Origin of the sequence: Motilimonas cestriensis, from assembly GCF_021295315.1 — a bacterium.
Lineage (GTDB): Bacteria > Pseudomonadota > Gammaproteobacteria > Enterobacterales > CBDFNC01 > Motilimonas > Motilimonas cestriensis.
Genome location: NZ_JAIMJA010000017.1, coordinates 28,511 through 86,181, shown reverse-complemented (window position 1 = coordinate 86,181; position 57,671 = coordinate 28,511). Strand labels below are relative to the sequence as shown.

Below are 57,671 nucleotides of genomic sequence, written 5' to 3'. Positions count from 1 at the left end.
ACATCCGTCATATCGCCAGCGGCAGCAACTTGCTGCGTTAATAATGCCAAAAAACTGTTTTCTTCTTCCATAAAATCCAAGCCAGTCTTATTCGGTTCTGCGCCTCTGCCAATCATTGCAATCGGTAGGCGACACTATATTTTCAACTGATTATAACAGACCGTAAAACCGATTTTTTGACTTAGCCTGCATGAGACCAAAGTAATACAAATAATCAATAGAAACCGTTAGCTATGGCCTAAATAAGTAATATAAATGCTCGCTCTTTCATTGTTTTCAACCTACATCAAATTCACCTTCAACTAAAATAACCATCAAAGGCTGTTTGGGGTGCATTCATCGGGTATAATACCCTCACTTTTTTTGCCATAAGCCTCAATATGACCGCGATAAGTTCCTCCCCAACCTCAGCTAGCCAAGTGTTAGAACGAAATATTAGCCAATTTAATGATAAGTCTGTACTCGTTGCTGGCGCCATTGAAGACACCTATGCAATTGAATTAGCGAAAGTGTGTAATTCGGTTCACGTGTTTACAACCTACTACTCGGCTTACCAAGCACTGCAACAATCGGATCAGATTGAACTAGACTTTGGCGCGAGCTTCACCCCTGAAACTCCGCTTGAAGTTGATGCTGTCATTGTATATTTGCCTAAAACAAAGGCTGAAGTTGACTATTTACTGGCGAATGTTGTGCCACAAATCAAAATGGGTGGCATCCTCTATCTAGTTGGTGATAACCGCGGCGGGATTAAATCAGTAGATAAGCAGTTAACGCCATACAGCAGCAATAAGGCCAATAAGCTCGATAGCGCACGCCGTTGTAGTTTACTTGCCCTTGAAATATCTCAAGCATGTCAACCTTTCCAGCTTGACGACTGGCTAACCACTTATCCTTGCGAAGTAAAAGGCGAGCGCCTCGACATAGTTAGCTTACCGGGTGTATTTAGTGCTAAAGAGCTCGATCTCGGTACCCGTTTACTGTTAGAAAATATCGCCCCGCTTAAAGGCAACGCCTTAGATATAGGTTGTGGTGCAGGCGTAATCGGCAGCTTTTTGCTTAAACAAAACCCTGAGCTAAAAGTTGAAATGACCGATGTAAGTGCACTAGCGGTCGAATCGGCCAAGCTTACCTTGGCAAAAAATGGCCTAAATGCCCATGTATTCCCAAGTGACGTTTATAGCGAAGTTGGACAAAGGTATACCACCTTAGTGTCTAATCCTCCTTTCCATGCCGGATTAAACACGAATTATGGCGCGGTCGAGCAAATAATCGCTGACGCCAAACAGCATCTCAAAATCCGCGGCCGGCTGATTTTAGTCGCCAATAAATTTTTACGTTATGAACCATTATTTGAAAAAGCGTTCACGCACTGCGAATTGCTCACTGAAACCACTAAATTTAAACTACTGAGCAATTACCCCGATTAAAAAGCCAGCAACCATCCTCCCTAAGCCGCAAAAATAGCGGCTTAGTCCTCATATCCTTTCTTCAACCGCCATTTCTAGATATTAACTATTCACAAAATAAGCAAAAAAAGATAAAACTAGTAGCAAGTAATAAAAATGTCAGAATTCATTTAAGTGTCATGATGTTTTATTTAAATGAACCAACTACACCCGAAAATCCTTGGGCTAATCTACTAACTGAAAATGGAGAACATATGGCTGGTATTCTCGCGATGATCCTTGCGGGAGGAGAAGGAAAACGCCTTCACCCCTTAACAGAAACTCGCTCTAAACCCGCAGTGCCATTCGGAGGCAGCTACCGCTTACTGGACTTTGCACTTAACAATTTTGTTAATGCTGATATTTTAAAAATATACGTACTAACACAGTTTAAATCTCAATCTCTCAATATTCACCTGCGACAAGCATGGCACCTCTCTGGTATTACCGACCGGTTTATTGATCCCGTTCCAGCACAGCAGCGCGTTGGCAAGCGCTGGTATGATGGCACCGCTGATGCGATTTACCAAAATGATAAGTCAATTGAAAGTAACGAGCCGGATCAGGTTTGTATCTTCGGTAGTGACCATATCTACAAAATGGATATTCGCCAAATGGTCGACTTCCATAAACGTAAAGAGGCAGATCTGACCGTTGCGGCTATAAAAGTAACCAAAGATCAGGCTTATCATTTTGGTATTATTGAAGTTGACGAAAACGGCTGCATGATCGGTTTTCAAGAAAAGCCCTCGGTTGAAGAAGCTAAAACCATTCCTGGCGACCCTGAGCATGTGTTAGCTTCCATGGGTAATTACATCTTTGAAACCGACACCTTGTTAAGTGAACTAAGACGAGATGCCGATTTAGAAGACTCTGAGCATGACTTTGGTAAAGACATCATTCCGCACTTATATCCGCAAGGTAAGGTTTTTGTTTACAACTTCAATGAAAACAAAATTGCCGGTGAGCCTGACGCTGTTTATTGGCGTGACGTAGGTACCCTAGATGCTTATTGGGAAGCCCATATGGACTTACTCGATGATGAAGCCCCTTTCTCTTTATACAACCGAAAATGGCCACTTCATACCTATCATCCGCCACTGCCACCAGCCACCTTTAAAGACAGTGACGGTTATAAAACAAAAGTAAGCCAATCATTGCTTTCTGCTGGATGTTTTATTCTTGGTACCGTGATTGAACGCAGCGTTTTAGGCTTTCACAGTCATATTCGCAGCGGTTCTAAAATTACTGAAACCGTGATGCTAGGCAGTGTCAAAATTGGCGAAGGTTGTCGAATTACCCGCGCTATTATTGATAAAAACGTTGAGATTGCACCGGGTACCATTATTGGTGAGGACATAGAACAAGATAGAGCCCGCTTCACCGTATCTGAAAACGGCATTGTAGTCATCGCGAAAAATTCTAAAGTTGGGTTTTAACGATAAATACGCGGAAATGAAGCTGATATGTAATAAAGCTTGAACTACCGCACTGTCTTAATTAACCAATTAGGCAGACTAATCACAACACGCTAATAAAATAAAAATAATGGTTGTGAACAGAATTGACATAGGGCCAAGGCTGGGGGAGTCCCCAAAATAAATGAATTAAATTAAGGATGTATTAATGGCACGAATTCTTTCCATGGTGCTGGCTGGCGGTGAAGGCACACGCCTTTATCCACTCACACAATCACGCTCTAAGCCCTCTGTTCCCTTTGGTGGCAGTTATCGTTTGATCGACTTTGCGTTAAACAACTTTGTAAACTCGGACTTTTTACGAATTTACGTATTAACGCAATTTAAATCACAATCCCTTAACGTGCACTTACGTAAAGCTTGGCACTTAACGGGCATAACAGACCGTTTTATTGATGCCATTCCCGCGCAAATGCGCATGGGCAAGCGTTGGTATGATGGTACTGCCGATGCCATTTATCAAAACTCACGCTTTATTGAAATTGATGAACCAGATCATGTATGTATCTTTGGCAGTGACCATATCTATAAAATGGACATTCGCCAGATGGTGGACTTTCACCAACAAAATGAAGCAGAGCTGACTGTTGCCGCGATTCAGGTTCCGGTAAGTGAAGCTAACCAGTTTGGTATTATTGAAGTCGATGAAGATGGGCGTATGATTGGTTTTGAAGAAAAACCAACTTCAAACCCTAAAACTATCCCTGGCGACCCTGATCATGTTTTAGCATCCATGGGTAACTACGTATTTGAAGCTAAATGTTTGATGCGCGAATTGAAAAGTGACGCTGAAGACGAAAGCTCTAGCCACGATTTTGGTAAGGATATTATTCCGAAACTTTATCCAAAAGGAAAAGTATTCGTATACAATTTTAACGATAATAAAATTAACGGTGAGCAAGAGGGTAGCTATTGGCGTGATGTTGGTACCATCAGCGCTTATTGGCAAGCCCATATGGATCTGCTAGAAGACGAGCCACCTTTTTCACTTTATAACCGTAAATGGGCGTTGCACACGTACTACCCACCGCTACCGCCTGCGACCTTTAAAGACTGTGATGAGCATGAGTCCCAAGTAAGCCAATCGCTGGTATCGGGTGGCTGTTATATTTTAGGTTCAAGCATAGATAAGAGCGTTCTTGGCTTTCGCTGTCACATTAGAGCGGGATCAAAAATCAGTGGCTCCATTATGCTAGGTAATACCAAGGTAGGTGAAAACTGTGTCATCCGTAATGCGATCATCGATAAAGATGTCGAGATTGCACCGGGTACCTTGATCGGTGAAGATCTCGAACTTGACCGCCGTCGCTTTACTGTTTCCGATGAAGGGATAGTTGTAATACCCAAAGGCTCAAGAGTTGGCTTCTAGCCAATACTAAAGCGGCTGAACAGCCGCTTTTCCGTTTCTAATAACTAGAATAATAAGTACAGCGCATCAAAAGGAGCGCATTTTGACTGATACAAAACTAAAAATTCTGTTTGTGGCTTCCGAAGTAGAAGGCTTCGCGAAAACAGGTGGGCTTGCCGATGTGGCTAAAGCATTGCCTTTAGCCTTGCACGAACATGGCCATGATGTGCGCGTCATGATGCCACTTTATCGCACGGTAAAAGGTGCTGATACAGCCGAGTTTTTGTGTAACCAAACCATGCGCCCACAAAGCGGCTTACCCGAGATCCCATACTCAATAAAACAATTAAAAATGGGTGGTGTCCCGGTCTATGGTATCGATAGTCCCCACTACTTTGATCGCGCAGGTCTCTACGGCGAAGATGATCATGCTTATAATGATAACGGCGAACGCTTTGCTTTTTTCTCCCTGGCAATTTTACAGAGTTGCGAAACCTTAGACTTCATTCCGGATATTATTCATTGTAATGACTGGCATACGTCATTAGTGCCTTTTTTACTTAAGACACGCTATCGCGACAGTGGTCGCTTCAGTCACACCAAAACCATACTTACTTGCCATAATGCCGCCTACCAAGGCATTTTCGAAAAGTCTCAACTTAAGCTGATCCCTGAAGTTAATAGCTGCATGGATCATCAAGTACTGGAGAATTACAGCTATATTAATTACCTAAAAGCGGGTGTGCTTTACGCTGACAAAATCAACGCCGTCAGTCCTAACTATGCCTCTGAGCTTCTAACACCACTTGGCTCACATGGTATGTCTCATTGCTTTGTAAACCGGATACGAGATTTTGAAGGCATTATCAACGGTTGTGATTACAATGATTGGAACCCAGAAGTCGATCCCCATTTACCGCAAAATTACTCGTCACACGACTTATCAGGCAAGGCTGTTTGTAAAGCTAAATTACAACAAGAGGTAGGCCTAGCTCAGTCCGATAAAGCAATATTTGGCATGGTTTGCCGCCTAACCGAACAAAAGGGCTTTAATATTTTACTGCCAGCATTAGAGGATTTATTGCTGCACGATATTCAGCTAATCATTGTCGGCACTGGCGATCCGGCAATCACGGGTCACTTACGCTCACTAGAGCAGCACCATCCTGATAAATTTAAATTTGTGAATACCTACAGCGACTACCTCTCTCACTTAGTAGAAGCTGGGGCAGACTTTTTCTTGATGCCATCATTATTTGAGCCTTGTGGCTTAAACCAGTTATACAGTTTAGCTTACGGTACTTTACCAATCGTTCGTGGTGTCGGCGGACTAAAAGACACGGTTAACGACTACGATCAAGACAATGATAATGGCAATGGCTTTATGTTTTATGAGCCTGAGCCGGTTGATTTAATCAACTTATTACGCCGAGTTTTATTACTTTATATAGAGCGTCCAGATGAGATCATCAGATTGAAAACACAAGCGATGCAGTCTCATTTCTACTGGTCTGAGTCGGTTTTTCAATACGAACGTTTATATGCAAAAGCCCTCGAGCGCTACGCTTTATAACCAGCATGACAATATAGGCAGCATGAGTTGTTGCCATAATTGCTAAGCAGGCATTTTGTAGGTATTTAGGTATATACTTAAAAAATCACACATAGACAGGGTTTATTATTATGGCACTAGGTATTGATGTACATAACTTTACTGAAAGGTTCGTGAGTGAGCGATTTAAACAGCTCGATTTATATAGCCGCTTTGATAGTGAGTTTTTAGAAGATTTAGCCTGCATTGTGCTAAATAGATTGCCGGTTCATTACATCCGTTACGATGTAGATATGTACAACTATATGAAAGACGAAGATAAAACGTCGTTAAAGCAAAAAGTTGAAGTTGCCGTTGATGAATCTATTGCGTTTTTGTTTGATGAGAAGCAAATCAAATTTAGTCGCGAGCCAAAGGATGCCGAATAACTGCGCTAGCTAGTTGAATCCAAGGTGTTCAAATGCCAACAATATCGCCAATGCAAACAAAGTAAACATTGGCGATATTAATATAAACGGCCGCATCGAAGGCACCATCAACAATACAGGAGCAATTAAAATACACGCGGCAACGATAATGTTCATTTCCACACACTCCTTCCGTTATTTTCAGCTCAATAAACAATAAAGACAATCACTTAGTTTCGTCTATGATTAAATAAATAGATCTGGAACTCATTTTAATGAGAATAATTACCATTAGCAAATTATTTTGGAGGTGAGCATGTTTGTGGTTTTATATCAATGGCAGCTAAAGCCTGAACGCCTAAGATATTTCCAAGAAGGTTGGACAGAAATTGTCCATCGTAATATTGAAAAATACGGTGCCCTTGGCTCAAAATTACACAAAGGGAGTGACAATAATTGGTATTCTTACAGTCAGTGGACCAGTAAAGCATGCTGGGAAGCCGCTTTTAATATGGATGATTCCCATCAAGAAGCTCGAAAGAAAATGGTCAGTGCAATCTTACGAAACTATCCACCGGTGCTGATGACACCTATCCTAGATCACCTCGTCAGTGATGAAATGATTACGCCACCTTATTTGTAACGAAATAAGCATAAAAAAAGCCCCAACATAAGTTGAGGCTTTTTTTAAAATATGGTGCCCGAGGGCGGACTTGAACCGCCACTTCCGAGGAAACCTGATTTTGAATCAGGCGTGTCTACCGATTTCACCACTCGGGCTAACAATCTGGGTTAACTGGTCAGCTATTCCCTGTTAAGAGTTGCGATTATACTCATGACGAACGCCTTGGCAAGCGCTTTTATGCCGATCTGTTTGACAATTAAATCAACCGCTCACTAATTCATCAATTCCGATATTTTAATGACCTATCACACTGCTAACTCAAATAAATTTGCTACAATCAGCCATCAAAAATCTAGCACTATCATTTAGCGCTCCAAAAGCTAACACGATTATTTATCGCTCCCAGCTCTAGCAAAATTATTTAAAGTAGATAAACGATGAAAAAAAATAAGAAAAATAAGACTGCAACCCCTAGCAAGCCAATTAACCCCTTTATCGGTTTACCATCCGCTGGCTTAGGCCGCCGTTTAGGCGCACTCATATACGATGCACTAGTGGTCATCGCAGTGATGCTATTTTCCGCGGCACTGGGGGCAGTGGTTGCCATTCTATTAGAAAAAATGGGCCTTATTTCAACAGCAGGCCATGTCGATATGGCAGCCTATTTAAGCCATAATATCTTCTATCAGCTTTGGATTTGGTTTGTTTTTATTAGCTTTTATGTGTTCTTTTGGACCCGAGGAGGGCAAACCATCGGCATGCGAGCATGGCGATTACGGGTTCAGAACGAAGATGGCAGCCCAATTAATAAATCACAAGCGGTGATCCGATTAGCGACCGCAACCTGTGGCCTAGGCAACTTATTTGTGCCCTTCAACAAGCCTAAACACCGCAGCTTCCAAGATCATTGGGCTGAGTGTGAAGTGGTTGTGTTGACGAAAGAATTAAATGAACGAGTCACCATCAAAGGGGTTAAGTGGTACTAACCAGAGCAACGACTCAGCCACGCAAAAGGTCACCCGAGGGTGACCTTTTGCGTTTGAAACAACTCATCGTTTAGCTTTGCCGTTTAAGTAAGAAGGCAGAAAGTAGAATAAAACCTAAGCTTGGCGCAAGGGCACCAATAAACGGTGGAATGTTAAAAACCAAGCTGACGGGGCCAAACATTTCGTTTGAAACATAGAAAGTAAAACCAACCACGATCCCCATCATTAATCTGGCTCCCATTGTTACCGTACGCAGCGGGCCAAAAATAAACGAAATCGCTAATAACATGGTTACCAATACCGTAAATGGCACCATTACCGCACGCCAAAGCGCTAATTCATAACGACTCGCATCTTGTTTATTGGTTTTTAAATAATCAATATAAGCCCATAAGTTTCGCATCGACATATCTTCTGGCTTGATGGTGACCACACTTAACTTATCTGGGGTCAGACTCGACTGCCAAACTTCTTGATCGATTGATGTTGACGTCACAGACTCATCATTAAAAAAGGTTTTCTGAATATTAAAAGCATGCCAGCCTTTGTCGGTAAACTCAGCTCTTTCGGCATGGATAGACTGGCTGAGTTTCAATTCATCATTAAACACAAATACTTTAACGTCAAACACTTGCGTTTTATTTCTTACCTCACCGATACTGACAAAGTTATCGCCATCCTTTGCCCACACGCCGTATTGTGAGCTGATCACATTGCCGCCATAAGTTGCCCCTCGGCGTAGCTCTTTCGCCGCCGTTTCAGACACAGGCGAAACAAACTCGCCAATCACCATCACTAAGACCATAATCGGTACTGCGGTTTTTAACACCGACAGCGCAATGCGCATTTTTGATATACCGGCAGCCTGCATCACCACCAATTCACTGCTACTAGCAAGGGAGCCCAATCCAACTAAAGAGCCAAGTAATGCCGCCATCGGAAAAAATAGTTCTATTTCTTTTGGCATTTTAAGTAATACATATAGTCCAGCGAGCATCACATCGTAATCACCCTCTCCCACTTTGCCTAGCTGTTCAACAAACTTAATAATGGCGCTCAATCCAACCAGCGTTAATAAGCACAACAAGGTTGCGGCAATAATGGTACGGCCAATGTATCGATCAAGAATCCCCATTATCTTTCACCTTTTGCTGAACTCGCCGCCGTGGCTTTTTTATTGAATAACTGCGCAATCGTTGGATGATCTTTGATATTGAGATAGATCCCCACCAACAAGAAAGCCCCTTGCACTAACCACATACTAAGCAAAGGCAAAGTCTTATCTTCAATGCCACTGCGACTCGCACTGAGTAGTAAGAAATAGGACAAATAAATCAATAGGGCAGGAAATAACTTAGCGTAACGACCCTGACGGGGATTAACGACAGCCATCGGTACCACAATAAACGTCAGGATCAAAATAGAAATAGGCAACGCAATACGCCATTGCAACTCCACCTGCTCCGCTAAGTCATTTGATCCGAGTAGCTCAACTGTCGGGATAGTATCAACTTTACGTCGACTCTCCTTCACCTCACGGCTTTCTAGCACCATGGAGAAACTATCAAATTCAGTTATTTGATAATCTTTCTGGCCTTGTATTCCTTCATAACGTTGACCGTCATACAAAGTCAGAATTTCAGCGCCTTTCTTTTCAACCACCTTACCCGTTTGAGCTGTCAACACCGAAGGTCGCTGCTCACCCTCCTTGGGCCAATGCGCGGCAAAAATTTTACTTAAATTGTAACCTTCAGAGTAATTCTCGACATAAACCACACCCGAGCCGTCCGGCGCGGAGTGAAAGCGACCTTCAATCAAAGTAGCCAATCCGGCATCGGCCTGTGCTTCCTCAATAACTTGCCGCTCTTTTAAGTTCGCAGCAGGTGAAATATAAAATGTAATGTAGGCGGCAAAAGCGGCTGTGATAAGCGCCAGCACCATGGTCGCATTAAGCACATTTTTGGGACTATAACCACACGCAGTCATCACCACCATTTCACTTTCAGCATGCAGTCGCCCATGGGCAAACAACACTGCAATAAATAAACTAATGGGGATCATTAAAGTGCCAAGTGACGGCAAATTCAGCCATAAAATGGTTAACACCAAATCAGCTGGAATATTACCATTGACCGCATCAGCCAATACCCGAACAAATTTTTGGCTAATAAAAATCAATAGTAAAATGAACAACACAGCAATTTGTGTCTTGGCTGTTTCTTTTAATAAATAACGGAAAAGAATCACGAGCGTTCCTAGCTAAACTTGTGTTTTTACTGGCGTAGGCCTGTATTTTAGGTAAACTTATTGTTTTTAGCACTTACTAAATCAAACACAAAAGCGAATATTGGCCTTCAGCGCCGTTTTGATATGCGAAAAATAGCAGCTTTTGACCTCATAATGAAGGAGAGTCCATGGAGTTTAGCGTAAAAAGTGGCAGCCCGGAGAAACAACGCAGCGCCTGTATTGTGGTCGGTGTATTTGAACCTCGCCGCCTGACTCCTGTTGCCGAGCAACTCGACAAAATCAGCGATGGCTATTTAAGTGCCCTATTGCGCCGTGGTGATCTGGAAGGCAAAGCCGGACAAATGCTGCTATTGCACCATGTGCCAAACATGCTCAGTGAGCGCGTACTCCTCGTTGGCTGTGGTAAAGAGCGTGAGCTCGATGAGCGCCAATACAAACAAATTATTCGTAAAACCATTGGCACCTTAAATGAAACGGGATCAATGGAAGCGGTCTGCTTTTTGACTGAGTTACATGTCAAAGGTCGCGATACCTATTGGAAAGTGCGCCAAGCTGTCGAGGCCGCGGATGATAGTCTTTATACTTTTAACCAATTAAAAAGTAACCCGGGTGAAACCCGACGTCCACTGCGTAAGCTAGTGTTTAACGTACCGACACGTAAAGAGCTAGGATTAGGTGAAAATGCCATTGCTCATGGCTTAGCCGTCGCGCGAGGTGTTAAAAAGTGTAAAGACCTTGGTAACTTACCACCAAACATTTGTAACCCTGATTACCTTGCTACGCAATCGCTGCAATTAGCCGAAAAATACCAGACCATTACCACTAAGGTCATTGGTGAGCAAGAAATGGCTGAGCTAGGCATGAATTCGTACCTTGCAGTGGGTCGAGGCTCGCACAATGAATCGAAAATGTCGGTTATTGAATATAAACAAGGTGAAACATCCGGTAAACCTATTGTGCTAGTAGGCAAAGGCTTAACCTTTGATGCTGGCGGCATTTCATTAAAGCCCGGCGCCGGCATGGATGAAATGAAATACGACATGGGCGGCGCTGCCAGTGTCTTTGGTACCATGCTCGCTTTAGCTGAGCTGGATTTACCGTTACATGTCATTGGCGTCATCGCAGCGGCAGAAAACATGCCAGACGCTAACGCTTATCGTCCCGGTGACATCTTAACGACCATGTCCGGGCAAACGGTAGAAGTACTCAACACTGACGCGGAAGGCCGCCTAGTATTATGTGACGCCCTCACTTATGTTGAACGCTTTGAGCCAGAACTGGTGATTGACGTTGCCACCTTAACCGGCGCTTGTATTGTCGCATTAGGCCATCACATCACCGGCCTAATGAGCACTCATAACCCGCTAGCCCATGAATTAATTAATGCTTCTGAACAAGCTGGCGATCGCGCTTGGCGCTTACCGATGAGCGATGAATATCAAGAGCAGCTAGAAAGCCCGTTTGCTGATATGGCGAATATTGGCGGTAAATCAGCAGGGACCATCACTGCAGCTTGCTTTTTAGCACGCTTTACCAAGAAATATAATTGGGCCCATCTAGACATCGCTGGCACCGCTTGGCGCAGCGGCGGCAAAGATAAAGGCTCAACGGGACGACCTGTGCCTATGCTGACGCAGTTTTTAATTAACAAAAGCGGCGTCAGCGTCGAAGAATAATGACTCATGGGCTGTTTTATCTAATGAGTCAAGACAATGAGCCGGAAGTTAACCTTCCGGCTCATTTTGCTTATGCCTGCCAATTGGCGGCATATCATTACAGCCAAGGACAAAAAGTATTTATTGCTACCGATGATCAAAGCGATGCTTTTATTATCGATGAGTACTTATGGCAATTTAGTGGCGACAGTTTTGTGCCACATAATTTAACTGGCGAGCCCCCTTATTACGGCACGCCAGTAGAAATCGGCTGGCAAAAATCAAAACAAAGACGACAAGTGCTGATTAACTTGCGTAAAATAGCGCCAGCATTTGCAACCGAGTTTGCACAAGTGGTAGATTTCGTCCCTATAGACGAAATACTAAAGCAGCAAGCTCGACAACGTTATGCCACATACAAACAATGGGGCATAACGCTTGCAACCACTCAACTGGAATAAGCGCTAACCGTATTTAATACTTAGCGCCTTGTTGACCAGTGACGAATACCGCGACAGAGAGCATTCTCTGGCTGAGATCTAACCCGACATGCAGGCTGTTTACCCGCATGGCATTAATTTGACAGAAGCTGACACTGAATATGGAAAAGACCTATAACCCTCAATCAATTGAGCAAAAGCATTACCAAAACTGGGAACAGAAAGGCTATTTCAAACCCCACGGTGATACCACCCAAGACAGCTACTGCATCATGATCCCGCCGCCAAACGTCACCGGTAGCCTGCACATGGGTCATGCCTTCCAAGACACCATTATGGATACCTTAGTACGCTACCAGCGTATGAAAGGTAAAAACACCTTATGGCAAGTGGGTACCGACCACGCAGGCATCGCCACACAAATGGTAGTAGAGCGTAAAATTGCCGCTGAAGAAGGCAAAACTAAAAACGATTACGGCCGTGAAGCCTTTATCGAAAAAATATGGGAATGGAAAGCCGAATCAGGTGGCACCATCACCAAACAGCTGCGTCGCCTTGGCGCATCAGTAGACTGGGATCGTGAGCGTTTCACCATGGATCCGGGCATGTCAAAAGCAGTCCAAGAAGTCTTCGTTAAGCTGTTTCAACAAGATTTAATCTATCGCGGTAAGCGCTTAGTCAACTGGGATCCAAAACTGCACACCGCCATTTCTGACTTGGAAGTTGAAAACCAAGAGAAAAAAGGCTTTATGTGGCATTTTCGCTACCCACTAGCCGATGGTGTCACTACCGCCGATGGCAAAAATTATATTGTGGTTGCTACAACTCGCCCTGAAACTATACTGGGTGACACTGGCGTAGCGGTCAACCCAGAAGATCCACGCTACCAGAGCCTGATTGGTAAATTTATTGAATTACCTCTAGTAGGCCGCCGCATTCCTATCGTTGCTGATGAGCATGCGGATATGGAAAAAGGCACGGGCTGTGTGAAAATCACCCCAGCCCATGACTTTAACGACTATGAAGTCGGTAAACGTCATCAACTGCCGATGATTAACGTTTTAACCTTTGACGCTCATATTCTTTCAGCCTCTGAAATTTATAACACCAAAGGTGAAGTCTCAGATGCTTACAGCACCGAACTGCCAACGCAGTTCCAAGGCCTAGAGCGTTTTGCTGCGCGTAAAGCGATTGTTGCAGCATTAGACGAGTTAGGTTTACTCGACGAAGTCAAAGACCACGAACTTAGCGTGCCATATGGCGATCGCGGCGGCGTGGTGATCGAACCGATGCTGACCGACCAATGGTACGTACGTGCAGACGTGTTAGCTAAACCCGCTATTGAAGCGGTTGAAAATGGCGACATTCAATTTGTGCCTAAACAATACGAGAACATGTATTTCTCGTGGATGCGTGAAATTCAAGACTGGTGTATTTCACGCCAGCTTTGGTGGGGTCATCGCATTCCAGCTTGGTATGACGATAACGGCGGCGTTTACGTGGGTCATGACGAAGCACAAGTTCGCAGCGAAAATAATATCCCAGCGGATGTTGCGCTACGCCAAGATGATGACGTACTTGATACCTGGTTCTCATCCGCCCTTTGGACCTTCTCAACCTTAGGTTGGCCGGATGAAACTGAAGCACTAAAAACCTTCCATCCAACAGATGTATTGGTTACCGGTTTTGATATTATTCCATTTTGGGTTGCACGCATGATCATGATGACCATGCACTTCATCAAAGATGAAAACGGCAAGCCGCAAGTACCGTTCAAAACCGTTTATGTTACAGGCCTAATCCGCGATGAAAACGGCGACAAGATGTCGAAATCTAAAGGTAACGTATTAGATCCATTAGATATGATTGACGGCATTGACCTAGAATCCCTAGTTGCAAAGCGTTGTGGCAACATGATGCAGCCACAACTGGCCGCCAAAATTGAGAAAAACACTCGTAAAGCTTTCCCGGAAGGACTTGAAACCCACGGCACCGATGCCCTGCGTTTCACTCTTGCCGCATTGGCTTCAACCGGCCGCAACATCAACTGGGATATGAAGCGTTTAGAAGGTTACCGCAACTTCTGTAACAAGCTTTGGAATGCCAGCAACTATGTGTTTATGCACACCGAAGACCAAGATTTAGCCGGCGCTGGCGAATTTAGCCTCGCCGATCGCTGGATCCAAGGCCAGCTACAACAAACCATCAAAACCTATAGCGAACACTTAGACGCATACCGTTTTGATTTAGCAGCAAATACCTTATACGACTTTACTTGGAACGAGTTCTGCTCTTGGTACTTAGAGTTGACCAAACCAGTATTATTTAAAGGCACACCAGCGCAACAACGTGGTACCCGTCAAACCTTGGTTGACGTGCTAGAAACCTTGCTACGTTTAGCTCATCCTATGCTGCCGTACATCACCGAAGAGATTTGGTTGCGTGTGAAGCCACTAGCTGGCAAAACGGGCGACACCATCATGCTGGAAGCCTTCCCGGAATTTGATGACAGTAAACTCGATGCACCAGCAATTGCCGATTTAGAGTGGGTTAAGCAGGTGATCCTCGCGGTACGTAATATTCGTGGTGAAATGGACATTAGCCCAAATCTGCCATTGAATGCATTACTGAAAAACGCATCAGCTGAAGATCAACGCCGTTTCAACGACAACCGTAGCTTCTTAAACTCGCTAGCGAAGTTAGAGACAGTAACAGTACTGCAAGAAGGCGAAGTGGCACCAGCCTCAGTGACTAACTTAGTCGGGAACATGGAGTTATTAATTCCAATGGCGGGCCTAATCGATAAAGAAGCAGAGCTGGCACGTTTAGCGAAACAAGCCGAGAAAGTGGCGAAAGATCTTGATAAGGTCACCGCGAAACTAGGCAATGAGAAATTTGTTGGTAAAGCGCCGGAAGAGGTTATCGCCAAAGAGCGAGCCAAGCAGGAAGAGCTGCAAGGTACACTCGATAAAATTACCGAGCAACAAGCAACCATCGCTGCGTTGTAATTGCTCAAGTAATCGCATTTTTCAAGGTCACCTTCGGGTGGCCTTTTTTGTTTATAAAGCTGCCTGTCATCCCCGACACTCAACCCGCCATAACAAAACCCAATCAACTAAATAGAAACTAAGTGTTTGATATTTAATATATGTCACCTTGGTGTCACTTGCATGTCGTGGTGAAAAAGGTATGCTTTGCTAACCTTGGTGGCATGAAAGGAATGCAGGATGTCGAAACCCAATATGATTAAAACATATCGCTTACAAAAGGCTTGGTCGCAAGAGCAACTATCTGAATTTAGTGGCGTCAGTGTACGCACTATTCAACGCTTAGAAAAAGGCGGACAAGGTGCACTTGAGACACTAAAAGCCATTGCGGCAACCTTGGAAGTAGACATTCAAAAATTACAGAATATGCCTAACACTGAGGAAGCCAACATGAACACAAGTCACGCCAGTGAACCACAAGATCCAGAAGCGATAAAACTAGCCCAAGCCAAAGCCGAAGTGCAAGAATTGAAAGGGTTTTATGCCCACCTCTCTACTTATGCCTTAGTCATGCTGTTACTCACGGCGATTAACTTGTTTTTTAGTCCCGATTACTTATGGGTGCTTTGGCCGATGATGGGTTGGGGCATCGCCATTATCAATCACGCCCTCGGGGTATTTAATATTTGGCCAAAATTTGGCAAAGATTGGGAAGAAAAACAGATTCAGAAACGTCTTAAAAAATAACCCAGCTGTGTAAAATGGGGAGCCCCCCATTTTACGGTGCCCTTTCAGCAAAATTAATCTTGCTGATCGCGCTTAAATACTAACTCATAAGGCTTAGAGTCTATTTCTGAGAAGAAATACCCATCTAAATCAAACTGCTTAAGCTGTGCCACACTCGTCAACTGATTTTGAATAATGTAGCGCGCCATTAAGCCGCGCGCCTTTTTCGCGTAAAAACTGATAACCTTGTACTGACCGTTTTTATTATCTTTAAAAACAGGGGTGACTAACTTACCTTTTAGGTCTTTACGTTTTACCGCTTTAAAATATTCGTTAGATGCTAAATTAACCACCAGTTCATCACCTTGCTCAGTAAGGGCTTGGTTAACTTTGTCGGTAATTATATCGCCCCAAAATTCATACAAATTTTTACCTCGAGCGGTGTCCAACTTCGTGCCCATTTCCAAGCGATAAGGTTGCATTAAATCTAACGGTTTAAGTAAGCCATAAAGGCCTGACAACATCCGCAAGTGCTGCTGAGCGAAGGCAAAATCTTGCTCGCTAAAACTCGCCGCATCTAATCCAGTATAAACATCCCCTTTGAACGCCAGCAAGGCTTGGCGCGAATTTTCTAAATTAAACTCAGGTTGCCACTCAGCAAATCGCGCCGCATTTAAACCAGCTAATTTGTCGCTAATTTTCATCAACTGCGAAATTTGCAATGGCGTCAGCTCACGGCAACGTTTGATCAACTCATAACTGTGCGCAACAAATTCAGGCTGACTAAAAGTGTCTGTCGCTAAAGGAGATTCATAATCTAAAGTTTTTGCAGGAGAAATTAGCACTAACATAACAACAATACTCTTTTTTATAAGCAATAAAGCCCAGCCGCATAAGCGCACTGGGCTTAGAATAGTGATATCTTACCGCGCTGACATTACATGTCTACTGTGACATCATCCATCATACCTGTGCCCAGATTATCATTGCCTTTTAGCTTGATCATTAGACGCAGATCGTTCGGTGAATCAGCATGAGCAAGAGCCTCAGCGTAGCCAATTAAACCTTGCTGGTACAATTCAAACAAGGCTTGGTCAAAGGTATTCATGCCCAGCTCGGTCGATTTGCTCATGATCTCTTTCAGTTCATGTAGCTCACCCTTGCGGATAATATCTGACACCAGTGGCGTATTAAGCAGAATCTCAAACGCACCGCGACGGGTGCCACCATCTTGCGTTTTAATTAACTGCTGTGCCACCACGCAACGCAAGTTGACCGACAAATCAAATAAGAACTGACGCTGCATGTCTTCTGGCACTAAGTGCAAAATACGATCTAGTGCTTGGTTAGCATTATTAGCGTGCAAGGTTGCCATACATAAGTGACCGGTTTCAGCAAACGCAATGGCAAACTCCATGGTCTCACGAGTACGGATCTCACCCAGTAAGATAACATCTGGCGCTTGACGCAATGAGTTTTTCAGTGCCATTTCAAATGACTCGGTATCTAACCCCACTTCACGCTGAGTGATGATAGATTTGCCATGCTGATGCACAAATTCAATCGGGTCTTCAACAGTGATAATATGCCCACTAGCATGCATGTTGCGATAGCCGATCATCGCGGCTTGTGAGGTCGACTTACCCGAGCCCGTCGCCCCTACAAATAAAATCAGGCCGCGCTTTGCCATACATACTTCTTTAAGCACTTGCGGTAAGTGCAGCTCTTCAAAGGTAGGTATGCGCATTTCAATGCGACGAATAACCATCCCCGGCATGTCTTTTTGAAAAAAAGCACTAATACGAAAGCGGCCAACTTTATCAACGTTAAAAGCGAAGTTTGACTCTTTTTTCTCTTTAAATTCAGCAAGCTGCTGTTCATTCATAGCTTGACTAGCTAACTCATAAACAGCCTCCTCTGAAAAAGACTCTTTACCTGCTGATTGCAGCTGACCGTTCACTTTAATGGCTGGCGGCATGCCCACAGAAATATAGACATCCGAGCCTTTCAGCTTATGCATACCGGTTAATAATTGCTCCAGTGTCATCCGTAACTCCTAGACAGTAATTGTAATCGTCGCTTTAACATCACCCCAACCTTAGAAAGTATTAGCATCGGATGCTTTAGTGGCGGCATCGGCTTGAGAAACTTGTCCCGTATTAACTAACTGACGTAAACACTGATCCAGTGTTTGCATGCCGTGAGTCATCCCCGTTTGGATCACAGAGTACATTTGGGCAATCTTATCTTCGCGGATCAAGTTACGAATAGCGGGAATACCGATCATGATTTCATGAGCAGCAACACGACCACCGCCATTTTTCTTCAATAGAGTTTGCGAAATTACTGCACGTAGTGATTCCGACAACATCGAGCGCACCATGTCTTTTTCTGCGCCAGGGAATACATCCACAATACGGTCAATGGTTTTCGCAGCTGAGGTGGTGTGCAAAGTACCAAATACTAAGTGACCCGTTTCTGCTGCCGTTAACGCTAAGCGAATGGTTTCTAAGTCACGCATCTCACCCACCAGAATAACATCAGGGTCTTCACGAAGCGCACTACGCAGCGCAGCGTCAAAGCCATGGGTGTCTTTGTGCACTTCACGCTGGTTAATCAAACATTTTTTGTTTTGATGAACGAATTCGATCGGGTCTTCAATGGTTAAAATATGCTTGTAATCATTGTCGTTGATATAGTCAATCATCGCCGCTAGGGTGGTTGATTTACCCGAGCCTGTTGGCCCGGTAACTAACACTAAACCACGGGGGGTCTTTGAAATTTTCTTAAAAATATCTGGGGCGTTTAAATCATCTAAGGTTAACACTTCACTTGGGATAGTACGAAACACCGCACCGGCACCGCGGTTTTGGTTAAATGCGTTAACACGAAAACGCGCCAATTCAGGCACTTCAAACGAGAAATCCGTTTCTAACTTTTCTTCAAAATCTTTACGTTGCTTATCGTTCATGATGTCATAAATCAAGCTGTGTACTTGTTTATGGTCGAGAGCCGGTAAGTTAATCTTACGCACTTCACCGTCCACACGGATCATGGGTGGAACACCTGCAGAAAGGTGTAGATCCGACGCTTTATGCTTTACACTAAACGCCAATAACTCTGTAATATCCATAACCTAAAGATTCCTGTAGTAAACTATTATGAGCACACTATCTAAGCAACTCACTACGGTTTTATCTCAGATTGAGCAAGCGGCATCCGCAGCTCATCGAGACAAACATGAAATAAAACTACTGGCGGTCAGTAAAACCAAGCCAGTAGCGCAAATCAAAGCGGCCTACGCCGCAGGCCAACGCCTATTTGGTGAGAACTATGTGCAAGAAGGCATAGAAAAAATTCAAGCTCTCAGCCAAGATGCAGATATTGTTGAGCCAATTGAGTGGCATTTTATCGGACCACTGCAATCAAATAAAACGAAACCCGTGGCCGAGCATTTTAATTGGGTACAAAGTATCGACCGTTTAAAAATAGCACAGCGCTTAAACGATCAACGCCCTGAACACCTCGCGCCACTGAATATCTGCTTACAGGTCAATATTAGCGGAGAAGCCAGTAAGTCGGGAACCACTTTATCTCAAGTTATTGAACTCGCATCACAAGTAAGTGCATTACCACGCTTAAAACTGCGTGGCATCATGGCCATACCACAAGCAACCGATGACGAAAACATCTTAAATGACAGCTTTCAACAACTACATCGGTTATATTTGCAACTACAACAGACCTACCCCGATATAGACACTCTCTCAATGGGGATGAGTGGTGATATGATACCCGCCATCGCTAATGGCAGTAGTATGGTTAGAGTAGGAACCGCCATTTTTGGCGCGCGCGATTATTCCGCTTAATATAACAACGAATAACATTCACAACGGATTTATAAAGAGACTCACATGGAACAAAAAAAGATTACCTTTATCGGTGCCGGCAACATGGCAAGCAGCTTGATCGGCGGCCTACTTCAAGACGGTTATGATAAAACGTGTTTATTAGCCAGTGACCCTAGTGATGAAAACCGCAGTAAAATGCAGCAACAGTTTGCTATTGGCACCCAAACGAACAACGCTGAAGCGGTAACGTGGGCGGATGTGATAGTGCTAGCGGTGAAGCCACAAATTATGGCGGCAGTATGTCAAGACATCGTCGACCAAGGTGTCGACTTAGCCGGTAAGCTATTTGTTTCAATTGCAGCAGGGATCTCGGTGTCACGTTTACAAGGCATTTTAGGTAACGTACCAGTAGTGCGCACCATGCCCAACACGCCAGCCCTGTTACAGCTTGGCATGACCGGCTTATTTGCATCTACTCAAGTCAGTGACAGCGATAAAACCTTTGCAGGCGATCTAATGGCTGCGGTAGGTAAAACCGTTTGGGTTGAAGACGAGGCACAAATTAACGGCATTATCGCCGCCTCTGGCAGTGCGCCGGCCTATTTCTTCTTATTCATGGAAGCAATGGAGCAAACTGCGATTGAAATGGGCTTTACCCCAGAGCAAGCACGTCTATTGGTGCAACAGTCAGCATTAGGCAGCGCGCAAATGGTGGTACAAAACCCTGACCTTGATTTAGCCACCCTGCGCACCAATGTTACTTCTAAAGGTGGCACCACTGCCGAAGCTGTTCGCACTTTTAACGAACAAGGTTTAGCTGACACCGTTAAGCAAGCCATGACCGCAGCTGCCGAGCGCGGCGCGCAAATGGAACAACTCTTCTAGGAGGCAAAATGGGCACTAACCCGTTTGATTTTTTAATTAACACCCTGTTTGATTTATATATCTCAGTGGTTATTTTACGCTTGTGGCTACAAGTTGTACGGGCCGATTTTTATAATCCATTCTGTCAATTTGTGGTAAAGGCAACAAATCCATTGCTCAAACCACTGCGCCGCGTGATCCCCGGCTTTGGTGGCTTTGACTTTGCCAGTGTGGTGTTACTGCTGATTATCGTATTAGCTAAGTTATTGTTGCTGCAATACCTTAACTTTTTACCTTATGAAACGAACAGTGTCGGTGGTTTACTGCTAATAACGGCATTAGTCGCCCTCAAGAAAATTGGTTACTTACTTTTTTGGGTACTGATTATTCGCGCCATTTTAAGCTGGGTTAGCCAAGGTCGTAGCCCCGTAGAGTATGTGATGTATCAGTTAACTGAACCTCTAATGGCACCGATTAGACGCATGCTCCCTTCAATGGGCGGACTGGATTTATCCATATTAGTGATTTTTATCCTACTGCAGTTTATTAATTACGGTATGTTGAGCTTAATCGGCCCACTTTGGCTAATGCTCTGAATTAGTTGATGAATGCCATAACCCGACAAGGCGAAGACTTAGTGCTTCGCCTTTATATTCAACCTAAGGCTAGCCAAGATAAAATCATGGGGCTACACGGCGACGAGCTTAAAGTGAGCATTACCGCACCGCCAGTGGATGGCAAAGCCAATAGCCACCTAATTAAATTTTTCAGTAAATTATGCAAGGTTGCTAAGGGTCAGATCTTGATAGAGAAAGGTGAGCTAGGCAGACATAAACAAGTGCGGATCTGTGCACCCAAAGTGATCCCATCAGCACTTTTACCACTAATAGCTCATACTTAAAGCGACCATTTCAGCCCAGCCAATTCGGAGTTAGTTATGCCAACCCTAAAACTTTCTATATTAGGCTTAATGATAAGCCTAATGCTGCTCATTAGCCCAATGACTCAAGCAGAACAAAAACAAACTTTTGCCAACCTTGACGTCCACTACATTGCCTTAAACTCTACCTTTTTAACACCCAAAATCGCCCGAGCTTATAAGATAAAACGCAGCGCCTATAACGGCTTAATTAATATCAGCGTGCTTGATACCAACCAAGTTGGCAATCCCGGAGTAGAAGCAAAATTAACTGGTACCGCCAGAAACCTGTTAGGCAACAGCATCACTTTAGCGTTTCGCGAAGTAAAAGAAGGCAATGCCATTTATTATTTAGCCGAAGTGCCGTTTCGCAATGAAGAAACCTTCACCTTTGACATTAAGGTGGAAAGCCAAGGAAAAAGTAACAAATTGAAGTTCATTCAAAAATTCTACGTTGAAGACAATTGAGACCAGCATGAAACAATTAGTATTAGCCACAGGTAATCTAGGAAAAGTAAAAGAGTTGAGTGAATTATTAGCCGCTTTTGATCTAGAAGTATTACCACAAAGCCACTTTAAGGTGTCTGATGTACCAGAAACCGGCACCACTTTTGTTGAGAATGCCATTATTAAAGCGCGTCATGCTGCTTATATTACTGGTTTACCTGCGATTGCTGATGATTCAGGCTTAGAAGTCGACTTTCTAAAGGGCGCACCGGGTATTTATTCAGCCCGCTATGCGGGTGAGCGTGCTACCGACCAAGATAATATCAATAAATTGCTGAAAGAACTCGAAGGAGTACCTGAGTCACAACGCACCGCTCGCTTTCATTGTGTATTAGTATTGATGAACCACGCTGATGATCCCACTCCCGTTATTTGTCATGGTAAATGGGAAGGATACATCACCACCGAAGCCGTCGGCGAAAATGGCTTTGGTTATGACCCCGTATTTTTTGTGCCAACAGAAGGCGTGGTCAGTGCGCAACTGGATAAATCGCGTAAAAACCAATTAAGCCATCGCGGCAAAGCGCTGCAGTTACTGAGCACTAAAATCAACAAGAAACTGGGCCAATAATGCTAACCCTGCCACCGCTGAGCTTATATATTCACATACCTTGGTGTGTACAAAAATGCCCGTATTGCGACTTTAACTCCCATGGCTTAAAAGGCGACATTCCTGAAGCCGAGTATATTGATGCCCTGCTCGAAGACTTAAGTCTTGAAGCGCAATATGTCCAAGGCCGAGCGCTGCACAGTATCTTTATAGGTGGCGGTACGCCGAGCCTATTAACCGCAGAGGCGATGGCAAGGCTACTCAAAGACGTTGCACAACAAATCCCGTTTAGCCAAAATATTGAAATCACCATGGAAGCGAATCCCGGCACGGTAGAAACCGAGCGTTTTGCTGGCTTTATCGCCGCCGGTGTAAATCGTATATCCATTGGCGTACAAAGCTTTCAACAGCCAAAACTCAATTTGTTGGGCCGCATTCACGGCGAAGACGAAGCCGTTAATGCCGCCAAGCTTGCCAGTGCTAGCCCTCTCAATAGCTTTAATCTCGATTTGATGCACGGTTTGCCAAATCAAAACCTTGATGACGCACTGTTTGATTTAACCACCGCAATCAATTTAGCACCGCCCCATTTATCTTGGTATCAACTGACAATCGAACCCAATACGCAATTTGCGTCTAAACCACCAACGCTACCTGATGACGATATCTTGTGGGATATTTATGAGCAAGGCCACCAGCGTTTAATCGCTGCAGGCTATCAGCAATATGAAATATCAGGTTACGCCAAACCTGGTAAGCAATGTCAGCACAACTTAAATTATTGGCGCTTTGGTGATTACTTAGGCATAGGTTGCGGCGCTCACGGCAAAGTCACCTTACCGGAACAGAACAAAATCATCCGCACCACAAAAGTTAAACACCCCAATGGTTACCTTGATCCTGAGCGCGCATATTTAGATCAACTAAACGAGGTACAGCCCGATGAATTGCCGTTTGAGTACATGATGAACCGCCTGCGTTTATTTGAGGCATTTGATAAAAGCGAATTTAGCCAACTAACGGGCCAATCATCAGGCATGATGCAAACGGCAATTGATGCCGCATTAAGCAAAGGTTTGTTACTGGATTTAGGTAAACAATGGCAAGTAAGCCCACTCGGCCATCGCTATTTGAATGAGCTATTAGCGTTATTTATGGACGAGTAAGCTAACTTAAAGACAATTAAATTAAAAAAGGGCCTTTCGGCCCTTTGTTCATTTAACGCTACGACAAAAACACTTAAAAGCGGTATGAACCTGTTACATAATAACTACGCTCTGCGGTGTTGTAGTTTTTCTTCACTTCATATTGTTTATCGAACAAGTTAGCTATTCGACCTCGTAATACCAAGCCGTTGCTGAAGTAATAGCTTGTTGCTAGGTCAGCTAAGAAGTACCCCTTAAGCTTATTTGTATTGGCAGCATTATCGTAACTATCACCTTGATATAAGGTAGTGACATCAAACTGGAGGTCTTGGTAGCGATAATTCAGATTCCATTTGGCTAAATGTCGAGCACGGCGGGTCAAGTATTTATTCGTTGCTTTGTCCTTAGCGCTAACATGATCATAAGACAACTGATGATTCAGCTCTCCGGTAGCAAAGTCAGCTTGAAACTCAAGTCCCTTAATATTAGCTTTACTTACATTCTCAGGCATGTAATAAGTCGGAGCTGGCCAAATAATTAGGTCTTCAATCTCACTTTGGTAGGCCGTAAAGCGCAAGTCAACACTATCAAGTGTTACTTCTAACCCTAAATCATAACTCAACGACTGCTCTGGCTTGAGCTTTGGGTTGCCTTTGTTATAAGGCGATTCAGGGTAATATAAATCATTAAAAGTGGGCGCTTTAAATGCGGTGCCAATGGAGCCCAACAAGCGCACTTGATCGACAACTTGATAACCTGTCGCCAATTGCCAAGTGGTTTTACTACCATAGCTTTCGTTATCATCTAGGCGCGCGCTCGCTTCAAGACTCAGCAACGCGAGTTGGTAATCTAGATTGATGTAAATCGCTTTGTTATAGCGTTTCGATTTCGCATAAGCCGCACTATCTGTGCCCACTTCGTCTTGATACCACTCAAGACCAGAAGTAACCGTTGTTGCTTCATTGGCAGGAACGCTGACTAAAAAGTTAACTAAATCACGGTTAGTTTTGAACACATCATGGGAAGTTGTTGAGTAATCATCACTCTTATCTTGGTTTGTCGCCAACGTTAACTCACTAAACCACCACTCGCCTTGGTAGTTGACCTTAGCGGCCACATTGTAATTTTCAGTTTCACTGTAGGTGCTGTCGGCCCATTTGCTATCGTATTCGGATTTACCTTGCTGAAAATACCCTTGTAAGCTGGCGCGCCATTGTTGGTTGAATTGCTTACCCAATTCAGCCACGAAACTGGTGTTATAAAAGCCATCTTTATCTTGATCGACTGGCGCTTTTTGCGCAGAGAAACCTTCTGCATTGTCATGCTTGACTGCAAATTTAACCCAAGCGTCGTCTTTAAGCGCCGCTGCCGCTGCGGTTTCAATACTAGAAAACTCACGAGAACCAAGGCTACCACTCACTGCGCCGTATTCCTCGCCTTGGTAACTGGTGATCACATTAATCACGCCACCTATGGCATCAGATCCATAAATCGCCGCACGCGGGCCGCGCACAAATTCAATTCGCTCAATGCCAGTTAACGGTATTTGGCCAAAGTTTGCCGAGCCGGTGGTCGCACTGCCGATCCGTACGCCATTGATCAGCAGTAGCAAATGCTTACTAGAGGAGCCGCGAACAAAAATATCTGTTTGCTGGCCAAAACCGCCTTCATTGACTTGAATACCAGGTAAACGACGCAGTACCTCAGCAAATGACTTGGCTTGAATCGCTTCGATTTCTTCCTTTTCAATCACGGCGACCGACGCTAATGAACTAGCTAATGGCTGTTCTGTTCGATTAGCTGTGACGATAATAGTGTCATCAGCAGCAATATTTTTTGCGGTTGCATACGGCAAGCACAGCGGCGTCATTGCCACTGCGAGAAGTGTTTTTTTCATTTTTTGAAAACCTTATTCGCGTTAAAAACCTAAGCGTCCATCGCTTAGTTGCTGATCGGTATTCGGACTTAAGAGACTGCCCAAGTGGGCGCTAAAACACGACTTCCCAGAGTAAAGTAAACTATCGGCTCCAGTGTCTGAGGTTACCCTCGGTATCTTAGTATTCTCTATTACCGCTGCGCGTCAGTCAGGGATTTACACCCTGTTCCCGCCATGACTATTAATAATTAAGACCTTGGCTTAATCAGCATTCGCGCGCATGCTAAGGAGCAATAGAGCAAATGTCTAGTAATCTTTGCTGCAATATTATTTTTTACTGACAACCTTGGTTTGCAGCATCCCAAAGACTTACTTAGCCGACAAAAACAATAAACACCTTCATTTGCAAAAATTGCTTCAATTCATACCAAAGGCTCTAGAGGGGTGCGAAAGAGTTACACATTTCACAATTTTTCTTCTAATCAAGCTCAACCTTACCTTTTGTCACGTAAAACACATATACTCAAAAAATCTAACAATCGCATAATAAAGGATCTTACTGTGCTTGATTATTTTGCTTTAGGGTTATTGGTATTCGTCGCCATCACCTTTTTCTATGGCGTAATCGCCATACATGATATTCCTTACGAAATTGCGCAACATCGTAATCACCCCCATCAAGACGCCATTCATGTTGCTGGTTGGGTTAGCTTATTTACCTTACATGTACTGTGGCCATTTTTATGGATTTGGGCCACTTTATACCGTGAGGATCGTGGCTGGGGTTTTGGTACGACAGGCACCGACAATACGATGGAAAACCTTTGTCTCAAAGTAGACGAATTAGAAAATCGTTTACGTGAATTAGAAAGTAAGGGAGACAAATAAATGGATTTACTACTTATACTGACTTACACCGCGATCTGCGTGGTGGTATTTAAAGTCTTTAAAATCCCATTAAATAAATGGACAGTGCCAACAGCAGTGCTTGGCGGTATCGTGCTAATCGGCACTCTGATCTTCCTGATGAATTACAATCATCCCTATTCAGAGATGGCGCGTGAGTACTATGTGACAACGCCTGTGGTACCAGCGGTAACAGGTCAAGTGATTGAAGTGCCTGTGAAACCGAATGTACCCGTGATGAAAGGTGACTTGCTATTTAAGCTCGATCCCACCCCTTTCCAAAGTAAAGTAGACTCACTGAAAGCGCGCTTAAAAAGCGCAACAGATGATCTAAACCGGGCTTATGAACTAAAAAAACGTGGTGTAGGTAAAGATCGGGACATTGATGTTGCCCGAGCCACTGTTGACGACATTAAAGCCCAACTTGTTAATGCCGAATTTCAGTTGGCACAAACCGAAGTCAAAGCCATGAGTGATGGCTATGTCGTGCAACAAGCTTTGTATCCGGGCATGCTAGCTGTAGCAATGCCACTACGACCAGTGATGATATTTGTTAACAAAGACGGGCAAAATTATTACACCGCTTGGTTCAGACAAAACAGCCTATTGCGTTTAAAGAAAGGTTATGAAGCCGAGATTGCGTTTGATGGCATTCCGGGCCGTGTATTTAAAGCAGAAGTAGCCAACGTCGCTCCTGCCATGGTTGAAGGCCAAGTACAACCATCTGGCACGATGATTTCACCACTCACTGCACCGCAACCAGGACGAGTAGCTGTGCTATTAAAGATCACAGATCCGGCGTTTGACGAGTTTAGCGAGCAAATTCCAGGCGGCTCATTTGGCCAAGCAGCGGTGTATTCCGACCACTTTCACCATGTAGCGGTTATGCGCAAAATTTTACTGCGTATGTCATCTTGGATGAGTTACTTCTTCCCCTTCCATTAAAGTCCAACTGGCCACTGCAATGCAGTGGCCACTAGGAGCCTAAATATGGAAAACCCTTTTATCGACCCTATTTTCGAGTTATTACTGGATGCTCAGCAGCCACTTAAAGTCCACGATATCAGCCACGCATTAAAACCATTACAGCAAACCGAATTAGATCAAGATCCCAACCGCCACCTATTTAAATTAAATTTTTTAATTATGAATGCGCTTTACCAGCTGCAAGATGAACTTATCAACGAATATCATTTACAGATAAGCAGCTTGCATATCGAGTTGCAGGTTAAGCCGGAAAGTGACATTCAGCTAGTTAACACAAACATCACTAATAACTTGAAAGCCTACTATTTAGATTGGCAAAACTACCAAACCAGTGCCGAAGAAATAGCACAACTACTGGCTCAGTTTTGGCAACAGTTTCAGCGACAGCATAAACAGCCAACAAGCCTTACTAAATTACAAGCGCTGGAGATATTCCAACTTAATAAAGACGCAACTTTTGCCGAAATAAAACAACGCTGGCGTAAGTTAGCCTTAATTTATCACCCAGATCGGGGCAGTCACTCACCAGAAAAGTTCAAGCAATACCTTGCGGCTTGGCAAGCATTAAAAGACATTCATGTTTGTATTTCGTGATGGGGCTAGACTATTTCATTAAAAAACCAGAAAAGCGTTTAAAGAAGCTGATACTTAAATAGATACTTTATTTATGAGCTCATATTTTTAGTCTTGTTCTAAAATTTATGCTGTTACTCTAACTTCCCAATTCAGGGCGATACGAATCCAGTCACTCGGTGAGGTGCCACGTGTTAAAAAAATTAAACTTCAGAGCCAAATTAGCCATACCGGTTGCGCTGGTAACGGTCATATTCGCTATTATCTTCTTATTCACTATTAACGAATTTAATGAACAAGCCGAATTCAATATTCAATATAGTCAAGAAGTACAACCTGTATTGGCAGATTTATCTGACGGTTATCGCGATTTATATCAAGCCACAGCTGCGATCCAAGGCTTAGTTATCGCAAATGGTAATAAAACCCTGATTGACAAGCAGGTATTTGAATATAAAGACAACGCTCCCAAAGCCCGAAAACGTATCTTGGCAGCACAACGCTTAATCGATATAGGGCTGTTCTCCGCATCGAATCAAACTCATTTAGACGAAATGGCGCGCACCTTTGATATTTGGTTAGCCATGACCAAGCCTTACATCGATAACCCAAATCAAGCCCCTCAACTATTCGAGGCTAAAGGAGAAGCACTAGAACAAGCATTTGATACCATGCGCAAAGCACTTAAACGTATTGAAGATAGCTTAGTCGAGACAGTTGAAGCCACAGAGCAAGAGAAGCTAGCGGGTATTCATAGTGCTAAAATGATGATGGAAGTGGGCGGCATTAGCGCCTTAATCGCTGCTGCAGCTATCACTTGGCTGTTAGGCAATATTCTGATTGCACCTATTACACGCCTAACCAGTGCGATGAAAAACATTGCAACGGGCGAAGGTGACTTAACCGCACGCGTACCCGTTGAAACCCAAGATGAAATTGGTGAGCTAGCGGAGTCGTTCAATACTTTCACCCAAAGAATACAAGAGACCATTACAGAGGTGATTATCTCATCGAACGCCGTTCGCGCTGAGATGACCAATATTCAGTCCATCACGCAAGGGGTTGCGCATGGTGCCAGTAACCAACAACTAGAAAGTGATGCAGTGGCCACTGCTGTTCATGAACTCAGCGCCACCAGCGAAACCGTGAGTCAGAACGCTGAAGACGCAGCCCATTCCAGTCAAGATGCCAACGATGAAGCAACCAGCGCAAAACGTATCATCAGTGCCACAGTCGTGTCGATCCAAGCATTATCAAATGAATTGGCTCAAGCATCACAAGTAATTAATACCTTAGAGCATGATGTAGGTGACATAGCATCGATTTTAGACGTCATTAGAGGTATAGCTGACCAGACTAACCTACTGGCATTAAACGCAGCGATAGAAGCAGCCAGAGCCGGTGAGCAAGGTCGAGGCTTTGCTGTTGTTGCCGATGAAGTGCGCTCACTAGCCAGTAAAACTCAGGCCAGCACAGGCGAAATTCATAATATGATTGAAAAATTGCAAAACGGTGCCAAACAAGCCGTTAGCGTGATGACTTCAAGTCAAGAAAGCGGACAGCAAACGGCCAGTCAAGCGGGCGAAGCCGGCGCATCACTGGATGCCATCGTCAATGCCATCGCAATGATCAACGATCTTAATATTCAAATTGCGACGGCGGCGAAAGAGCAAAACCATGTTAGCGAAGATGTTAGCAGTAACGTGCAACGCATCGCTGATAATAGCCACCAAGTGGTTGAAATGGTGGCCAGCGCAGAAAATGCCTGTGAGTCTTTAGCCCAGCAGTGTGAGAACCTTGATAGCTTAGTCGCGCAGTTTAAGGTTTAAGATTTAAATTGCAGTATCATTTAATAAAAAAGCGCTACGGCGCTTTTTTTATTGCCTGAATAACCGTCCATGTAAGCAGAGTAATAATCGTAGAAGCACTCAGATAGAAGGCCAAAGTAAACAGAGCAAATGGGTTAAGCAGATAGTCTAAATAATATTCGAGCCATGAACATGACCAAACAGCATCAAGCAATCCTGCGCAATGAGCACCATCGTATCCACCATAAGCGTAATAGACTGAACTGCCAACATGGAACAAAAACGTAAGGATTAACGCCAGTAGCAACCAATATCGTAATTTAGACAACATGCCCTCACCGAGAGATAAAGATAGCCAAATGATAAATATATAGACAGAGTGGTGTTAGGACAAATTCAACGCAAAAAAAAGGCCTCGCAACTAGCGAGGCCTTTAATATGGTGCCCAGACGCGGAATTGAACCACGGACACGGGGATTTTCAATCCCCTGCTCTACCGACTGAGCTATCTGGGCAAAACTTTGTAAACAAAGCTTTTAAAAAATGGTGCCGACTACCGGAATCGAACTGGTGACCTACTGATTACAAGTCAGTTGCTCTACCTACTGAGCTAAGTCGGCACGTAAACTTAACGTAACAAACGTTAGGTTTAATATGGTGCCCAGACGCGGAATTGAACCACGGACACGGGGATTTTCAATCCCCTGCTCTACCGACTGAGCTATCTGGGCAAAGCTTTGTAAACAAAGCTTTTGAAAAAATGGTGCCGACTACCGGAATCGAACTGGTGACCTACTGATTACAAGTCAGTTGCTCTACCTACTGAGCTAAGTCGGCACAACTTGATATTATGTTCTACATAACATGTTGTACACAGCACCAAGTTAAAAATGGTGCCCAGACGCGGAATTGAACCACGGACACGGGGATTTTCAATCCCCTGCTCTACCGACTGAGCTATCTGGGCGACGGGGCGTATTAAATAGATTTTGCTTCCAACCGTCAACTATTTTTTTAATTTTTCATGTCAGTTTGAACTGCTTGCACAAGGTTTCACCAGTTCGAGCTAAAAAGCAGCAACTTTTGCACTTTAACTCAATAAAAACACGTTAACGGCGATTAACTTCGGCCTGAATAAAATGCTTTTTGCGCTTTGTTTACTTTATACAAGTAGCGCCTCGACTCGGCTGACGGATGCTCATTGGTCAAAGACTGATAAACTTGTGCACTTGATCGACTATTAATTACATTCGGCGCCTGCTTTCGATCAGCATGAAACGTTTTTAGCACATTACCCGCACCGCCGTTATACGCAGAGATAATGGCAAAGCGTAACGATTCGGGATCTTTTATCTCTTTTAAGTAACGCGTTTTTAAAATATGTAGGTATGCCGTGCCTATGTCGATGTTATTTTCCGGATCAAACAAAAACTGCCGCGAAGGCTCACCGTCACGCAGTTTTATCTTCTCAAATACATCACGGCCCGCCGTGGCTGGCACTACCTGCATCAAACCATAGGCGTTAGCATGGGACACAGCATAAGGATTAAAGCTACTTTCGGTTTTCATTACCGCATAAATTAAGCTTTCATCAATGTCGTACTTCTGACTGTATTTTTTCACTAACTGCGCGTACTTATATTCACGTAGCGCTTGGTGATCACGAACCAAATTAAAGCTGACCGACCACACCTCTCCCACTTGACGATACTCTCGAACCACTTGATTGGACAGTAGGTAGTCAGCAAAGCGATTGGCGCGCCAACCCCATTGAATGGGCTGCCCTTCATGATCTTCAATTTGGCCATACAAGAATGGCTTACCGCCAACCGCATCGACTTCTTTCGCAGAAAATATATCAACCGAGGCAGGATCGTCAGGGGTCAGCAAAGTAGCCACTATCGCTTGATGTAAATGCTCATTAGGCTGGTCTTTAGCGATGGTTTCTATGGTGATCACACCATTGTCGAAATCTATTTGCGCGCGACTTTGGTAGTTATCCGTGTACTTTACGTAATGCTTGCTGCTGGCAAATATGCTGTCACTTTGCCCCCAAGTAACATAGACGCGATCAGCAAAGTGATTCACTAGGCTCTCAAAGCCCTCTACGTCTTTGTCTGAGCTTTGTGGATTATTCTGATAATAATCCTGCCGCTGCGCCAAAAACTGCTCTAAATCGCTTTGCTCAGATTTTTGTTGATTGCTCGCACACGCTGCTAACAGCAGCGCGGGAACGAATAGAAGGGTTTTATTCAATGCTTTGGCCTATGGAGCAGGTGGCGTATAACCTTCAATGTCAACTTCTTGGCCTTCAAATAGGTATTTCACCATTTCAGCTTCAAGAAATTTACGATCTTCTAAATTCATTAGACTCAGTTTTTTCTCGTTGATCAGCATGGTTTGTTTCTTTTGCCATTCTGACCACGCTTCCTTGGAAATATTATCAAACACACGTTTGCCTACTTCACCGGGGATCAATTGAAAATCTAAGCCAGGTAATTCTTTTTTTAAACGGGCACATAAAACGGTTCTAGCCATGGTTATCCTCTGAAATCTGAGACAAGTTGTAACGGCGTACTATCAAGCAACTTTTGCGTTGCTGCAGCCAAGCCAATAGTTTGGGGTTGATTTAAGTTATACCAGAGAGCGCCATCGGCTTCCATCACCTGACGCGTATTCCATAAGGAAACATCTACCAGCACTGGCTGAATATCAAAATGGTAATGACTAAAGGTATGACGAAACTCAGGCAACAGCTGAGTTTCGTATTGTTCTGCCCCTAGCCGTGTCAAAATATCTTGCTGTTGTTGCTCGTCCTCTGCTTGTGGAAAACACCAAAGCGAGCCCCAAATTCCCGTTGGCGGACGCTGCTCCAGCCATACTTGATTGCCGTCGCGGACAATAATCAGTCGCGCGCGCTTTATCGGCTGAGTTTTCTTTGGCTTAGAGTGAGGAAACGCTGTCGGTTGACCAAGAGCGAGCGCCTTACAATCACTGGCAACAGGGCAAACATCGCACTTTGGCTTACTACGGGTGCATATGGTTGCGCCCATGTCCATCATGGCTTGATTAAACTGAGCCACTCCCTCTCTTGGGGTGCAAAGCTCACTTAGCTGCCATAAGGCCGCTTCGACCGGCTTTTTTCCAGGCCAGCCCTCAATGGCTTGATGGCGCGCCAACGTGCGCTTCACATTACCATCTAAAATAGGATGATATTGGTCAAGGGAAAGAGATAACACCGCACCTGCGGTGGAGCGACCTATGCCCGGCAAGGCGAGTACATCATCAAAATCATGCGGAAATTCACCGCCAAACTGATCGCGAATTTGCTGCGCCGCTTTATGTAAATTACGTGCACGAGCGTAATAACCTAAACCACTCCAATGATGCAGCACTTCATCTTGCGGCGCATTAGCAAGGGCAACCACATCGGGAAAGGATTGCATAAATTTCTGATAATACGGGATCACAGTGGCGACTTGAGTTTGCTGCAACATAATTTCGGAAATCCAAACCGAATACGGCGTTTTAGCTAGCTGCCAAGGTAGGGTTTTACGTCCGTGTTGGTCATACCAAGTTAATATACGGTTGGCAAAGGCGACATTATCCACAAAACTGCTCTCTCTTTTTTATTTGTGGGTAGCATAAACAAGCTGGTAAAGAGACTCCAGCAGTAATACTTGCCAAGCTTGCTAAACGAAGAGAAGTTTGGATAATGCGTGCAATTAAACCAAATCCCCCTTGCGTGCGTTAAGCTAATTTAACGAATGTGAACTATTTAAAGGTATTTGCCATGAGCGATAACGATAACAAACCTGAAGAACAACCTAAGCAAATGCGTCGAATTCGCAGTTTTGTTAAACGTGAAGGTCGTATGACCCAGCGCCAAAGCAATGCCAAAGAGCAATACTTGCCCACCATGGGCCTAACCTATGAGAAGAAGCTACTTGATTTAGACGCCGTGTTTGGCCGCCAAGCACCACGCGTGCTAGAAGTCGGCTTTGGCATGGGTAAATCATTAGTAGAAATGGCAAAAAATAACCCAGACTACGATTATATTGGCATTGAAGTGCACGGTCCGGGGGTCGGTGCTTGTTTAGCTGACGCAGCAGAAGCCGGTATTACGAACCTACGGGTATTTGAACACGATGCGGTTGAAGTACTAGCGGATATGATCCCAGATAACTCATTGTCCACCTTTCAGCTTTATTTCCCTGACCCTTGGCACAAAGCACGCCACCATAAACGCCGCATTGTGCAGCCGGAATTTTTAGCCTGCATTCATCAAAAATTGGTCGCAGGTGGCATCATCCATATGGCAACCGATTGGGAGAACTATGCCGAGCACATGCTACTTGAGCTAACGGAAGCACCAGGCTTTGAAAATACGTCTGAAACCCAAGACTACGTGCCTCGCCCTGATTGGCGCCCACTGACTAAATTTGAAAGTCGCGGCCACCGTTTAGGTCATGGGGTATGGGATTTGATATTTAAAAAAGTTACCAAGTAATTTAAAGCAGGTTAGATAATGGCTGGACTAATTAGTCCAGCCATTAAAAATACAATCCCTTTCGCAGCCCATTCACATCTCTGGAGACACTATCACTCGCAGGTTAACCCGGTTGCTGACCGTAATCGCGACACTGGAATTGTGCTAACTGCTGATCAAGATCTTCTGCTTGCTCTTTAAGGGACAAACTCCCCGCAGCCAACTCCATTAACTCGGAATTAGTTTGGCCTAACTCTAGGTGTAAATCGTTAACACTTTGACTCATCGTTTGTGCCACTGTGGCTTGTTGCTCAGCTGCAGCTGCAATTAAGGTATTTCTGTCATTTAGCTTGCCAATTTCTTCCGTGATAGCACTAAATTCACTCCCAACTTTATTGGCTTCGCGCAACCCTGTTTCGGCGGTCAATACGCTGTTTTCTACTAGTGATACCGTTTCTTGCGCTTGCTGTTTTAGCTGTTCAATCATATCGGCAATTTCACTGGTGGCACCTTGAGTGCGAAAGGCTAACTGACGCACTTCATCTGCCACTACCGCAAAACCACGACCATGCTCTCCTGCTCTGGCTGATTCAATAGCAGCATTAAGCGCCAGTAAATTGGTTTGCTCCGAAATACTATTAATCGTGTCAACAACAGAATGAATAGAAATCACTCCATCAGACACGCCTTGTACTGACATTGAGCATTGCTGTAACTGCTCACTGACTTGATTAATGGCTTTAATACAATGAGCTAAACTCGCCGCGCCTTGATGGGATTTATCATCAACAGAATGAGAGTCAACTGAAGCTTGCATGGCGTTTTCAGCCACTTCGCTAATACTGCATACCATTTCTTCCATGGCACTGGCGAGCTGGTCTAGCTTATTTAATTGGCTTTGAATGAGTTTATTGGTGTGACCCAAATTCGTGTCCATTTGCACCGCAGTTGTCGCCACATTGGCACCATTTTGAGTTTGCTGCAATAAGGTTTCACTGAGTTTCTTTTGGCTCAAATTAAGCGCCTTGGCAATAAACGACATTTCATCTCTACCTTTAAGGTCAACATGATCACGCAGGTCGCCTTGTGCTAGCTTTTGCATCGCACTGATCAGGTAATTAACCCGTAAATTAAGATGTTTAGTAACAATAAATACAGTAATAATCACAAATACAGCCACCCCTAAAAAAGGCACAAAAATTTGCTTATAAATAGCCGCTAAAATGCCCTTTGAACTATCCAAATAGACCCCAGACACCAAAACATTACCCCCACGCTCTAGTGGGTAAAGGTAAGCGGCTTTCTGAGTCGTATCATCATCACCTGGTTTTTTATGAGGGTAGTTAACCATGGCAGGCTGGCCTGTTTGACTGGCTTGAATAATCGCTTGGGCTAAGGTTCCTCCTTCATCCAATACAATATTGGATAAAGCTTTTCCCTCTTTTTCAGGCTTTGGCGGGTAGACGATATAGGAAGCATCCTTCCCATTAACTAAAAATACATACCCAGAATCGTCTTGATACCAACGCGCCGGATACAGTAGCTGGCGCAGCGAAGTAATATCTTGCGGCTGATGCGCAATCAACTTAGCAATTGAGGTAACATGGTATTTTAGTGTTTGCCGCTCTATGTTAATGACTCCTTCGCGAACGCTACTCGTCGAGGACAAGGTACTTAGTAGCATGGCAGTGATCACCAGTAACGACAGCAACATCATTAAGGTGGAAAGCTTAAAACGACCAAAAAAAAGAGAAGCAAGGTTTAACATAGTATGTTCCTTATATAAAACCGTCCGCTAGCACTGTAAAGTCCACGCTTCAATTCTGTACAACAAACATCACTAAGAATTTCAGAATGTTACTAAAGTAGAGTCCGCTCAAGCCAAAATCATGAATGAACGATGAAATCGACTACCAACAACAAAGCATGTAAAGCTTAGTTGGCCCTGAAATTAGCGTCAAATGTATCACTACATTCCCCCTCCCCATCATTTAAAAATACCTAACCACCAACATCCAATATATTCATCTAAATTAGCAAGTTAAAAATATTGTCAGGCTTACAAAGCGTTTTCACTATAAGTATTACACTTAAGCTGTTGGTCGTGAAGGAAGCCATCCCGCAAGCATTAAGGCAAATTGGCAATAGCGAAATAGATAAAGCGATGCTGTAAGGAGCTATGTATAGGGATCCACGACGCCAAGCCATACTCACCAGAGAAACGCGCTTGGGTAATCGCAAATCAAACATCCAAGGTTACATAACTAAGCCCAACTGCTAGAATTGCGCCATTGCAAAAAAAGAAGTGGAAATGAAATGAGACAATATTTGGATTTATGCCAACGCATCGTGGATGACGGCGTCTGGGTAGATAACAAACGCACGGGTAAGCGTTGTTTAACCGTGATTAATGCCGATTTAACTTATGATGTGGCAACAGGCGAGTTTCCACTAGTCACCACCCGCAAGAGTTTTTGGAAATCTGCCATTGCCGAATTACTCGGCTATATTCGCGGTTACGATAACGCAGCAGATTTTAGAAAAATAGGCACTAAAACCTGGGATGCCAACGCCAACGAAAATCCTGATTGGCTAGCCAATCCACATCGCAAAGGCACCGATGATTGCGGCTTTATCTACGGAAAAGTGGCGCGTAACTTCCCTAAACCCGACGGCGGCAGTGTCGATTTATTGCGCCAAATTGTTGATGATCTCAGCAATGGCATCGACAATCGCGGCGAAATATTCACCTTCTATCACCCCGGTGTATTTGATATGGGCTGTTTGCGCCCCTGCATGTACAGCCATCACTTTTCATTGCTAGGTGACACCTTGTACCTAAACAGCACACAGCGCTCTTGTGATGTGCCGCTGGGGCTAAATTTCAACATGGTGCAAGTGTATTTCTTTTTGGCAATCATGGCGCAAATTACAGGCAAGAAAGCCGGGCAGGCCTACCACAAAATTGTAAACGCCCATATTTATGAAGATCAGCTTGAACTAATGCGTGATGTACAACTTAAACGCGAGCCATTGCCCGCGCCTAGACTAATCATCAACCCAAAAATTAAAACGTTAGAAGATCTAGAAACTTGGGTCACACTCGATGATTTCGCCGTCGAAGATTACCAACACCACGACGCCATCAAGTACCCATTCTCGGTATAACGCAGAGTGATAAAAAAAGGGAGTATCTGCATACTCCCAACTTCTGTCGGTCAAGCTTCACGTCAATTAGCTCGCCTTTAACTCAGGCTTAGCCGGTTGCTTATAAGCCCAAACCACAAAGATAATCCCCGCTACAATCATCGGCAATGATAACAGTTGCCCCATGCTCAAACCTGCGGTTAATAGCCCTAACTGCGCATCTGGCTCACGGGCAAATTCAATAATGAAACGGAACGTGCCATAACCTAACAAGAATAAACCTGAAATAGCACCTAATGGACGTGGCTTGCGCGAATAAAAGTACAAGATGCAGAACAACACCACGCCTTCTAAGGCAAACTCATAAAGCTGCGATGGGTGCCTTGGCAACGGACCCGCTCCTGGAAACACCATACCCCATGGACTATCGGTTACACGCCCCCATAACTCGCCATTAATAAAATTACCAAAGCGGCCGGCACCGAGGCCAACGGGAATTAACGGGGCAATAAAATCGGCAATGGTAAAGAATTTACGATTGGTTTTTCTCGCAAACCAAAACATCGCCACAATAACGCCGAGTAAGCCGCCGTGAAAAGACATACCGCCTTCCCAAATTTTGAACAAGTAAAGCGGATTATCAAGAAATAAGCTGGTTTGATAAAACAGTACATAACCTGCGCGGCCACCCAAGATCACACCCAGAAAGCCGTAAAACAAAACGTCACTGACTTCATCTTTAGTCCAGCCAGATCCTGGCTTCATGGCGCGGCGATTGGCCATCCACATAGCAAAGGCAAAACCAATTAGATACATCACCCCGTACCAGCGCACAGCCAGCGGGCCAACACTGAATATGATGGGATCTATTTGCGGAAAAGACCAAAACGTTTCAGACATAACAGCGAGAACCTTGAATTAGAAAAACAGCATTTTGCTATCAAATAGCGGTAATAACAAGGAAAGAGCCACATTGTCATCACAAAATCATATACCTAGCAAGCCTTTGGCACTTAACGCCCAGCCCTCACTAAGCCACCAAGGCCTTGGGCTTCAAGATATTGGGCGAATAAAGCGCGAACCGCTTTGCCAGAATCAAGCTCATATGCTTGCCCTAATAGTGCTTGTAACTCTTTAACTGAAACATGGCGAATAACAAATTTAATCCGCGCAATATTATAAGTATTCATACTAAGCTTAGTGTAACCCATCGCCATTAAGATTACGGCCCCTAGCGGGTCACCAGCCAGCTCACCACATAAGCTCACTGAGACCTTGTGTTGCTTGGCTTGCGCAATAATATGCTGCAGGGCTTGTAGCACGGCGGGGTGAAAACTATCAAAAATATCCGCCACGCGCGGGTTGTTGCGGTCAACGGCAAGTAGGTATTGCGTTAAATCGTTACTTCCCACCGACCAGAAATCGACTCGTTTCGCCAGCTGCGGCAAAATATACAACGCAGAGGGCACTTCTAGCATCACACCTAATTTTGGTTTTCTTAAATTCTCGCCTTGAGCCGCGGCTTGCTCGCTGATTTCATTCCATGCCTGATTGATTAAACGGATCGAATCGTCAACTTCGGTGACACCACTGATCATTGGCAGCATGATTTGTAAATTGTTTAAGCCGATACTGGCGCGCAGCATCGCTTTAATCTGCACCAGAAATATTTCAGGATGATCCAGGGTTAAACGAATACCGCGCCAACCAAGAAAGGGGTTTTCTTCAATAATAGGAAAGTAAGGCAACTGCTTATCACCGCCCACATCCAGCGTGCGCATGGTGACTGGTTTAGCGGCATAAGTTTGTAGAATGCCACGATAACGTTCGGTTTGCTCTTGCTCGGTAGGAAAGCTTTCCGTTAGCATAAAAGGCACTTCAGTGCGATACAGCCCCACCCCATCAGCGAATTCATTAATCGCGATTTCGGTGTCAGCACTTAACCCAGCATTTAACAACATCTCAATCTTAATGCCATCTCGGGTGACCGCTGGCGCTTCAAGACAATCAAGCATGATGCTGTCGAGTTGCTTCTCTTCGGCGAGTAAGCCTTCGTATTCATTCTGTACGGCTTGCTCAGGCGAAACATACAATTCGCCACTGTAGCCATCAAGAATAAGCAAACTGTGACTGAGCTTTTCAATCGGTAGCGACATGCCCATCAGCGCAGGAATACCCAAGGCGCGCGCTAAAATAGCGGCATGAGAATTAGCCGACCCTTTAACCGATACAATGCCTTTGAGCTTTTCTTTTGGCACATTAGCCAACATTGTTGCCGTGACTTCGTCAGCCACTAGAATTAACTCATTGGCAATCAGTGCTGCAGGCTCTAGGCCAATTAAATGATTAATTAAGCGCTGACAGACATCTTTAGTATCCGTCGCTCGCTCTCTTAAATAAGGATCTGACATTGCTTTAAATTGCTGAATATACCTAACGGCCACTTGTTTAACCGCCGAGGTAGCTTTAAGACCCGCGCGAATTTCAGCTTTAATTTCGCCAGACAAGCTCACGTCAGCCAGCATATGCTGATAAACATCAAAAATAGCTAGGGCTTCTTTAGGTAATTGCTCCTTAAGACGAAATGCTATTGCCTTGATCTCTTCAATACTCTGCTGCACCGCAGAAGTGAAGCGAACCAGCTCACCGTCAATATCTTGAGACGATTCAATCTCGATCATTTCAAGGGTCACTTGTGGCGTGATGACTTGCGCTTTAGCGATCGCAATACCGGGACTACCGGCAATGCCTTTGATTGAGCGGATGGTTTTCTTTTGAGTATTTGGAGAAGAAAACATTCCTTTCGCGTGGGAGTGAGCAATCACATTTGCCAACTGCGCCGCGAGAGTAACAATAAACGATTCTTCGTTGATGTCGTATTCACGCGCACGCCTTTGCTGTACCACCAAAACACCTAATACTTTGCGCTGGTGAATAATGGGAGCGCCTAAAAAAGCTCGAAAATCATCTTCTTGTACTTCAGGTAAGTATTTAAAACGTGGGTGTGCTTGCGCATCTGCCAAGTTTAACGGCTCTTCTTTTTGACCAACTAAACCCACTACCCCTTCACTAAATTCAATGCGGGTATTACCGACAGCACTTGCAGCAAGACCGTCAGTAGCAGCAAGGGTAAAGTGACTTAACGAATCGTGAGCCAGATACACAGAGCAACAGTCAACCGCCATAACCTGACGTATTTCACTGACTAATACCCCCATAGCAGCCTCTAGAGAGTCAGCTAAATTAACATGCTCTACTATCTCTCTAAGTTGCGTTAACACATCGCCTCCTATGGGGTATTAATTAAAACACTACTTGGTTGGTTTTCGGTACTTTTTGGTAAAACGCTTACGTTTTTCTTTGCGCTTTTTGGGCTCTGCTTCAGGGCGATTAAACGGCAGCGCCGTCGGGCAAAACTCTTTCATCACCCGGCGATAAACATCCCGTTTAAATGACACAACTTGACGCACCGGATACCAATAGCTAACCCAGCGCCAGTCATCAAATTCAGGGTGCCCACAAGCACTTAAATTAACTCTGGATTCTTTTGCTTGTAATGACAGTAAAAACCATTTTTGCTTTTGTCCGATACATACAGGCTTAGAATCCCATCTCACTAAACGTTTTGGCAATTTATATCTTAGCCAACTTCTACTCACAGCTAAGATTTTTACTTCATGTTTTTCTAGCCCTACTTCTTCATAAAGCTCACGAAACATAGCTTGTTCGGCGCTTTCGCCTTCATTAACTCCACCTTGCGGAAACTGCCAAGAATGTTGTCCAAAACGCTTAGCCCACATTACCTGCCCACTGGGGTTACAGATAATAATGCCTACATTTGGACGATAACCATCGGCATCAATCACTTATGCACCTATTGGGCTTAATCTCTAATACTTTAGATTCTTTCATATTCCCACGATTGCAGCAAACAAGATACACTTTGACCCGTGCCAAACGTATAGCGGCTCACACTTTATGGATAACTTCAATACATAGCTTCACTTATACACACCAATTAGTCACATCGCCACAAATTCATTTCAATTTCTTCACTAATTCTGTGCATAAGTCTGTTAAGAATTCGGTATTTTGTCACCATCGAAAGCTAAACTACCTTTCTCTGGAATTCCCCCCTACTGAAGCAAAAAAATTTATCTTTTTAAAAACAGCATATTGAAGTAAAAGCAATGATAGAAAACTAAAAAACTGTTTTTATAAACAGTACTGTAATCAACCTATCTGGTGTGTATAAAACTCAATGAACAGATTTCAACCACCCAGTAAGTTATTCACAAAAATTTGAAAACAATCGCTAAAAAAGTACCAGTTTGGCGGCTGGTATCTCATTCGGCAACCTAACAAGCATAGAATTGTGAATAAAACAGCCAAGGTTTCATAAGTTATCCAGAGTTTCTGTGGATAAACTTGTGTACGCAAACTTATATGTACAGTAAAACTGCAAAAAATGCTTCCCTTGTTATAAGTCAAGTAAATGAAAAACATAAAAACCAATATAAATCATATAGATAGAAATTAATTATCACTTGAATACTTAACCAGCAAGATCGAACAAAAAAACAGCAAATGCAGCTTAGTTTGCAAAAAGGTATAATCATTTTTATTTTTCGACTTTTTATTATGCAGTCTTCTCCTCAATCTATAGAGCAACTTATGCAACGAGCCCAGCACATTGCTGGGCTTAATTTAGCGCAATTAGCGGCGAGTGCTGATTGGCCACTTCCCAAGGATCTGCGTCGAGATAAAGGCTGGGTCGGCCAATTAATTGAACACCATTTAGGTGCGCAAGCGGGGTCTAAGCCAGAGCAAGATTTTCCCGAACTCGGGGTTGAGTTAAAAACAATCCCGATCAACGAGCAAGGCCAGCCACTTGAAACCACCTTTGTTTGCGTTGCCCCCCTTTTGAATATTGCTGGTTTAAACTGGGCCAATAGCAATGTGAAAAATAAGCTCAGTTGCGTACTTTGGATCCCCGTGGAAGGACGAAGAGAAATCCCCCTTGGGCAGCGTCGCATCGGCTCCCCCTTGCTTTGGCAACCAACCCAACAAGAAGAGAAGTTATTGCAGCAAGATTGGGAAGAGTTGATGGACCGCATTGCCCTTGGCGAGATTGAGCAAATCACCGCTCGCCATGGCCAAGTATTGCAACTGCGGCCTAAAGCAGCCAATGGCAAAGCACTTACATCAGCAATAGGAAACAGAGGACAACAGATCCAAACACGGCCTCGAGGCTTCTATTTAAAAAAGGAGTTCACTTCACAAATTTTACAAAGTTACTTTTTAGTTTAATATTTACTTCACTAACGGCAGCAATAATCGTTATGATAATGTATTGTTATTTTTGTTATTAGTGATAGCCATACCTGAGGAGGTATTCATGCCAGTGAAAAAGCGCTTTCTAAAATCTAAACCTCAAGTGAAAGTGACATTTGAAGTGGAAAAAGAAATGGCAGCAGCAGCCGAACAAGTTTTTTTACTTGCCGAATTTAATGATTGGCAGCCTCTTGAGCTGCAAAAGTTCAAAAATGGTAAGTTCAAGGCAACGTTAGATATTCCAACTGACAATCAAGCTGAATTTGAATACAAATATAGATTTGTTCATACCGACGGCTCGGAAGCGTTTGAAAATGATATACAGGCAGATGGCTATAAAAGAAACGAATTTGGCACTGAGAATTCAGTGATCAGTGTTCAAGGATAATATCAACAATGAAATTGGCTCGCACAATTTGAGCTAGATAAGAACAACAATAAAGAAGCAGCAGATGAAAAAAAGGCTCGCAGTGCGAGCCTTTTTTAGTCTTACTTTTTACCAAGCTTCTCTTTGATACGAGCTGCTTTACCAGTACGACCGCGCATGTAGTAAAGCTTAGCTTGACGTACATCACCACGACGTTTAACTGTAATGCTATCTACAATTGGGCTATGAGTTTGGAATACACGCTCAACACCTTCACCGTTAGAAATCTTACGAACAGTGAAAGAAGAGTGTAAGCCGCGGTTACGCTTAGCTAATACGAAACCTTCAAAAGCCTGAAGACGCTCTTTGTCGCCTTCTTTTACTCGAACTTGAACTACTACTGTGTCACCTGGAGCGAAAGTAGGTAGATCTGTTTTTAACTGCTCGTCTTCGAGCTGTTTAATGATGTTGCTCATTTTAAAAACCTCTGCCTAGATAAACTGATACGATTGCTGTTACTCAGAGTCACTGATGTATTCAGCTAACAAGCGTGCTTGTTCGTCAGTCAGAGCTAGGTTGTTAATAAGTTCTGGTCTTCGTTCCCAGGTACGGCCTAATGACTGCGTTAGCCGCCATTGTCGGATTTTTTCGTGATTACCACTCAGTAACACCGGTGGCACCGCTAAATCTCCCAGCACTTCAGGACGGGTGTAATGCGGGCAATCCAATAATCCTTCGGAAAATGAATCTTGCTCGGCTGATGCAGCATGACCTAAAACACCCGGTACAAAACGTACCACAGCATCAATTAAAGTCATGGCAGGCAATTCGCCGCCCGTTAACACATAATCACCTATCGACCACTCTTCATCGATTTCAGTTTTAATTATGCGCTCATCTATCCCTTCGTAGCGACCTGCCACTAAAATCAAACCTTGATTTTGTGCCAACTCTTTAACGCCACTTTGTTCAAGTTTTCGTCCTTGAGGTGAAAGGTAAATTACCTTCGCCTCGATCCCTGCTTGCTCCGCTGCGGCTTTTGCTGCATGAATGGCTTGGCGCAAAGGCTCAACCATCATCAACATACCAGGGCCACCACCATAAGGTCTGTCATCGACAGTTTTATGTTTATCTGTGGTGAAATCCCTTGGATTCCAACATTGGAATTCAAGCAGTTGCTGCTTCACAGCCCTACCTGTTACTCCGTGTTCTGTTATGGCCCGAAACATGTCCGGGAAGAGGCTAATGACCCCTAACCACATAGAATGACTCCTCGGAGTAACCTAGAATCCTGGATCCCAGTCTACTTCAATAAATTTGTTGGCAATATCCACTTGGATAATTACCTGCTGTTCAAGATACGGAATTAACCGTTCTTTCTTGCCAAAGGCATCTGTCGGGTTGGATTTAACAACTAGCACATCATTTGAGCCAGTTTCCATCATGTCAGCCACCACACCAAGGTCGTAACCTTGCGTTGTTTTTACCTGACATCCCATCAAATCACGCCAATAAACCCCATCATCGAGTTCAGGAAGTTGGTCATCGCTAACCAAAATCTCTAATCCAACAAGGGCTTGAGCGTCTTCTCTAACATCAAAACCTGCAACTTTTGCTATCCAAGTTTTACTATGGCGACGGTATTCAGTTACTTGAACTTCTTTTTGCCGCCCTTGGTATTCAACATGCCAAGGCTTGTAGTCAAAGACACCTTCGGGGTCATCAGTATAGGAATGTATTTTTAGCCAGCCCTTAATACCGTATACGGCACCAAACTTACCAACAACAATCTGGTCTGCTTGTTCACTCACTAAACTTCCCCTATACCTAGTTGATTAAGCAGCTTTTTGGCTGTCTTTAACCAGCTTAGCAACACGTGCGCTAAGCGTTGCGCCTTGAGACACCCAGTGCTCAATACGCTCGCTGTTTAAACGAAGCGGCTCTTCGCTACCGCGAGCAGTAGGGTTAAAGAAACCTACTTTCTCAATGTAACGACCAGTTGCTGCATTACGGCTGTCAGCTACTACAACCTGATAAAATGGACGCTTTTTTGCGCCGCCACGAGCTAAACGAATGGTAACCATATCGTCCTCATATATTTTGAAAAACTACTGAGCCTGAAAAAGTTTCAGACCCCCCACTTTGTAGAAAGCCGCAAAATTGTACTCTTATTCTCTATAAAAGCAACTGATTCCTTACCTGTTGAATGGCTATTTAACAGGTAAGGTCAAGCGGCAGACACAAAAAAAGGGAACCCGGTTCCGTTTTTTTGTGTCACGACAACAGCCGTTCATAGCGCTAAGGGATTAAAATGGACCTTTGCCTTTCATCATGCCCGGCGGCATCATACCTTGCATGCGTCCCATCATTTTGCGCATGCCGCCCTTGCCGGACATTTTTTTCATCATTTTTTGCATCTGCGTAAATTGCTTTAGTAGCTTGTTTACTTCTTGAATAGAAGTACCCGAACCTAATGCTATACGACGTTTACGCGAGCCCTTGATTATTTCAGGGCGGGAGCGCTCACCCGGCGTCATGGAATTAATGATGGCTTCCATTTGCACCGTTAGCTTATCGTTCACCTGATCTTTTACTGAATCTGGCAACTGTCCCATACCGGGTAGTTTATCCATCATACTCATCATGCCGCCCATGCTTTTCATTTGCACCAGCTGTTCACGAAAGTCTTCTAGATCAAAACCTTTGCCTTTTTGTACTTTATTGGCCAGCTTAGCCGCTTTGTCTTTATCAACTTTTTGCTCGATCTCTTCGATTAAAGACAGTACGTCACCCATGCCTAAGATTCGAGAAGCGATACGATCAGGGTAGAAGGGCTCTAAGGCATCGGTTTTTTCACCCATACCCATAAATTTAATCGGCTTACCGGTGATTTGACGAATCGACAACGCAGCACCGCCGCGAGCATCACCGTCCGCCTTGGTTAGAATGACGCCCGTTAATGGCAACGACTCATTAAAAGCACGCGCGGTATTCGCCGCGTCTTGACCTGTCATGGCATCCACTACAAACAGCGTTTCAACCGGGTTAATCGCCTTATGTAAGTCGATGATTTCATTCATCATGCTTTCATCGACGTGCAAGCGACCCGCGGTATCGACAATAACCACATCAATAAACTGCTTTTTCGCATGGCTAATAGCCGCATTAGCAATATCAATTGGTTTTTGTGAAATATCACTCGGGAAAAACTCAACTTGCACTTCGCTTGCTAAGGTTTCCAACTGTTTGATTGCTGCTGGGCGGTATACGTCAGCACTAACCACCAGTACCGATTTCTTTTCACGCTCTTTTAAAAATTTCGCTAATTTAGCCACCGAAGTGGTTTTACCGGCACCTTGCAGGCCTGCCATTAATAAAATGGCTGGGGGTTGCGCGGCTAAATCCAGTTTTTCGTTAGCGTCACCCATCGCGGCTTCAAGCTCAGACTGCACGATTTTGATGAATACTTGGCCGGGACTTAGGCTTTTAGTAACTTCCTGACCTACCGCTCTTGCTTTAACTTTAGCGACAAATTCACGCACAACAGGCAGTGCCACGTCGGCTTCAAGCAGGGCCATTCTTACTTCACGTAAGGTATCTTTAATATTGTCTTCAGTTAATCGGCCACGGCCACTGATATTTTTCAGCGAACGCGACAGTCTGTCAGTCAGATTCTCAAACATGGTTTTCTCAACAAACTTACTAATAAATTAGGGCGATTATACCCTTAAGTGGTCCAATACAACACAGTATCAAGCGCCTTAGTTTTAACCAATCCCCCCTTTTGTCTCACAAATGTTAGCCATAATGCGTGTTAAGTAACTGGATTATCCTTTGATTTATTGGCTCAAGTAGAACCCACAGGTTATACTACCAGCCTTAATTAAAGGGTAATTTACGTTAATGGAAGTGATGTCTATTTTTGCTTTAGCACTTTACGCACTCGCGACTATCGCGTGCTTAAGTCGGTTATTGCACCATCAAGGTCCCAACAAGGTGTTAGTGCTCGGCTGCGCTTATAGCGCAATGGTGCTGCAAGGCGCTTGGCTATACCAAGATATTTTTATCGCATCAGGGCAAAATTTATCTTTAATTAACGTGGCAACATTAGTTAGCTTGATTATTTGCTTAGTGTTATCAAGTGCCGCACTGCGTATTCGGGTTTGGGTGATCTTACCTGTCGCCTATGGTTTTGCCATGGTCAATCTAGGGGCCGCCACCCTGCTGCCATCAAATTACATTACTCACCTTGAAACTCGACCAGAGATAGTCGTGCACATTAGTATTGCCTTGTTGGCTTACTCAACGCTGATGATCGCCGGTCTATTTGCAACCCAATTAGGTTACTTAGATTATCAGTTAAAACAAAAACGAAAACCTTTGTTTCACCCGGCCCTGCCACCGCTAATGACAGTAGAAAAACAGCTGTTTCAACTGATATTTATTGGTACCATTTTATTAAGTTTATCCCTTGCTACCGGTTTTATCTTTTTAGATGATATGTTTGCTCAGGGTAAGGCGCATAAAGCCATACTGTCTATTGTTGCTTGGTTTTTATACATAACTCTACTTTGGGGCCACTACATCAAAGGCTGGCGCGGAAAACCTGTCATTTATGCCACGGTTATAGGTGCCTTTGTGCTTACCTTAGCCTATTTTGGCAGCCGTTTTGTCAAAGAAATAATCTTAACTTAAGCTGCTACTCAATTTTTAACCCATTTATTGACTACCAAGAGGATCCACATTGGATACCATATCGACCGAAGTACTGTTTGCCATTTTAGGTCTGTTGATCTTAATGTCAGCGTACTTTTCCAGTTCTGAAACCGGCATGATGGCGATTAATCGCTACCGACTGCGCCACCTTGTTAAACAGAATAATAAAAGTGCAATACGGGTCGAGAAGTTACTACAACGCCCTGATAAATTGATTGGCTTAATTCTCATTGGTAACAACTTAGTCAATATTCTGGCTTCGGCGATTGCGACTATCATCGGTCAACGCTTATTCGGTGATGCGGGTATCGCCATCGCCACAGGTGCACTCACCTTAGCATTATTGATTTTTGCCGAAGTGACGCCGAAAACGTTAGCGGCGTTATATCCCGAAAAAATAGCGTTTCCAAGTTCATTACTGCTGCGCCCGCTGCAGAAGATTTTCACCCCTGTGGTATGGTTTGTTAACTTTTTATCCAATGGTTTACTCAAGCTGCTACGCATAGACAGTGCCAATGGCGGTGACGACCATTTATCCCCCGACGAGTTGCGCACTATCGTTCATGAAGCTGGCGCGATGATCCCTAAACGTCACCAAGAGATGCTACTCAGCATCTTAGATTTAGAACAAGTTGCAGTAGAAGACATTATGATCCCGCGCAGTGACATTGCCGGTATCGATATTAATGATGATTGGGAGCTGATATTACGTCAGCTAACGCAATCCCCCCATACCCGAATTCTACTGTATCGTGACAATATTGATGATGCCGTTGGCTTTATTCATGCCAAAGATACCTTGCGTATGATGCTCAAAGAGCAACTCGATAAAACCACATTACTGCGCAGTGTAAAAGAGCTTTACTTCATTCCAGAAGGCACCCCCTTGAACACGCAGTTACTGAAATTTCAGCGTAGAAAAGAGCGCATAGGCTTAGTGATTGACGAGTACGGTGATATTCAAGGCTTGGTCACATTGGAAGACTTACTAGAAGAAATAGTAGGTGATTTCACCACCAGCATCACGCCAGAGGTATCTGATGAAATTCACCAGCAAGAAGATGGCAGTTTCTTAGTTGAAGGCAGCATCAGTATTCGTGATATCAATAAAGAAATGAACTGGCAGTTCCCAACTGATGGACCAAAAACCCTAAATGGCTTAATTCTAGAGTACTTGGAAGATATTCCAGCACCCAATATCAGTGTCCGTTTATTTGGTTATCCCATTGAAGTGGTAGAAGTTGAAAACAACATGGTCAAGTTAGTGCGGATCATCCCCCACCTGTACCAAGAAAAAGAATAAATAAAGCGGGCTGATATACTGTATTGAATAAGTTAGCCCGCTTTTTTTGTTGTTCAATTTATTTGTTACAGCTTTTCAAGTAATTCTTTTGGCAGCGCCAGCTCATCATTTTGATTAACTCCAACACCGCGTTCAATAATGGTTTTAGCTATCGCTTTTGCTTCATCAAGAGAATGCATCACAAACGTGCCACACTGATATTCATTAAGCTCAGGGATTTCATCTTGGCTTTGCACAACAAGCACATCTTGCATTGCAGCTAACCAGCTGTCGGCAACTGTTTGCTCAGATGGCGAGCCAATAAGGCTCATGTAAAAGCCAGTACGACACCCCATTGGAGACACATCAATAATTTCTACGGTGTCGCTATTTAAATGCTGACGGATAAAACCGGCAAATAAGTGCTCTAAGGTGTGGATACCTTTTTCTGATAGTAGCTCTTCATTTGGTACGCAAAAACGTAGGTCGAATACGGTAATCGTATCTTGGCCTGGGGTTTTCATGGTTTTTGCCACACGTACTGCAGGTGCATTCATCTTGGTATGGTCTACAGTGAAGCTATCTAATAATGGCATCTTGTTTCTCCTATCATAGTTATGGCGCTACTCTAACCAAAGCCGTGACTGGGATCTAGTTGATTGTTGGGTTTTAGCTAAAGAAAGTACGCCACAACCAACCTGAATCTAAGTCATCTTGGCACCGCTTTAATTGTTGAGCATATTGCTTGGCGCGTTGGTCAACTTTCTTTGACACCTTGATTAACCAAGGTTTTTTGTTATAACTACCTTTTCTATAGCCACCCCAACCCTCGTGATAATTAAGGTATTGACGGTAAGCATCCCATTTAGATACGCCATTAATTTTATGAGTCTTAGTGGTAAACCACCCCATAAAATCAATCGCATCGGCAAAGTCATCACGGCTGGCCCAACCGTTTCCCGTTTCACGAGTATAATCTTGCCAAGTTAACGTTTTGGCCTGGCTGTAACCATAAGCACTACTGGCTCTTCCAGTTGGGATAAATAAGAAATACTCCATCGGCGGCGCGGCATCATGCTTAAAGCTACTCTCTTGATACATCATTGCCATTGGTACATGAAGTGGCGTGCCCCATTTATCTTCCATGTCCTTCGCCGCCGTATACCAATCGCGCTTTTCTTGAAATATTTCACATAAATTTTCGGGATTTCGGGGTGGGGATGAGCTACATGCAGCCAATAAAGACACACAAGTAAGCAGAAAAAAATATTTTGTATTTTTTATTATTCCCATTGAACTCTTTGCCTCTATTGTTGCCTTAGTAAGTGCAAGAATTGTTTTTTTCATTGTTTTCAGGAGCCGTAAGGCTCCTGCTTTTTTATCTACTGCTACTTCTTGGCAAAATACTGGGTCAAAAACTCATCAAAGCCCACTTGGTCTGCCGACTCAATCGCCTGCTGCTTAATCATCGACTCAACTCTAAATTGGGTAAAATCATCTTCAGTCCAATATTGGTATGAACCAGAGGCAAGCTCTTGCTTGTATTGATTCGATAATTTGATGGCAAATTCACCATTATCTATTTCTAATGATTTTAGTTCTTTCAATAGCTGCCCAGACAAGGTGAGTTCAGGGTCAGCAAAGCTTGGCGCCAACTCAGTTAAAGCGGCGCTAAATGATTGAGTGTTGTTATCGCGATCAAGCATTGCCGCCACTTCACGCCACTCAAGCATCAGTTTTTCACCCCATTGCGGTATGGTTAATTCTTCACGACTGATCTCAAGAGTAATGCCCGGCTTTCTGCCTTCAAGTACCACTTTAGTAAAGTTGCCTTTGTATTCATTACAGCGCGATGGATCAAATTCAGCCGACGGTTTAAGGGCGCACCAAGTGAGAAAAACATCTAAGAAATAAGACTGGAGCGGTGTGATCCCCACAGCGGCGAACGGATTCACATCAAGTGAGCGCACTTCAATATACTCAATACCACGCGCCGCCAGTGCATGACGCGGCTTTTCATTGGCAAACGTGACACGCTTAGGACGGATCGGCGCGTAAAGTTCATTCTCGATTTGCAGCATATTAGCGTTTAACTGCTTATATTGGCCGTTTTCTTTTACACCAATTTTTTCAAAAGCTAGCGAGTGTGCATTGACGGCTTTTTCGACCGAATGAAGATAAGAGTCAAGCGCATTATAACTCACACACAAATCAGCTTGACTGCTATTTGTATATCCCAAATCACTCAAACGTAAAGACGTCGCATAAGGTAGATAAACCGTTCCTTTGCCAAGAGCTTCAAATGGTAAGCTGCTCTTTTTACCTTGTAAAAATGAACTACAAAGCGCAGGTGAAGCACCAAACAAATAAGGAATAACCCAGCCAAAACGGTAAAAATTACGCACTAAAGCCATATATCCAGCTGAGGCTTTATCTTGTTCACTCATTCCCGGCGCTTGCTTTAACTGCCAAAACTGCTGCGGCAAAGAGAAATTGTAATGCACACCCGAGATAATTTGCATCATACTACCGTAGCGGTTTTTTAACCCTTCACGGTAAGTGGTTTTCATTTTGCCGATATTAGAGGTGCCGTATTGCGCGAGTTCTATTTGCTCTTCATCAGCGCAGTAACAAGGCATGCTCATTGGCCAAAGCTGCTCTTGGCCCAAATTTTTCACCGTGTAATGGTGAATGTCTTGTAATTGCTCAAATAAGACCGAAGTAGCGGTTGATACTGGGGTAATAAACTCTAGTAGGCTTTCTGCAAAGTCAGTTGTAATGGTTGAATGCGTTAACGCTTTACCTAATGATTCAGGATGAGGAGTTTGCGCTAGCTGGCCATTACTAGCAACGCGTAAACTTTCCCGCTCAATGCCTCGATTGATCCCAGTCAACGCTCCAGGAGTAGCCTTTAACAGCTCAAGTTGTTGATTAAATTTTGAATTCAAGATAAAGCCTTAGTTTATGTCACACCAGTCTTATTCATAAGAGTGATAGTCGCTGGCGCCTAAACAAATAGAAGAGTCACATCATGTCACTCTGATTCACTTACAGCAAGCTGCAGAAAACACTTACCTAAACCGCTAACAGGTAAATGCGCATAATAATATGTTTGCTACCGTATATTGGGGCTGCCACTTCATATTACAAGTTTTCGCTCATACTTTGGCTCAGATAAGACCTTGAGCAATCAAAGCAATAAATGAGTAACGTAACAGCTTACCAAGCAATAGCAATAAACCTGACCAGTAGCGATTTAATTTCAACCAGCCAGCCGCAAAACAAAAAATATCACCGAAAATAGGTAACCAGCTAAATAATAAACAATAAATACCATAACGTTGCATATAAATGATGACTTTCTGTTGCTTAATTTCTAAGTTCTTTTGATAACAGCGCGCTAACCAACCAAAATAGTAAGTGAGAAATCCACCCAATGTATTGCCTATAGTTGCCACTGCGATCAAACTGTAGACTGAATATTGTTCAGCCAAGATCATAGCAGTGAGTAATACTTCAGAGCCTGCAGGTAATAAAGTCGCGGCGATAAAGCTCAGACTAAACAAGCCCCATAGTGACATAGTGTGCGTTAGCACAGTTTCGAACATTTTAATCAACCAGAAAAACCAAGTGGCAACAGTTTATCAAATTTGTTCGTTAATCTAAGCTTAAGCAAGGCGAAGTAGTCGATTTTTAACGTAAAATCAGACTAAAGGTTGCCAACTCAGACAACGCTATCACCCCTAATGCGATGTTTTTTGATATAAATAGAGCAGATGTGGCAACTCAAACGTAAGCTAAACAACGACAGGCTATGCACCCAAGGAGCGCTACAATGGCGAGAATGTTTTTAATCCCCCTAGTTATCTCATTACTTTGGCTGGGGTTTCTGCATTACAATGGTTTATCAATTAAGCAGGGCGCGAAAGGTTTTTACTGGATAGCTGGCCTGTCTGCCTTTTTAATTGGCTTTTTTACTTTAATGCTTCATTTAACACGAACATAAAAGACAAGCTAAAATAGGCCTTAACCAACGAGAACTAAGTGGGGGCAATAAAAAAGGTGGCCAAGCCACCTTTTATTAAATGCTTATCTGATTAAATAGAGATTAACCAACTAAAGCCAGTAACACACCAGCGGCGACAGCACTACCGAGTACGCCAGCCACGTTAGGGCCCATAGCATGCATCAGTAAGAAGTTTTGTGGGTTAGCTTCTAGGCCCACTTTATTCACCACTCGCGCCGCCATTGGCACCGCTGATACACCCGCAGCCCCTAATAATGGGTTAATCTTACCGCCCGACATTCGGCTCATTAGTTTCGCCATCAATACACCCGAGGCAGTACCAATCGCAAACGCCACCGCGCCAAGTACCAAAATGCCTAATGTTTCTAAGGTTAAGAAATATTTGGCTGATAACTTAGATCCAACAGCCAAGCCGAGGAAAATAGTTACCGCGTTAATAATTTCATTTTGCGCAGCATTACTTAAACGCTCTACAACGCCAGATTCACGCATCAGGTTGCCTAAACAGAACATGCCCACAAGCGGTGTTGCTGCTGGTAATAACAAGATACAAGCAAACAGCACCAATAGCGGAAATAAAATTTTCTCACGCTTGCTAACTGGTCTTAATTGCTCCATCTGGATCGCACGCTCTTTCTCAGAAGTTAAAGCACGCATGATCGGCGGTTGAATCAAAGGCACTAACGCCATGTAAGAATATGCCGCTACCGCAATCGCACCTAACAAGTGAGGGGCAAGCTTGGAAGCAAGGAATATTGCTGTTGGCCCATCCGCACCACCAATAATGGCAATGGCAGAAGCGTCCTGTAAGCTAAACTCAAAACCTGGGATAACATTCAACATGATTGCACCAAACAAGGTAGCAAAAATACCAAATTGTGCCGCGGCTCCCAAGAATAGCATTTTAGGGTTAGCAATTAGCGCACCAAAGTCTGTCATCGCGCCCACCCCCATAAAGATAAGTAACGGGAAAACACCCGTTTCAATACCAATATGGTAGATGTAGTAAAGTATGCCACCTTCGTCGGTAAAACCGGCATTGGGAATATTGGCTAAAATAGCGCCAAAACCAATCGGCAACAATAATAATGGTTCAAACTTACGTACTATCGCTAAGTAAAGTAATAAAGCACCCACCGCCATCATTACGAGCTGTTTCCACTCGAAATGATAGATACCGGTATCGTGCCAAAGGGTTAATAAACCTTCCACTGGAACTCCTTATGCCAGCGCTAGCAGGGCATCGCCAACTGCAACTGAATCACCTTCACGAACATGAATCGCTTGTACCGTACCTGCTCGAACCGCTCTGATTTCAGTTTCCATCTTCATCGCTTCCATGATCAACAGTACGTCACCTTCACTCACTTGCTCACCTTGTTGCACTAGCACTTTAAAAATAGTGCCTGATAATGGCGAGGTAATATCTTCTGCTGGACCATTTGCAGTAGCAACAGGCGCGGCAGCAGCTGAATCGACAGCAACAGGAGCCCCACCCACTGGCGTGATGGTTTCAATGCTACCTGCAGGCCCCACTTCAACATTAAATACCTGACCATCCACTTTAACCGCGTAGGTTTCAGCTTCAGTACGCGGCGCAGCCGCAGGCTTCATATCATCGGCACTTGGCACTGGCTCAAATGCGTCAGGATTATTACGATTCTCTAAAAACTTAAGGCCTACTTGTGGGAATAGCGCGTAAATAAGCGCATCGTCCACTTCATTTTCAGCAACCTTAATGTCTTTCTCTTTCGCTTTGCCTAAGAACTCAGCAGTTAATGCTGCTAACTCTGGCTCAAGTAAATCAGCAGGACGACAAGTAATGACTTCACTGCCCTCTAACACGCGTTGCTGTAGCTCGGTGTTTACCGCTGCTGGCGTAGCGCCGTACTCACCTTTAAGTACACCAGCTGTCTCTTTGGTAATGTTTTTGTAGCGCTCGCCCATTAGAACGTTAATTACGGCTTGAGTACCAACAATTTGCGAGGTAGGAGTAACAAGCGGAATAAAGCCAAGATCTTCACGTACACGTGGAATTTCTTTTAATACTTCATCTAAACGGTCACCCGCGCCTTGCTCTTTAAGCTGGCTTTCCATATTTGTTAGCATGCCACCCGGCACCTGAGCTATCAAAATACGTGAATCAACACCTTTTAGAGCGCCTTCAAATTTCACATACTTTTTGCGCACCTCACGGAAGTAAGAAGCGATGTCTTCAAGCGCATGCAAGTCTAGACCGGTATCACGTTCAGTGCCTTCTACAATAGAGACAATGGTTTCCGTTGGTGAATGACCGTAAGTCATACTCATTGAGGAAATAGCCGTATCAAGGATATCAATACCACTATCAATGGCTTTTTGCTGAGTCGCAATACTTAAACCAGTCGTAGCATGACAATGTAGGGCTAACGGTAGATCGACAGTTTCTTTAATGCGAGTAACCAATTCCTCGGCAACATAAGGCTTAAGCAGGCCAGCCATATCTTTGATACAGATAGAGTGAGCGCCCATGTCTTGTAAACGTTTAGCCATATCCACCCAAGTATCCACTGTGTGTACTGGGCTAGTCGTGTAAGAGATAGTACCTTGTGCATGAGCACCAACATTTACCGCGGCTTTGACAGCCGTTTGAAAGTTACGGACATCGTTCATCGCATCAAAGATACGAAACACATCAACACCATTGGCATGAGCTCGCTCAACAAACTTCTCTACCACATCATCCGCGTAGTGGCGGTAGCCTAATAGGTTTTGACCCCGTAATAGCATTTGATGTTTCGTGTTTGGCATTGCTTGCTTAAGCTTGCGGATGCGCTCCCAAGGATCTTCACCCAAATAACGGATACAGGCGTCAAATGTTGCGCCGCCCCAAGTCTCGAGAGACCAAAAGCCCATTTTATCGAGTTTCTCTGCAATAGGCAGCATATCTTCGATACGCATACGCGTCGCAAACAGCGATTGGTGTGCGTCGCGCAATACCACTTCAGTTATAGCGAGAGGCTTAGACATGACGTTGTGCTCCTTTAAAAAGTTTTCTTAGAACCAAGTTACTTATTATCACGGTACTGCTGTACCGCACTTGTGATGGCTGCTATTAATTTTGGATTCAATGTTGCTGGCTGAGGTTTTGCCGCTGGCTTTTTTGCTGCTACAGGCGCGGATTCAACGGGACAAAGTTTAGCCATTTGTTGAACAACAATAACTAATAGGCCAAGAAACAAAAACACTGAAATCATGCCGACCAGCATCAAGTTCCCTGCTTCTAATAACAGTTCAGTAATATCCATAATTTATTACGTCCATTCGGGCCTAAATAATAATTCATGAGCATTATTACCTAGACCTTAAAAAAGTCAAACCTACAATGAATAAATATTCACTATTAAGTCGTTTTTATATTCTTATTATATTGAGTTAGCCATCATATTACGTAGCAGAGACATTCATTGACGAGCTATCTTTTAGACATCGATAACTAATAAGCTTGAGTTATCTGTAAAAAAACAACATTTATTGGTGAAAAAGCCAACAAGTGCGATTTTTCAAAAGCCATTAAGTCTACTTATTTTACTCAATTATAAAACCCCTATGAGATCTAAATATCTCAAATTAGGTCAATAAAGCTAACAAAACTTAAAGTTATAAAATATACAGCCATAAAAAACACAAGTAGCAGACTAATATTTCAAATGAGCAAGTATTTCAGGATGTTCGCGTTCAGTCATTTTGTAGCCATCATGACACAGGCCCTTTATCAACATTTCAAAGTGCATAAATATGAATAAATAGCACAAAAAAATCAACACCCCAGCAAACAGGCAATAACAAAAAACTAACAACAAAGAGAGTATTTATTCAGGAAAAGAATGGAAGTGTGGAATAAAGAATATATAAGAAGAATAAAAAATGGCGCGCATGGAAGGAGTCGAACCTCCGACCGCCTGGTTCGTAGCCAGGTACTCTATCCAGCTGAGCTACATGCGCGCGGTAAACTTTTTATCTGGTTTAGCAGATTTTTATTCATCGTATAACTTATGTTACACAACAAATGAAAGTGGCGCGCATGGAAGGAGTCGAACCTCCGACCGCCTGGTTCGTAGCCAGGTACTCTATCCAGCTGAGCTACATGCGCGCGGTAAACTTTTTGTCTGGTTTAGCAGATTTTTATTCATCGTATAACTTATGTTACACAACAAATGAAATTGGCGCGCATGGAAGGAGTCGAACCTCCGACCGCCTGGTTCGTAGCCAGGTACTCTATCCAGCTGAGCTACATGCGCGCGGTAAACTTTTTATCTGGTTTAGCAGATTTTTATTCATCGTATAACTTATGTTACACAACAAATGAAAGTGGCGCGCATGGAAGGAGTCGAACCTCCGACCGCCTGGTTCGTAGCCAGGTACTCTATCCAGCTGAGCTACAT

Annotated in this window: 55 protein-coding genes, 9 tRNA genes and 1 riboswitch (1 of these 65 cut by a window edge); of the genes, 28 read left to right on the top strand and 36 right to left on the bottom strand. The window is 43.8% G+C overall.

What is annotated here, in order from left to right:
• Positions 1-71 carry the beginning of a sensor domain-containing diguanylate cyclase gene (locus tag K6Y31_RS15940; RefSeq protein WP_233053935.1) on the bottom strand. The gene continues 1,636 nt to the left of window position 1, outside the view, so only the first 71 of its 1,707 coding nucleotides appear in the window; the start codon lies at positions 69-71; the stop codon falls past the left edge of the window.
• Between the two features lie 309 nt (positions 72-380).
• On the opposite strand from K6Y31_RS15940, the gene rsmC reads away from it, so the two are divergent.
• From rsmC to K6Y31_RS15915, 5 genes are all read left to right on the top strand, one after another.
• Entirely contained in the window at positions 381-1,430 is a 1,050-nt protein-coding gene (gene rsmC / locus K6Y31_RS15935; protein ID WP_233053934.1) for a 16S rRNA (guanine(1207)-N(2))-methyltransferase RsmC, read from the top strand.
• Between the two features lie 233 nt (positions 1,431-1,663).
• Positions 1,664-2,887: a glucose-1-phosphate adenylyltransferase gene (gene glgC, locus K6Y31_RS15930; RefSeq protein ID WP_233053933.1), complete on the top strand. Its 1,224-nt coding sequence runs from the start codon at positions 1,664-1,666 to the stop codon at positions 2,885-2,887.
• Between the two features lie 187 nt (positions 2,888-3,074).
• Positions 3,075-4,295: a glucose-1-phosphate adenylyltransferase gene (gene glgC, locus K6Y31_RS15925; RefSeq protein WP_233053932.1), complete on the top strand. Its 1,221-nt coding sequence runs from the start codon at positions 3,075-3,077 to the stop codon at positions 4,293-4,295.
• Between the two features lie 82 nt (positions 4,296-4,377).
• The gene (gene glgA / locus K6Y31_RS15920; protein WP_233053931.1) at positions 4,378-5,847 is read left to right on the top strand and encodes a glycogen synthase GlgA; all 1,470 of its coding nucleotides are present in this window, start codon (positions 4,378-4,380) and stop codon (positions 5,845-5,847) included.
• Between the two features lie 110 nt (positions 5,848-5,957).
• Complete coding sequence (locus tag K6Y31_RS15915) at positions 5,958-6,254, top strand: late competence development ComFB family protein (RefSeq protein ID WP_233053930.1); 297 nt, start codon at positions 5,958-5,960, stop codon at positions 6,252-6,254.
• A gap of 9 nt (positions 6,255-6,263) precedes the next feature.
• On the opposite strand, the gene K6Y31_RS15910 is transcribed toward K6Y31_RS15915, so the two are convergent.
• Positions 6,264-6,410 carry a hypothetical protein gene (locus K6Y31_RS15910; RefSeq protein WP_233053929.1) on the bottom strand — a complete coding sequence of 49 codons (147 nt, stop codon included), beginning with the start codon at positions 6,408-6,410 and terminating at the stop codon, positions 6,264-6,266.
• A gap of 139 nt (positions 6,411-6,549) precedes the next feature.
• Between K6Y31_RS15910 and K6Y31_RS15905 the strand changes: the two genes are divergently transcribed.
• Positions 6,550-6,876, top strand: a complete 327-nt coding sequence (locus K6Y31_RS15905; protein ID WP_233053928.1) for an antibiotic biosynthesis monooxygenase family protein — start codon at positions 6,550-6,552, stop codon at positions 6,874-6,876.
• Between the two features lie 52 nt (positions 6,877-6,928).
• On the opposite strand, the gene K6Y31_RS15900 is transcribed toward K6Y31_RS15905, so the two are convergent.
• Positions 6,929-7,013, bottom strand: a tRNA-Leu gene (locus K6Y31_RS15900).
• A gap of 282 nt (positions 7,014-7,295) precedes the next feature.
• Here K6Y31_RS15900 and K6Y31_RS15895 point away from each other — a divergent pair.
• Positions 7,296-7,844 (top strand): RDD family protein, encoded by a 549-nt coding sequence (locus tag K6Y31_RS15895; RefSeq protein ID WP_233053927.1) that lies wholly within the window; start codon positions 7,296-7,298, stop codon positions 7,842-7,844.
• A 70-nt stretch (positions 7,845-7,914) separates the two neighbouring features.
• Here K6Y31_RS15895 and lptG read toward each other — a convergent pair whose 3' ends face one another.
• Positions 7,915-8,979: an LPS export ABC transporter permease LptG gene (gene lptG / locus K6Y31_RS15890; RefSeq protein WP_233053926.1), complete on the bottom strand. Its 1,065-nt coding sequence runs from the start codon at positions 8,977-8,979 to the stop codon at positions 7,915-7,917.
• Positions 8,979-10,091, bottom strand: coding sequence for an LPS export ABC transporter permease LptF (lptF, locus tag K6Y31_RS15885; protein ID WP_233053925.1), 1,113 nt, complete (start codon positions 10,089-10,091; stop codon positions 8,979-8,981). Before lptF ends, lptG begins: the two co-directional genes overlap by 1 nt.
• Before the next feature lie 167 nt (positions 10,092-10,258).
• Here lptF and pepA point away from each other — a divergent pair, with 167 nt between their 5' ends.
• The 4 genes from pepA (at position 10,259) to K6Y31_RS15865 (ending at position 15,920) form a co-directional block, all read left to right on the top strand.
• The gene (pepA, locus tag K6Y31_RS15880) at positions 10,259-11,767 is read left to right on the top strand and encodes a leucyl aminopeptidase (protein ID WP_233053924.1); all 1,509 of its coding nucleotides are present in this window, start codon (positions 10,259-10,261) and stop codon (positions 11,765-11,767) included.
• Positions 11,767-12,207, top strand: coding sequence for a DNA polymerase III subunit chi (locus tag K6Y31_RS15875; RefSeq protein ID WP_282560190.1), 441 nt, complete (start codon positions 11,767-11,769; stop codon positions 12,205-12,207). The genes pepA and K6Y31_RS15875 overlap by 1 nt, the downstream gene beginning before the upstream one ends.
• A gap of 140 nt (positions 12,208-12,347) precedes the next feature.
• Positions 12,348-15,194, top strand: a complete 2,847-nt coding sequence (locus K6Y31_RS15870; protein ID WP_233053922.1) for a valine--tRNA ligase — start codon at positions 12,348-12,350, stop codon at positions 15,192-15,194.
• 219 nt (positions 15,195-15,413) lie between these two features.
• A complete protein-coding gene (locus K6Y31_RS15865) occupies positions 15,414-15,920 on the top strand; it encodes a 2TM domain-containing protein (RefSeq protein ID WP_233053921.1) in 507 nt (168 codons plus the stop codon).
• Between the two features lie 53 nt (positions 15,921-15,973).
• Here the strand turns inward: K6Y31_RS15865 and yaaA are convergent, their stop codons facing one another.
• From yaaA to K6Y31_RS15850, 3 genes are all read right to left on the bottom strand, one after another.
• Positions 15,974-16,750: a peroxide stress protein YaaA gene (yaaA, locus tag K6Y31_RS15860; RefSeq protein ID WP_233053920.1), complete on the bottom strand. Its 777-nt coding sequence runs from the start codon at positions 16,748-16,750 to the stop codon at positions 15,974-15,976.
• Between the two features lie 86 nt (positions 16,751-16,836).
• Positions 16,837-17,946 (bottom strand): PilT/PilU family type 4a pilus ATPase, encoded by a 1,110-nt coding sequence (locus tag K6Y31_RS15855; RefSeq protein ID WP_233053919.1) that lies wholly within the window; start codon positions 17,944-17,946, stop codon positions 16,837-16,839.
• Between the two features lie 51 nt (positions 17,947-17,997).
• On the bottom strand, positions 17,998-19,032 hold the full coding sequence (locus K6Y31_RS15850) for a type IV pilus twitching motility protein PilT (RefSeq protein ID WP_233053918.1): 1,035 nt from the start codon (positions 19,030-19,032) through the stop codon (positions 17,998-18,000).
• Between the two features lie 28 nt (positions 19,033-19,060).
• Between K6Y31_RS15850 and K6Y31_RS15845 the strand changes: the two genes are divergently transcribed.
• The 7 genes from K6Y31_RS15845 to hemW are packed head-to-tail and all read left to right on the top strand — an operon-like array spanning position 19,061 to position 23,756.
• Positions 19,061-19,768, top strand: a complete 708-nt coding sequence (locus tag K6Y31_RS15845) for a YggS family pyridoxal phosphate-dependent enzyme (RefSeq protein WP_233053917.1) — start codon at positions 19,061-19,063, stop codon at positions 19,766-19,768.
• A gap of 45 nt (positions 19,769-19,813) precedes the next feature.
• The gene (gene proC, locus K6Y31_RS15840) at positions 19,814-20,635 is read left to right on the top strand and encodes a pyrroline-5-carboxylate reductase (protein ID WP_233053916.1); all 822 of its coding nucleotides are present in this window, start codon (positions 19,814-19,816) and stop codon (positions 20,633-20,635) included.
• 8 nt (positions 20,636-20,643) lie between these two features.
• A complete protein-coding gene (locus K6Y31_RS15835; protein WP_233053915.1) occupies positions 20,644-21,210 on the top strand; it encodes a YggT family protein in 567 nt (188 codons plus the stop codon).
• 8 nt (positions 21,211-21,218) lie between these two features.
• Positions 21,219-21,515 (top strand): DUF167 family protein YggU, encoded by a 297-nt coding sequence (yggU, locus tag K6Y31_RS15830; protein ID WP_233053914.1) that lies wholly within the window; start codon positions 21,219-21,221, stop codon positions 21,513-21,515.
• Between the two features lie 36 nt (positions 21,516-21,551).
• Positions 21,552-22,001 carry a DUF4426 domain-containing protein gene (locus K6Y31_RS15825; protein WP_427901908.1) on the top strand — a complete coding sequence of 150 codons (450 nt, stop codon included), beginning with the start codon at positions 21,552-21,554 and terminating at the stop codon, positions 21,999-22,001.
• Between the two features lie 7 nt (positions 22,002-22,008).
• Positions 22,009-22,611, top strand: coding sequence for an XTP/dITP diphosphatase (locus tag K6Y31_RS15820; protein WP_233053913.1), 603 nt, complete (start codon positions 22,009-22,011; stop codon positions 22,609-22,611).
• Positions 22,611-23,756, top strand: a complete 1,146-nt coding sequence (gene hemW, locus K6Y31_RS15815; protein WP_233053912.1) for a radical SAM family heme chaperone HemW — start codon at positions 22,611-22,613, stop codon at positions 23,754-23,756. Before K6Y31_RS15820 ends, hemW begins: the two co-directional genes overlap by 1 nt.
• 73 nt (positions 23,757-23,829) lie before the next feature.
• Here hemW and K6Y31_RS15810 read toward each other — a convergent pair whose 3' ends face one another.
• Positions 23,830-25,632 carry a TonB-dependent receptor domain-containing protein gene (locus tag K6Y31_RS15810; protein WP_233053911.1) on the bottom strand — a complete coding sequence of 601 codons (1,803 nt, stop codon included), beginning with the start codon at positions 25,630-25,632 and terminating at the stop codon, positions 23,830-23,832.
• 36 nt (positions 25,633-25,668) lie between these two features.
• A riboswitch (cobalamin riboswitch) is annotated at positions 25,669-25,872 on the bottom strand.
• A gap of 300 nt (positions 25,873-26,172) precedes the next feature.
• On the opposite strand from K6Y31_RS15810, the gene K6Y31_RS15805 reads away from it, so the two are divergent.
• The 4 genes from K6Y31_RS15805 to K6Y31_RS15790 all read left to right on the top strand — a co-directional run bounded on the left by K6Y31_RS15805 (position 26,173) and on the right by K6Y31_RS15790 (position 29,906).
• Positions 26,173-26,499 (top strand): DUF3302 domain-containing protein, encoded by a 327-nt coding sequence (locus K6Y31_RS15805; protein ID WP_233053910.1) that lies wholly within the window; start codon positions 26,173-26,175, stop codon positions 26,497-26,499.
• On the top strand, positions 26,500-27,462 hold the full coding sequence (locus K6Y31_RS15800) for an HlyD family secretion protein (protein ID WP_233053909.1): 963 nt from the start codon (positions 26,500-26,502) through the stop codon (positions 27,460-27,462). It begins immediately after the preceding gene.
• Between the two features lie 45 nt (positions 27,463-27,507).
• On the top strand, positions 27,508-28,098 hold the full coding sequence (locus K6Y31_RS15795; RefSeq protein WP_233053908.1) for a DNA-J related domain-containing protein: 591 nt from the start codon (positions 27,508-27,510) through the stop codon (positions 28,096-28,098).
• A gap of 170 nt (positions 28,099-28,268) precedes the next feature.
• A complete protein-coding gene (locus tag K6Y31_RS15790; RefSeq protein ID WP_233053907.1) occupies positions 28,269-29,906 on the top strand; it encodes a methyl-accepting chemotaxis protein in 1,638 nt (545 codons plus the stop codon).
• A gap of 418 nt (positions 29,907-30,324) precedes the next feature.
• On the opposite strand, the gene K6Y31_RS15785 is transcribed toward K6Y31_RS15790, so the two are convergent.
• From K6Y31_RS15785 to mutY, 8 genes are all read right to left on the bottom strand, one after another.
• Positions 30,325-30,400 (bottom strand) — tRNA-Phe (locus K6Y31_RS15785).
• A 29-nt stretch (positions 30,401-30,429) separates the two neighbouring features.
• A tRNA-Thr gene (locus tag K6Y31_RS15780) sits at positions 30,430-30,505 on the bottom strand.
• A gap of 35 nt (positions 30,506-30,540) precedes the next feature.
• Positions 30,541-30,616 (bottom strand) — tRNA-Phe (locus K6Y31_RS15775).
• A 30-nt stretch (positions 30,617-30,646) separates the two neighbouring features.
• Positions 30,647-30,722 (bottom strand) — tRNA-Thr (locus K6Y31_RS15770).
• Between the two features lie 54 nt (positions 30,723-30,776).
• Positions 30,777-30,852 (bottom strand) — tRNA-Phe (locus K6Y31_RS15765).
• Between the two features lie 152 nt (positions 30,853-31,004).
• Positions 31,005-32,141 carry a membrane-bound lytic murein transglycosylase MltC gene (gene mltC / locus K6Y31_RS15760; RefSeq protein WP_233053906.1) on the bottom strand — a complete coding sequence of 379 codons (1,137 nt, stop codon included), beginning with the start codon at positions 32,139-32,141 and terminating at the stop codon, positions 31,005-31,007.
• Between the two features lie 9 nt (positions 32,142-32,150).
• Positions 32,151-32,423, bottom strand: coding sequence for an oxidative damage protection protein (locus tag K6Y31_RS15755; protein WP_232803394.1), 273 nt, complete (start codon positions 32,421-32,423; stop codon positions 32,151-32,153).
• A 2-nt stretch (positions 32,424-32,425) separates the two neighbouring features.
• Positions 32,426-33,496, bottom strand: a complete 1,071-nt coding sequence (gene mutY, locus K6Y31_RS15750) for an A/G-specific adenine glycosylase (protein WP_233053905.1) — start codon at positions 33,494-33,496, stop codon at positions 32,426-32,428.
• 182 nt (positions 33,497-33,678) lie between these two features.
• Here mutY and trmB point away from each other — a divergent pair, with 182 nt between their 5' ends.
• The gene (trmB, locus tag K6Y31_RS15745; RefSeq protein WP_233053904.1) at positions 33,679-34,395 is read left to right on the top strand and encodes a tRNA (guanosine(46)-N7)-methyltransferase TrmB; all 717 of its coding nucleotides are present in this window, start codon (positions 33,679-33,681) and stop codon (positions 34,393-34,395) included.
• Positions 34,396-34,498: 103 nt separating this feature from the next.
• On the opposite strand, the gene K6Y31_RS15740 is transcribed toward trmB, so the two are convergent.
• Positions 34,499-36,142, bottom strand: a complete 1,644-nt coding sequence (locus K6Y31_RS15740; RefSeq protein ID WP_233053903.1) for a methyl-accepting chemotaxis protein — start codon at positions 36,140-36,142, stop codon at positions 34,499-34,501.
• Between the two features lie 548 nt (positions 36,143-36,690).
• Between K6Y31_RS15740 and K6Y31_RS15735 the strand changes: the two genes are divergently transcribed.
• Positions 36,691-37,542, top strand: coding sequence for a thymidylate synthase (locus tag K6Y31_RS15735; RefSeq protein ID WP_233053902.1), 852 nt, complete (start codon positions 36,691-36,693; stop codon positions 37,540-37,542).
• 66 nt (positions 37,543-37,608) lie between these two features.
• Here the strand turns inward: K6Y31_RS15735 and lgt are convergent, their stop codons facing one another.
• The 3 genes from lgt to rppH all read right to left on the bottom strand — a co-directional run bounded on the left by lgt (position 37,609) and on the right by rppH (position 41,387).
• The gene (gene lgt / locus K6Y31_RS15730) at positions 37,609-38,421 is read right to left on the bottom strand and encodes a prolipoprotein diacylglyceryl transferase (RefSeq protein ID WP_233053901.1); all 813 of its coding nucleotides are present in this window, start codon (positions 38,419-38,421) and stop codon (positions 37,609-37,611) included.
• Positions 38,422-38,534: 113 nt separating this feature from the next.
• The gene (ptsP, locus tag K6Y31_RS15725; RefSeq protein ID WP_233053900.1) at positions 38,535-40,802 is read right to left on the bottom strand and encodes a phosphoenolpyruvate--protein phosphotransferase; all 2,268 of its coding nucleotides are present in this window, start codon (positions 40,800-40,802) and stop codon (positions 38,535-38,537) included.
• Positions 40,803-40,832: 30 nt separating this feature from the next.
• The gene (gene rppH, locus K6Y31_RS15720) at positions 40,833-41,387 is read right to left on the bottom strand and encodes an RNA pyrophosphohydrolase (protein ID WP_233053899.1); all 555 of its coding nucleotides are present in this window, start codon (positions 41,385-41,387) and stop codon (positions 40,833-40,835) included.
• A gap of 775 nt (positions 41,388-42,162) precedes the next feature.
• Between rppH and mutH the strand changes: the two genes are divergently transcribed.
• Both mutH and K6Y31_RS15710 read left to right on the top strand, forming a co-directional pair.
• Entirely contained in the window at positions 42,163-42,831 is a 669-nt protein-coding gene (gene mutH / locus K6Y31_RS15715; RefSeq protein WP_233053898.1) for a DNA mismatch repair endonuclease MutH, read from the top strand.
• Positions 42,832-42,919: 88 nt separating this feature from the next.
• Positions 42,920-43,243 carry an isoamylase early set domain-containing protein gene (locus tag K6Y31_RS15710; protein WP_233053897.1) on the top strand — a complete coding sequence of 108 codons (324 nt, stop codon included), beginning with the start codon at positions 42,920-42,922 and terminating at the stop codon, positions 43,241-43,243.
• A 101-nt stretch (positions 43,244-43,344) separates the two neighbouring features.
• Here the strand turns inward: K6Y31_RS15710 and rplS are convergent, their stop codons facing one another.
• From rplS to ffh, 5 genes are all read right to left on the bottom strand, one after another.
• Positions 43,345-43,698 (bottom strand): 50S ribosomal protein L19, encoded by a 354-nt coding sequence (gene rplS / locus K6Y31_RS15705; protein WP_233053896.1) that lies wholly within the window; start codon positions 43,696-43,698, stop codon positions 43,345-43,347.
• Between the two features lie 39 nt (positions 43,699-43,737).
• Positions 43,738-44,484 carry a tRNA (guanosine(37)-N1)-methyltransferase TrmD gene (gene trmD, locus K6Y31_RS15700; RefSeq protein ID WP_233053895.1) on the bottom strand — a complete coding sequence of 249 codons (747 nt, stop codon included), beginning with the start codon at positions 44,482-44,484 and terminating at the stop codon, positions 43,738-43,740.
• 21 nt (positions 44,485-44,505) lie between these two features.
• Positions 44,506-45,033, bottom strand: a complete 528-nt coding sequence (gene rimM / locus K6Y31_RS15695; RefSeq protein WP_233053894.1) for a ribosome maturation factor RimM — start codon at positions 45,031-45,033, stop codon at positions 44,506-44,508.
• Positions 45,034-45,057: 24 nt separating this feature from the next.
• Entirely contained in the window at positions 45,058-45,306 is a 249-nt protein-coding gene (rpsP, locus tag K6Y31_RS15690; protein ID WP_233053893.1) for a 30S ribosomal protein S16, read from the bottom strand.
• Positions 45,307-45,528: 222 nt separating this feature from the next.
• Positions 45,529-46,905, bottom strand: a complete 1,377-nt coding sequence (ffh, locus tag K6Y31_RS15685; RefSeq protein ID WP_233053892.1) for a signal recognition particle protein — start codon at positions 46,903-46,905, stop codon at positions 45,529-45,531.
• A gap of 229 nt (positions 46,906-47,134) precedes the next feature.
• On the opposite strand from ffh, the gene K6Y31_RS15680 reads away from it, so the two are divergent.
• Together K6Y31_RS15680 and K6Y31_RS15675 are read left to right on the top strand one after the other, a co-directional pair.
• Positions 47,135-47,917: a cytochrome C assembly family protein gene (locus K6Y31_RS15680; protein ID WP_233053891.1), complete on the top strand. Its 783-nt coding sequence runs from the start codon at positions 47,135-47,137 to the stop codon at positions 47,915-47,917.
• Positions 47,918-47,966: 49 nt separating this feature from the next.
• Positions 47,967-49,241 carry an HlyC/CorC family transporter gene (locus K6Y31_RS15675; protein ID WP_233053890.1) on the top strand — a complete coding sequence of 425 codons (1,275 nt, stop codon included), beginning with the start codon at positions 47,967-47,969 and terminating at the stop codon, positions 49,239-49,241.
• A 65-nt stretch (positions 49,242-49,306) separates the two neighbouring features.
• Here K6Y31_RS15675 and luxS read toward each other — a convergent pair whose 3' ends face one another.
• The 10 genes from luxS to K6Y31_RS15625 all read right to left on the bottom strand — a co-directional run bounded on the left by luxS (position 49,307) and on the right by K6Y31_RS15625 (position 57,527).
• Positions 49,307-49,816: an S-ribosylhomocysteine lyase gene (luxS, locus tag K6Y31_RS15670; protein WP_233053889.1), complete on the bottom strand. Its 510-nt coding sequence runs from the start codon at positions 49,814-49,816 to the stop codon at positions 49,307-49,309.
• A 73-nt stretch (positions 49,817-49,889) separates the two neighbouring features.
• On the bottom strand, positions 49,890-50,513 hold the full coding sequence (locus K6Y31_RS15665) for a transglycosylase SLT domain-containing protein (protein WP_233053888.1): 624 nt from the start codon (positions 50,511-50,513) through the stop codon (positions 49,890-49,892).
• 95 nt (positions 50,514-50,608) lie between these two features.
• Positions 50,609-52,168: a glutamate--cysteine ligase gene (gshA, locus tag K6Y31_RS15660; protein WP_233053887.1), complete on the bottom strand. Its 1,560-nt coding sequence runs from the start codon at positions 52,166-52,168 to the stop codon at positions 50,609-50,611.
• A 222-nt stretch (positions 52,169-52,390) separates the two neighbouring features.
• Positions 52,391-52,828, bottom strand: coding sequence for a YqaA family protein (locus K6Y31_RS15655; protein WP_233053886.1), 438 nt, complete (start codon positions 52,826-52,828; stop codon positions 52,391-52,393).
• A gap of 500 nt (positions 52,829-53,328) precedes the next feature.
• Positions 53,329-54,459, bottom strand: coding sequence for a sodium ion-translocating decarboxylase subunit beta (locus K6Y31_RS15650; protein ID WP_233053885.1), 1,131 nt, complete (start codon positions 54,457-54,459; stop codon positions 53,329-53,331).
• 9 nt (positions 54,460-54,468) lie between these two features.
• Complete coding sequence (gene oadA / locus K6Y31_RS15645) at positions 54,469-56,256, bottom strand: sodium-extruding oxaloacetate decarboxylase subunit alpha (protein WP_233053884.1); 1,788 nt, start codon at positions 56,254-56,256, stop codon at positions 54,469-54,471.
• A gap of 38 nt (positions 56,257-56,294) precedes the next feature.
• Positions 56,295-56,534: an OadG family protein gene (locus K6Y31_RS15640; protein WP_233053883.1), complete on the bottom strand. Its 240-nt coding sequence runs from the start codon at positions 56,532-56,534 to the stop codon at positions 56,295-56,297.
• Positions 56,535-57,154: 620 nt separating this feature from the next.
• Positions 57,155-57,231: transfer RNA gene (locus K6Y31_RS15635), tRNA-Arg, on the bottom strand.
• A 71-nt stretch (positions 57,232-57,302) separates the two neighbouring features.
• Positions 57,303-57,379, bottom strand: a tRNA-Arg gene (locus K6Y31_RS15630).
• A 71-nt stretch (positions 57,380-57,450) separates the two neighbouring features.
• Positions 57,451-57,527, bottom strand: a tRNA-Arg gene (locus K6Y31_RS15625).
• Positions 57,528-57,671 lie beyond the last annotated feature (144 nt).

Bases quoted from the DNA above. Each gene is read 5' to 3' on its own strand.
- rsmC (WP_233053934.1), top strand. From the start codon at position 381: ATGACCGCGATAAGTTCCTCCCCAACCTCAGCTAGCCAAGTGTTAGAA.
- glgC (WP_233053933.1), top strand. From the start codon at position 1,664: ATGGCTGGTATTCTCGCGATGATCCTTGCGGGAGGAGAAGGAAAACGC.
- glgC (WP_233053932.1), top strand. From the start codon at position 3,075: ATGGCACGAATTCTTTCCATGGTGCTGGCTGGCGGTGAAGGCACACGC.
- K6Y31_RS15915 (WP_233053930.1), top strand. From the start codon at position 5,958: ATGGCACTAGGTATTGATGTACATAACTTTACTGAAAGGTTCGTGAGT.
- K6Y31_RS15910 (WP_233053929.1), bottom strand. From the start codon at position 6,410: ATGAACATTATCGTTGCCGCGTGTATTTTAATTGCTCCTGTATTGTTG.
- K6Y31_RS15905 (WP_233053928.1), top strand. From the start codon at position 6,550: ATGTTTGTGGTTTTATATCAATGGCAGCTAAAGCCTGAACGCCTAAGA.
- K6Y31_RS15895 (WP_233053927.1), top strand. From the start codon at position 7,296: ATGAAAAAAAATAAGAAAAATAAGACTGCAACCCCTAGCAAGCCAATT.
- lptG (WP_233053926.1), bottom strand. From the start codon at position 8,979: ATGGGGATTCTTGATCGATACATTGGCCGTACCATTATTGCCGCAACC.
- pepA (WP_233053924.1), top strand. From the start codon at position 10,259: ATGGAGTTTAGCGTAAAAAGTGGCAGCCCGGAGAAACAACGCAGCGCC.
- K6Y31_RS15875 (WP_282560190.1), top strand. From the start codon at position 11,767: ATGACTCATGGGCTGTTTTATCTAATGAGTCAAGACAATGAGCCGGAA.
- K6Y31_RS15870 (WP_233053922.1), top strand. From the start codon at position 12,348: ATGGAAAAGACCTATAACCCTCAATCAATTGAGCAAAAGCATTACCAA.
- K6Y31_RS15865 (WP_233053921.1), top strand. From the start codon at position 15,414: ATGTCGAAACCCAATATGATTAAAACATATCGCTTACAAAAGGCTTGG.
- yaaA (WP_233053920.1), bottom strand. From the start codon at position 16,750: ATGTTAGTGCTAATTTCTCCTGCAAAAACTTTAGATTATGAATCTCCT.
- K6Y31_RS15855 (WP_233053919.1), bottom strand. From the start codon at position 17,946: ATGACACTGGAGCAATTATTAACCGGTATGCATAAGCTGAAAGGCTCG.
- K6Y31_RS15850 (WP_233053918.1), bottom strand. From the start codon at position 19,032: ATGGATATTACAGAGTTATTGGCGTTTAGTGTAAAGCATAAAGCGTCG.
- K6Y31_RS15845 (WP_233053917.1), top strand. From the start codon at position 19,061: ATGAGCACACTATCTAAGCAACTCACTACGGTTTTATCTCAGATTGAG.
- proC (WP_233053916.1), top strand. From the start codon at position 19,814: ATGGAACAAAAAAAGATTACCTTTATCGGTGCCGGCAACATGGCAAGC.
- K6Y31_RS15835 (WP_233053915.1), top strand. From the start codon at position 20,644: ATGGGCACTAACCCGTTTGATTTTTTAATTAACACCCTGTTTGATTTA.
- yggU (WP_233053914.1), top strand. From the start codon at position 21,219: ATGAATGCCATAACCCGACAAGGCGAAGACTTAGTGCTTCGCCTTTAT.
- K6Y31_RS15825 (WP_427901908.1), top strand. From the start codon at position 21,552: ATGCCAACCCTAAAACTTTCTATATTAGGCTTAATGATAAGCCTAATG.
- K6Y31_RS15820 (WP_233053913.1), top strand. From the start codon at position 22,009: ATGAAACAATTAGTATTAGCCACAGGTAATCTAGGAAAAGTAAAAGAG.
- hemW (WP_233053912.1), top strand. From the start codon at position 22,611: ATGCTAACCCTGCCACCGCTGAGCTTATATATTCACATACCTTGGTGT.
- K6Y31_RS15810 (WP_233053911.1), bottom strand. From the start codon at position 25,632: ATGAAAAAAACACTTCTCGCAGTGGCAATGACGCCGCTGTGCTTGCCG.
- K6Y31_RS15800 (WP_233053909.1), top strand. From the start codon at position 26,500: ATGGATTTACTACTTATACTGACTTACACCGCGATCTGCGTGGTGGTA.
- K6Y31_RS15795 (WP_233053908.1), top strand. From the start codon at position 27,508: ATGGAAAACCCTTTTATCGACCCTATTTTCGAGTTATTACTGGATGCT.
- K6Y31_RS15755 (WP_232803394.1), bottom strand. From the start codon at position 32,423: ATGGCTAGAACCGTTTTATGTGCCCGTTTAAAAAAAGAATTACCTGGC.
- trmB (WP_233053904.1), top strand. From the start codon at position 33,679: ATGAGCGATAACGATAACAAACCTGAAGAACAACCTAAGCAAATGCGT.
- K6Y31_RS15740 (WP_233053903.1), bottom strand. From the start codon at position 36,142: ATGTTAAACCTTGCTTCTCTTTTTTTTGGTCGTTTTAAGCTTTCCACC.
- K6Y31_RS15735 (WP_233053902.1), top strand. From the start codon at position 36,691: ATGAGACAATATTTGGATTTATGCCAACGCATCGTGGATGACGGCGTC.
- lgt (WP_233053901.1), bottom strand. From the start codon at position 38,421: ATGTCTGAAACGTTTTGGTCTTTTCCGCAAATAGATCCCATCATATTC.
- mutH (WP_233053898.1), top strand. From the start codon at position 42,163: ATGCAGTCTTCTCCTCAATCTATAGAGCAACTTATGCAACGAGCCCAG.
- K6Y31_RS15710 (WP_233053897.1), top strand. From the start codon at position 42,920: ATGCCAGTGAAAAAGCGCTTTCTAAAATCTAAACCTCAAGTGAAAGTG.
- rplS (WP_233053896.1), bottom strand. From the start codon at position 43,698: ATGAGCAACATCATTAAACAGCTCGAAGACGAGCAGTTAAAAACAGAT.
- trmD (WP_233053895.1), bottom strand. From the start codon at position 44,484: ATGTGGTTAGGGGTCATTAGCCTCTTCCCGGACATGTTTCGGGCCATA.
- rpsP (WP_233053893.1), bottom strand. From the start codon at position 45,306: ATGGTTACCATTCGTTTAGCTCGTGGCGGCGCAAAAAAGCGTCCATTT.
- ffh (WP_233053892.1), bottom strand. From the start codon at position 46,905: ATGTTTGAGAATCTGACTGACAGACTGTCGCGTTCGCTGAAAAATATC.
- K6Y31_RS15680 (WP_233053891.1), top strand. From the start codon at position 47,135: ATGTCTATTTTTGCTTTAGCACTTTACGCACTCGCGACTATCGCGTGC.
- luxS (WP_233053889.1), bottom strand. From the start codon at position 49,816: ATGCCATTATTAGATAGCTTCACTGTAGACCATACCAAGATGAATGCA.
- K6Y31_RS15665 (WP_233053888.1), bottom strand. From the start codon at position 50,513: ATGGGAATAATAAAAAATACAAAATATTTTTTTCTGCTTACTTGTGTG.
- K6Y31_RS15655 (WP_233053886.1), bottom strand. From the start codon at position 52,828: ATGTTCGAAACTGTGCTAACGCACACTATGTCACTATGGGGCTTGTTT.
- oadA (WP_233053884.1), bottom strand. From the start codon at position 56,256: ATGTCTAAGCCTCTCGCTATAACTGAAGTGGTATTGCGCGACGCACAC.
- K6Y31_RS15640 (WP_233053883.1), bottom strand. From the start codon at position 56,534: ATGGATATTACTGAACTGTTATTAGAAGCAGGGAACTTGATGCTGGTC.